Origin of the sequence: Ferrimonas senticii DSM 18821 (genome assembly GCF_000422665.1) — a bacterium.
Taxonomy (GTDB): domain Bacteria; phylum Pseudomonadota; class Gammaproteobacteria; order Enterobacterales; family Shewanellaceae; genus Ferrimonas; species Ferrimonas senticii.
Window position 1 is genome coordinate 301,272 of record NZ_KE383899.1, and the last position, 42,572, is coordinate 343,843.

A 42,572-nucleotide genomic window follows, 5' to 3' on the forward strand; every position below is an offset into this window, starting at 1 on the left:
GGGTCAGCTTCAGTTTGGTGACACTGCCATTAACGATCTGCCAGTTGATCGCCAACGCGGTGTGGTTATCCAGCCCTAGTAGGTGCTGCACCGCCGCGGCAATGGCGCCGCCGGACGAGGCGACCCACAACCGGCCATGTTTGGCTTCCTCCGCGGCTTTAGCCAGTGCGGCGCGCACCCGTTCAACAAACTGTGAATGGCTCTCGCTGTAATCGCCATCAAAATCGCCGCTGTGCCAGCGACGAAACGCCGCCAAGCTTTGCTGACGCAAAAAACCATCGGGATCCGCTTGTTTGGCCGCCAGCGCTTTAATCGCGTGGCTATCGGCAAATTCCGGCAGATGCACCCTAAGCACATTTTGAAAATCAAACTCGTTCCAGCCGCTGTCGGTGATCACTGGCTGATCCTGTCCGGCTCCAGCCAATGCCAATTGGGCAGTGTGTTGCTGGCGCTCTAGGCTACCGGCGAATACCGCTTCGGGCAGCAGCGCCCGCTGATTAAGATCTTGCCCCAAAAGCCGGGCTTGTTGCTGGCCAAGATCAGACAGGCGGTCGTAGTTGTCGCTGCCAAAACTGGCTTGGCCGTGACGAATTAGCAGAATTTCACTCATGCGGCGCTCCGTCGAGCTCTGGCGCGGATCAAACGCTGACAACGCCACAGCAGGTAGTTGGTAAACAGCCACAACTTGGCAAAGGCCGGATTGCGGGTCTGTTTGTGGTAGTAACGGTGATACAGCTGTTGGACAATCCCCGCCAAGCGGAACAGGCCGTAGACTTCGTAAAAGGTGAAATCCTCACACTCAATCCCCGCTTGCTGGCAGTAGTAATCCACCACTTGTTGCCGGGTCATCATCCCTTTGGCGGTGGTCGGCTGACGGCGATTGCTGCGCAGCACCGGATCGTCATCGGCTTGCACCCAGTAGGCCATCGAGTTACCCAGATCCATCAACGGATCGCCAATGGTGGCCAGCTCCCAATCTAAAACTGCCAGCACCTTATCTGGCTGATGTGGATCAAACACCAGATTGTCTAAGCGAAAATCGTTGTGGATCAGCACTTGCCGTTCGCGGCTCGGCATATTGGCCTCAAGCCAGCTGATCACCCCTTTGCCGCTGCCAATATTCCACGTTTTGGCAGCGGCAAAGCGCTTACTCCAACCGCCGATCTGGCGCTGGATATACCCTTGGCCTTTGCCGAACTGAGTTAGCCCAGTTTGGGTAATATCCACCGAATGCAGCTTGACCAAGGTATCGATGGCGCTTTGGCAAATGGTCCGATGCTGCTGCGAATTCAGATTGAGCGAGCGCGGAAAATGACTGCGAGGGATAAAGCCGTCGACCTTTTCCATCAGATAAAAATCGCTGTCGAGCACGCCATCGTCAGCCCGCCCCAGTGCCAGCATCTGTGGTACCAATTCGAAGTGTGGCTTCAGTGCCTGCTGCAGATTGTGTTCGCGCACCATGTCGTGGGCGCCTTTGGCCTTCTTGCCCCTTGGGGCACGGCGCAAAATCAGCTCCTGCTCAGCAAACTTCAGGGCGTAGGTCCAGTTCGAGGCGCCGCCACTGTATTGGGTAACCGTTGGTGTGCCTTGGGTTTGCAGCTGCGGTAACTGCTGTTGCAGCCACGGCAGTAACGCCGCCAGATCGAGCTCTTCACCCGGTCGCTGCGCCTTACTGGGGTTAAGATCGGCGCTCATGCGGCCTCCTTGGCCTCGGCGTCCGTCGATTGCGATTTGCGGATGCCGAAATGACCCAGCTTTTTAATCATCATCCGCATGTATTGCTGCTTGTTAAGCAGCCGTTTAAACCACATCACCTTGCGGGTCGATTTGTGGGTGACGATCTGAAACTCACCCGCCGCCATCGCCGCCACAATCTGCTGGGCGATCTGTTCGGCACTGACGCCACTGCGCTCCAACAGCTTAGTAACCAAAGCTTTCAATTCCACCGCATCGTCGCGGACACTTTTATCAAGATTGGTTTTGAAAAACTCAGGACAGGCCACCGACACCTTGATACCACGGGCATTAAGCTCAATCGCCATGGTTTCAGCAAAGGAGACCACTGCCGCTTTGTTGGCGCAGTAACTGCCCATCCGAGGCATCGCCACCAGCCCTGCTGCCGAAGCGGTGCAGAGAATATGGCTGCCCTCATTCAATAGCGGCAGAAACCCTTTGCAGGTGCGCACCACCCCGAGCAAGTTAACTTCAAGCCCCCATTGCCAGTCCGCCAAGGTTTCATCTTCAATGGCGCCGCCGGTGGCGACCCCGGCATTGGCGCAGAGCACATCCACTCCGCCAAAACGCTGCTTAACCGCTTCGACCAGTGCCTGCATCGACTCATCACTGGTGACGTCGCAGGGCTGATAAAACGCCTCGCCGCCAGCGGCAATGATCTGCTGCACCGCCGCGCTACCATCCTGGCGATCCGCCACCGCAATCCTTGCGCCGTTTTTGGCGTATTCCAATGCCAGCGCCAGCCCTAAGCCTGAGGCGGCGCCGGTGATCACAATCCGTTTGCTCATGATTCTCTCCCTTAGCGGTATTTAGCCAGTTCCAGCCGCGATAGCATCCCCAGATGCACTTCATCTGGGCCATCGGCCAGGCGCAAACTGCGCGCTTGGGCGTAAAAGCGCATCAGCCCAGCGTCGTCGCCCATGCCAGCACCGCCGTGCAACTGCATCACCATATCCACCACCTGCTGCAGTACCCGCGGCGCCGCCACTTTGATGGCGGAGATCTCGGTCATCGCCGCTTTCACCCCAACCTCATCGATTTTCCATGCGGCAAAATAGGTCAGCAGTCGCGCTTGGTCGATGGCTAAGCGTGCTTCGGCAATCCGTTCGCGGTTACCGCCCAATTGGATGATCGGTTTACCAAAGGCAACCCGGCGACTGGCCCGTTCAATCCCCAGCTTAAGTGCCTGTTCGGCGGCGCCAATGCAGCGCATACAGTGATGAATACGCCCCGGGCCCAACCGTCCTTGGGCAATCGCAAAACCGTCACCGAGATTTTGAATCAGGTTGCTTTTCGGCACCCGCACATCGGCAAAGCTGACCTCGCCGTGGCCATAGGGGGCATCGTAATCCCCTGCCGCTTTCAACATCCGTTCAATGTTGACGCCGTCGCGATCCAGCTCGACCAGCACCATTGAATGACGTTGATGCTTGGGATTATCGGGGTTAGATAGCCCCATAAAGATGCCAATTTTGCAATCGGGATGACCCACGCCGGTGCTCCACCACTTACGACCATTGAGCACCAATTCATCGCCATCCTCAACGATGGTGGCCTGCATGTTGGTGGCATCGGATGAGGCCACCTGCGGCTCGGTCATAAAGAATGCCGAGCGGATCTCACCGCGCAGCAGCGGCATCAACCACTTGGCTTGTTGCGCCTCGCTGCCAAAGTGATATAGCACCTCCATATTGCCGGTGTCGGGGGCGTTGCAGTTAAAGATCTCCGGATACAGCAACGACCGTCCGGTCAGTTCCGCCAGCGGCGCGTACTCCAGCGTCGATAGCCCTTGGCCAAGCTCGGCATCTGGCAGAAACAGGTTCCACAGCCCCGCCTCTTTAGCTTGCTGCTTGAGCGCCGCCACCTGCGGCGACAGTTGCCAGTGACGCCAGTCGCCATGGTCATTGCACTGATTAAAGCGGTGAAAGTCCGCCTCAAATGGCGCCAGATGCTGATCGATAAAGGCCTGCAACTGCTGCTGCAGTGCCACGCTGCGTTTACTGTGGCGAAACTCCATGGCGCTATCCTTATTTACTGTTCACTTTACAAGCAACCCTAGAGCAATTACGTTCATGAATGAAACGAAAAGAACTAAAACATTAAACTGATTTCTATTCAGTAAGGGACGCGCCTCATGGATCGCTTAACGGAACAATTGGATTTCAACCTGCTGAAAGTATTTGAAGCGATCTACACCGAGCAGAGCATCAGTCGCGCCGCCGAGATCTTGCACGTCACCCCCTCGGCGGTCAGTCATGCCCTGAAACGACTGCGTGAACGGATGGATGAACCGCTGTTTGAACGCCGCGGTCAGCAGATGGTGCCGACCTCCAGTTGCCAGCGAATGGCACCGCAACTGCTGGATACCCTGTCGCAGTTAAAGCAATTACTGCAAAGCTGGGGCAAGTTTGAACCGGCCAGTGCCGAACAGCACTTTCAGTTGGGGATCTCTGAAGCGCTGGAGGGACTGTTTCTCGCCCCTATCTGTCAGCGGTTAACGCGACTGGCGCCACATTCACGGTTCACTTCGCGCCGTTTTGGCCGCGATCAGTTAGAACGGCTATTACTGCATCGCCAACTCGATCTGGTGATTGATGTGCAGATGCTGCCGCCAACGGCAGTGCAAAGTCAGCCACTGCTGGAGGATCAACTGGTGGTCGCCAGCAACAGCGAGCGCCAGTCACTGACCTTAAAAGAGTATCGCCAAACCCATCACATCGAAGTATCAAGCCGCCCCGCAGGCCGAGTATTAGAGCAATACGCGCTGGATAAGAAACGCTTAAGTCGGCATGTGACGGTACGCTGTCAAAGCTACCAAGCGGCGCTGAGCTTGGTAGCCGAAACCGAGCTGCTGGTCACCTTGCCTAGCAGCATCGCCTTGTCGTTAGAGCAACATCAAACCGGCCATCAGATCTGGCCACTGCCGCTGGAGTCTGGTGCCATCGGCATCCACCTGTATTGGCACCAAAGCCGCGAAAACGATCCGGCACTTTCCTGGCTGATTGCGCAGATCCGCGAAGTGTTTGCCGCTAGCTAACAGGCCCTAGGCTTAGCCTAGGCGAACCACCCTGCCGCCAGCGCCAGTAGGATAATCGGTGCCAAGAACAGCAGCATGGTCACTAACATCACCAAGATGCAGCGACCAATGGACAGACCTAACACTTCGGCGGTGGCCGCAACGCTAAGCACCAACGCCCAGCCTGCAAACAGCAACTGCAACAGGCCGATGATCATCATCACCACCGCTTTCCAACCCGCACCATTGCTAACCGCATTCGGATCGGTAAACAGCTCGCCGCCATACATCAGCAGCAACACCAATGTCAGCAGCAGTGATCCCACCACCGGCACTTGCGCCCAAACATAGCCGGTAACCAGTTGCCGCAGCTCGCCATCGCCGCCAAACCAGCGGCCAACCAGGCGAGTTACCCACGCCGATAGGTACATCAAGCCATACATCAACGGCACAGCAATTAGTAAGCCGAACGCTACCCCCAGCACTTCGGCAATGCCCAAACCGACAAGCTCGCCATTGAGGCTTTCCCCGAGCACCGATGCCAGCAGTACCAACACCAGTAACAGCCAAAAACCACGCCGCGGGGTGGCGCTGTCGATGATCGCGCGAATGGTTTTACGCGGTTCAACCATCATCGCTAAATAGGCTTGTTTGGGAAATTGCGAATAACCGACCGGTGCGGATTCGGTTTCAGTTTGATCTGCTGGTTCCATGGCGAATGCCTCTACAAAATGATTTTCAACCGACTATCAACATTGAACAAAAAAGCGACGTTGTTCAATAGTTTGAAAATGATGACGGCAAATAAAACGCCCACCAGAGGTGGGCGTAAGCGTTAGGCCAACAGCCCAATCAGTGCCAGCGGCGTCAGCAATGCCAGAATCGCCACGCCCCAGCCCAGCAGCAGGTTGTTCACCAGTTGCAGCTCTTTAACCAAGGTGGCGATACCAGCAACAAAACTGGCGAGGAACATCAGCCCAAATACCTGCACCATCATGCCGCAGAATTCGAGCCATGAACGCGCCTCGGTGGCGTTGGCATCGGTGCCAAATAGGCCAATAAATAGTTGCAAAAACAGCGCCAACACCAGCCCATAACCGCCACTGCAAAAGGCGGAGGCAACACCGGTCAGCCAGCTGCTCCAGCTGGGTTGCTGCGGCTTGAAGCGGCTGATGCCAAACAGCAGCAACGCTTGGCCAAACACCAGCACCGAAGTAAAACCGTAGTACAGCCACGCCAGTTGCCACCAGCTGGTGTCGCCCTGCTGTAATCCCAACACCGGATCGACGTGGTAAAACCCCATCGTTGCCAGCATCGGCACACACAGCAACCATCCTAATAGCGCCGTTAGCACCTGCGCTCGCTCTGGCTTGGTTGCCAAAGCCGCTTGTTTACGACGGCGTTCCACCGCGGTGGTGGTAAAGCCGTAGAGCCCGAGTAGATCCAATTTCATTGTTGTTTTTTCTTTCTGTATCGATATGAAAACGCCACCGCAAGGGTGGCGTTCAAATCAAACTAAGGTGACGAAATTACAGCGCTTTTAGCTGCTCTTTCTGCTCTTCCAGTTTGGCGATGTCGCGCTTGGCTTCATCCAGCTTGGCTTGCTCTTTGACCACTACTGCTTCTGGCGCTTTAGCCAAGAAACCTTGGTTAGACAGCTTACCTTCAACACGGGCGGCTTCTTGCGCCAGCTTAGCGATCTGCTTGTCGATACGAGCCAACTCAGCGGCCACGTCGATCAGACCCGCCATCGGGATCAGCAACTCCATGTTGCCAATCAGCTGAGTGGTGGACATCGGCGCGTCGCCTTCCAGCACTTCGATAGACGCCAAGTTCGCCAGACGGGTCAGCATGATGCGGTTGGCATCGATGCGCGCTAGCTCTTCGGCTTGAGCGTTTTTCAGCAGCACGTTCAGCGGCTTGGATGGCGCTACGTTCAGTTCGCCACGGATGTTACGTACCGCAACGATGAACTGCTTGATCCACTCCAGATCCGCTTTGGCGGCGTCATTGGCCAGCGCCGCATCGTACTCTGGGTACGGCTGCAGCATGATGGTGTCGCCACCACGGCCAATCATTGGGGCCACGGTCTGCCAAATCTCTTCGGTCAGGTATGGCATCAGTGGGTGCATCAGACGCAACAGGCCTTCCAGTACCGTCAGCAGGGTGTGGCGAGTGCCGCGCTGCTGCGCTTCATTGCCGTTTTGCAGTACTGGCTTGGTCAGCTCCAGGTACCAGTCACAGAACTGGTTCCAGGTGAACTCGTAAGCGATGTTGGCGGCGATGTCGAAACGGTAGGTATCCAGCGCTTCACGCATCGCTTTGGTGGTGTCGTTAAACTGCGCCAGGATCCACTGATCCGCCAGGCTCAGCTCCATCTCACCGCCGTCTTTGCCACAATCTTGCGCTTCGGTGTTCATCAGCACGTAGCGGCTGGCGTTCCAAATCTTGTTGGCGAAGTTGCGGTAACCTTCCAGACGGTTCATGTCCCAGTTGATGTCACGACCGGTGGATGCCATCGCAGCCAGGGTAAAGCGCAGGGCGTCGGTACCGTGGGCAGCAATGCCCTCTGGGAACTGCTTGCGGGTCGATTTTTCAATCTTGGCTGCCAGCTGCGGCTGCATCATGTTGCCGGTGCGCTTCTCAACCAGAGTTTCCAAGTCGATGCCGTCGATCATATCCAGTGGATCCAAAACGTTACCCTTGGACTTGGACATCTTATCGCCCTGCTCATCGCGGATCAGGCCAGTCACGTACACGGTCTTAAACGGTACCTGTGGCTTGCCGTTTTCATCTTTGATGAAGTGCATGGTCATCATGATCATCCGGGCAACCCAGAAGAAGATGATGTCGAAACCGGTTACCAACACGTCGGTTGGGTGGAAGGTCTTCAGACGTTCGGTGTCTTCTGGCCAGCCCAGAGTCGCGAAGGTCCACAGCGCCGAGGAGAACCAGGTATCCAGTACGTCTTCGTCTTGACGCAGGGTAACGTCATCAGCCAGACCATGCGCGGCGCGAACTTCCGCTTCGGTGTTGCCCACATACACTTTGCCGGACTCGTCGTACCATGCTGGGATGCGATGACCCCACCACAGCTGACGGGAGATACACCAATCTTGGATGTCGCGCATCCAAGCGAAGTACATGTTTTCGTACTGCTGTGGAACGAATTTGATGTCGCCGTTTTCCACCGCTTCGGTGGCGGTTTTTGCCATTGGCGCAACGCGCACATACCACTGATCGGTCAGCATTGGCTCAATCACCACGCCGCCACGGTCGCCGTACGGTACGGTCAGATCGTGATCTTTGATGCCATCCAGCAGGCCCAGCTCGTCGAATTCCGCAACGATCGCTTTACGCGCGGCGAAACGCTCCATGCCGTGGTACTTGGCTGGCAGTTCGGCGCTGTAGACGTCAGACGCTTCACCGTTGGTGTCCAGCACCTCGGCTTCGCTGCGAATATCGGCGTTGAAGGTCAAGATGTTGATCATCGGCAGCGCGTGGCGCTTACCTACTTCGTAGTCGTTGAAGTCGTGCGCTGGGGTGATCTTCACACAGCCAGTGCCCTTCTCCATGTCAGCGTGCTCGTCACCCACGATTGGAATGCGACGGCCCACGATTGGCAGGATCAGCTCTTTGCCGATCAGATCCATGTAGCGTGGATCTTCTGGGTTCACCGCCACACCGGTATCGCCCAGCATGGTTTCTGGACGAGTGGTGGCCACCACGATGTAATCTTTGCCATCGGCGGTTTTGACGCCGTCAGCCAGTGGGTAACGGAAGTGCCACATGAAACCCTTGGTCTCTTTGTTTTCCACTTCCAGATCGGAAATTGCGGTGTGCAGTTTCGGATCCCAGTTCACCAGACGCTTGCCGCGGTAGATCAGATCGTCTTTATACAGACGCACGAACACTTCCTGCACGGCGGCAGACATGCCCGGATCCATGGTGAAACGCTCATGTTCCCAATCGACAGAGGCGCCCATGCGACGCAGCTGTTGGGTAATGGTGCCACCGGACTCTTCTTTCCATTCCCACACTTTGTCGATGAAGGTTTCACGACCCAAGTCTTGGCGAGTGATGTTCTGCGCCGCCAGCTTACGCTCTACCACCATCTGGGTGGCGATACCGGCGTGATCGGTACCGACCTGCCACAGGGTGTTTTTGCCCTGCATGCGCTGGTAGCGGATCATGGTGTCCATGATGGTGTCTTGGAAAGCGTGACCCATGTGCAAGCTGCCGGTGACGTTTGGCGGCGGGATCATGATGCAGTATGGATCTTTGCTGGTGTCACCGTGCGGCTTGAAGTAGCCGGACTCTTCCCAGCGCTGGTAATGGCGCTGTTCGATGGCTGTTGGGTTGTAGGTCTTATCCATGGGATCTGAACTTCTCTGAAAAATTAAACCGGCTGGGCGGCTAGATCATGGGTACTCGGATTGAGTCCCATCTGCCTTGCGGCAGCAAAACGCCGACGAGCAAGCACCTTGGCCTGATCGTCAGCCGGAACAAAATCGATAATTTGAGCGAATTGTACCGCAAATTTGGGCAGTTCGGAGGCTAGGTTTACTAGGACTTGGCGATTTTCTAAGCGACTGTGATCGCCACCTTGCCAATGGATCACCACCGGCGCCCCGCCTTGTGGTCCCTCGCCCTGCAGATTGTGCGGAATAAAGCGCTCGGCATCGAACTGCCACAACAGTTCATCGACCCGCTCGGCCTGAGCGCGGCTGTCGCAGAAGATCACCATCCCCTGCGCTTTGCTGTAACCGCGGGCGGCCAGTTCGCAGGTCAGCAGCTCAGGGTTGCCAAGGCGATCGGCACTGGCAGTCATCAAATAAAAGGTTGTTTGCGGCATAGGAGCGACTCACAGACAAACGTCGGCAGTTGTCAGTCTTAAGTATTCAGTAGCTAACCATCTGACGCGACAAGCTGGCAGGTAACACCAACGCCGCTGTAGCTCTGACTGAGAACTGACAACCGATAACGGCCGATTTCCGAGCATTAAAAAAGAGGCCATTATGGCCTCCTTTGCACTCAGATAAAAATCCGCGATTATTCGACGCTGCTTTGACCGGCGCGGCCAAGCAAGTACTGGGTCAGAATTGGCACCGGACGACCGGTAGAGCCTTTGTTGGCACCGCTGTTCCAAGCGGTACCAGCCACATCCAAGTGGGCCCAATGGTACTTTTTGGTGAACTTCGACAGGAACAGCGCGGCGGTAATGGTACCGGCGGCGCGACCGCCCAAGTTGGACATATCGGCAAATGGCGAGTCCAGTTGGTCGGCATAATCGTCCCACAGCGGCAGACGCCAGCAGCGATCGCCGGAGGCTTCGCCAGCGGCGGTCAGATCGTGAGCCAAGCTGTTTTGGTTGGCCAACATGCCGGTGGCGTGTTTACCCAAGGCAATCACACAAGCGCCGGTCAGAGTGGCGGTGTCGATCACCACGTCTGGATCGAACTGCTCAACGTAGGTCAGCGCATCACACAGCACCAAACGGCCTTCGGCGTCGGTGTTCAACACTTCCACGGTTTGGCCGGACATGGTGGTAAGAATGTCACCCGGACGGTAAGACTTGCCGTCTGGCATGTTTTCACAGCCTGCTAGCACCGCCACCACATTGATGTTGAGATCCAATTCGCACAGTGCGCGCATGGTGCCCAATACGCCAGCGGCACCGCCCATGTCGTACTTCATCTCGTCCATCGCTTCGCCGGGCTTTAAGCTGATGCCGCCGGAATCGAAGGTCAGGCCCTTGCCCACTAGCACGATTGGCTTGGCGTTGGCATCGGTGGCGCCGTTGTAGGTCATCACCGTCATGATCGATTCGTTTTCAGAACCGCGACCAACCGCCAGATAGGCGTGCATGCCCAGCTCGGCCATCTGCTCTTCACCGACAGTGCGCACTTGCAGCTTCTGGTACTGCTCGGCCATCTGTTTCGCTTGGCTGGCTAGGTAAGCTGGATTACAAACGTTTGGCGGCATGTTGGCGACGTCTTTACACAGCTTGGTGCCGTGGGCGACTGCCAGACCGTGGTTGATCGCCTGCTCACCAATGGCCAGCTCGCGCCGAGTTGGTACGTTGAATACCAGTTTGCGCAGCGGTCGGCGGGTTTCGTCTTTCTTCGATTTCATCGCATCGAAGGTGTACAAGCTGGACTCGGTGGTTTCTACCGCTTGGCGTACCTTCCAGTAGCTGTCGCGACCTTTAACGTGCAGTTCGGTTAAGAAGCACACCGCTTCCATCGAGCCGGTTTCATTCAACTTGCTGATGGTTTTGCTGATGATCTGCTTGTACTGCCGCTCATCCAGTTCGCGCTCTTTGCCACAACCCACCAGCAGCACCCGTTCTGACAGCACGTTTGGCACGTGGTGCAGCAGTAGCATCTGTCCCGGTTTTCCCTCTAGATCGCCACGACGCAGCAAGTTGCTGATAAAGCCGTCACTGATCTTATCCAGCTGCTCTGCGGTGGCTGACAGCCGACGTGGTTCAAACACGCCAACTACAATACAGGCAGAACGTTGCTTTTCTGGACTGCCGCTTTTTACACTGAACTCCATGGCATCTCCCGGTTATTTAAAGACAAGGCACTCATCTTGTTAGATAATGCGTCTTTTGTCGGCCCAAGGCACGGCAAACGATGGTTGGGTTTGCGTTTTTCTTGAGCAAAGTTGACCTTAATCATTTGCAAACAAAGGTTTAAGGCTGTTTGAAAACCTTGTAAAACAAACAGTCTACTGAAAACGCAAGCCGTTACCAGAGAAATTACCCCTTTACCAAAGTGGACAGTCATCGTTGATTTTACTTAAGTATCTGCTGAAAGAGGCCTTCAAGTCACAGATGGCAGTGCTGGCGGTGTTGGTGACCATCTTCGTCAGCCAGCAATTCGTTCGGATCCTTGCCGACGCCACCGATGGCGAACTTCCCGGCCAACTTGTGATGACCCTGTTGGCGCTCAATCTGCCTGAGTTGCTGACGTTGATCCTGCCGTTGTCGCTGTTTTTGGGGGTGATGACCGCCCATGGTCGGATGTACGCCGACAGTGAAATGACGGTACTGCACGCCGTGGGTGTATCGGAATGGTACGTCACTAGGGTAACGCTGCTGTTGGCGCTATTGATGGCGGCGATCGCCGGCTACTCCTCAATGTACCTTGGCCCGTGGGCCGATGAACAAAAGTACCAAGTACTGGACAAAGCCAAAGCCGAAGCCGGTTTGTCGGCGATTGTGCAGGGCCGATTCCAAAAAACCGCCAATGGCGAAGCGGTACTGTACGTTGAAGAAACCGAGGGTGGCCGCCTATCCAAAGTGTTCGTAGCGCAGTTGCCAAAAGGCAACCCCAACCAGGTTCGCGATCAAGAAGACGCGAAAACCGCACTGGTGATGGCGCAAAGTGGCCGCATCAGCGAAGCCCAAGATGGTTCGCGCCGCTTGCACTTGGATGACGCCAACCGGATCAGCGGCATCATCAATCAATTAGAGTACCGCCAAGCGACCTTTGGTGAGTACGAAATGGAGATCCGTGAGCAGCAAACCGAAGCACGCCAACGCAAGATGAGTGCGCTTACGCTGCAACAATTGCTGGCGGATGGCAGCCTTGATGCGTGGGCAGAACTGCACTGGCGGATCGCCATTCCACTGTCGCTGCCACTGCTGGTGCTGATCGCCGTGCCGCTGTCACGGGTGCAGCCCCGCCAAGGCAAATACGCCAAAATGATCCCCGCGATTCTGATGTTCTTGGGTTACTTCGGCTTGTTGATGACCGGCCGTAATGCCATTGAAAACGGCTCTATCCCGGTGTGGTTAGGACTGTGGTGGATCCACCTGGCGATGCTGCTGATTGGCATTATTTTGATCAGCAAAGGTCGACCTTCGGGTCGTAAGGTGTTCTCCAAGTTTGGCTTCCTAAAACAGCTAAACCCGCGCATTTGGCTAAGGAAGCGCGCATGATCCGCATTCTTGATCTGTATATCGCTCGCACCATCATCGGCAGCACTGCGGTGTGTTTGTTGGTGCTCACCGGCCTGTCGGGCTTGATTAAGTTTGTCGATAAGCTGCGCTGGGTTGGTAAAGGTGATTTCACCAGTTTCGATCTACTGACCTACGTGCTGTTCTTGGTGCCACGGGATCTGGAGATGTTCTTCCCGATTGCGGCGATGCTGGGGGCACTGATCGGCATGGGCATGCTAGCGCAAAGTTCCGAACTGACGGTGATGCAAGCAGCCGGCTTGTCTCGGCTGAACATCGCGTTTTCGGTACTGAAAACCGCCCTGCCGTTGATGCTGTGCGTGATGCTTATTGGCGAATATGTGGCCCCGGTAGCAGAGCAAACTGCCCGTGAATTTGCCGCCCAAAAGCGCTCTGGCGGCAGTTTGATCCAATCCAGTCGTAATGGCTTGTGGGCCAAAGACGGTGAGCGTTTCGTCAATATCAAAGAGGTAGAGGACGCCTTTAATCTTAATGACGTCACCATCTATCGCTTCGACGAACAGCTGCAACTGCGCCATGTGCTGCATGCCAAAAGCGCGGTATACCAGCAAGATCACTGGCAACTGCACAGCGTTACCGAAACCCAGTTAGGTGACGAGCAAGTGACGACCAGCAGCGATGTGGCCGGCCAATGGCAGTCCAACTTGACCCCAGACAAACTGCAAGTGGTGACGGTATCACCAGAATCGCTGTCGATCTCTGGTCTGGTCGATTATCTGGATTACCTTAACGCCAACCAGCAAGATCCAACGCGCTATGAACTGGCGCTGTGGCGCAAGATCGCCCAGCCGGTTACGGTCGCGGTAATGATGCTGCTGGGGCTGTCGTTTATCTTTGGTCCGCTGCGCAGCGTGACCATGGGCGCTCGACTGCTGCTGGGGGTGGTTACCGGTTTTGGCTTCTACATCAGTAACGAGATCTTTGGGCCGATGAGCCTGGTGATGGGCTTGCCAACATTCCTAGGAGCGATGCTACCGAGCATGCTATTTGCGGTAGCCGGTTACTACCTGCTGCAGCGGCGCTAGACCGATCAGCAATCCTCAAACAACGAAGGCACCCACGGGTGCCTTCGTTATTTGCGTTTATGGGCTAGAGACTAAACCCGGTGCTTGCCACCGCTCCAGCCGCCTTGGCTTAACACCTCATCGCCCATCGCTTGCGCTGGCGCTTCGATTTCGGTTGCCATCGAATCGTTCCAGCGATTCAAAAAACCGTACAGCGAAATCGCTCCCAATATCTCAACGATCTGCACTTCACTCCAATGATCGCGCATCCGCGCCATCAGCGACTCATCAACCGCATTAGGGACACTGCCCGCCGCTAGAGCAAAATCCAGTGCGGTGCGCTCGGCTTCGGTATACAACGGGCTAGTCTGATACTCCCACACCGCTTGCACTTTCTGATGTGACACCTCATGCAATTCGGCGGCGATCAACGAATGCGCCTCACAGTACTGGCAGCCAGCAGCGCGACTGCAAAAGTGGGCAATTAAGCGTTTGAAACCGGCATCAACCTCGCCATTGGGATCCATCACCGCTTTGGTCAACGCCCCAAACCCCGCCACCATTGCCGGTACCCGCTGCATGGTCAGTAGGCTATTGGGAACAAACCCCAAAATTCGTTCAAACAGGGCAAAATCGTTGGCAAGCTCTGGGCTTGTATCGGCTGGCAGCGGCGCTAATAGTGGCATCGGTAAACTCCTTTTCACGAGGTTTGGTTCAGTGATTTGAAGCTAACAGGCTTTCGCCAAATGAAAAAGCCGACGAGATAACGTCGGCTTGGTAAAACGTGTCAACGCGGTTCAAAGAACCTCAGCGCAGCTTACTTTGCTCGAGCAGTTGCTTATTTTGCTCAATAGTTAACTGCACCACTTCCGATCCTGATAATCGATCGTGCAGCGCCGTTTGGCTGCTGTCCCACAGCAGTGTCAGATTGGCAAGACCACCAAACGCGTACGCCGCTCGGCGCCAGCCTTGGCCTTGGCTGATCAAAGCACCATCGGTGCGCTGTACCCGAATACGCCACGCCCGCATCCCCAGGGTTTGACCGCTGCGACTCCAACTCCAGACAAACAGATAAGCGACCGCTAATAGCTTAGCCAGTTCATTCACCAGGCTTAGCGCTGGCGTGGCGATGATCAGATCGCTGATATGTTGATGCTGTCCCATATCAAGCAATCCCAATTTAACCACCAAGGTGATCAGCGCGAACATGATGGTGCCGGCAAACATATACACGGCGATGCCCACCAAAAAGTCATACATCCATGCGGCCATACGGCGCAGTAAAGTGGCTCTAGGGGCATTGGCAAACGACATCAGGACTTCCTTGTTTGGCTCTATTATCAACAAGGAGATTGTCGCCGACCCCGCAGGCTGGTGCAATCCGTCAATGGCAGACACTAATACTTAACGAAAAATATAAATTCACAATTACGACATTGAAATTTTTGCCGATTCAACTTGGTAATAAAACGCTCTAAAAAGCTGCGTTTAATCCGTGCTGGCGCATGAGAACTTTTGCATTTAGGGCAGGTGTTCATGAATAAACCCAAAAAATAATCAACCAGACTAACTATTTTAATGATTTATGAAAACTTTTCGGAATAAAAACCACATTCAGAGAGGTAGATCAAAAACAGCATCAATCAATGCTGATACTCCTCATGATTTAACAATTTTCTTTACGTTGCAAAACAACGACACAACAATAAGCTCAAAGTCATATAAAGCAAACGAATTGGGCCACCGATTGGCACATTGCAATGCAGTTGATTACGCCCAACTCGCTATCAACAACCGACGCAATGTTACTCAATTAACACTCGCAAACGACATCAGGACTTCCTTGTTCGACCTTTGATAGAGGCCGCAATTGTCGCCGAGGTTGGCGGCTGCAAATCCCCAGCGAAGGCAACTGACGCCAGTTGACAACTTGGTGTTGAGCCTTACTGGCCTATTTACAAAAAAGTTAAATTCTAAGGCTTCTAAAACACCAGATTTCAACAAAGCCAAATAGATCCTGAATAAGCACTGATGCTCATCACCAAATTATTAGTTGAGCTGGTGGGTGCAATTCTGCTGCGCCTTCGCTTTTCCGATCTTCTGCACAAAAACCACCCTGGTTTATTAAAAATCGATCAGCATGGCTTAATCTGCCACCAATATTGTCGATAACCACCATAATCAATTTCGATTTGCCGACTCATTACGGTGCTGCGCGAAACATCGCAATTGCCACTGCCGTGGAAGCAGAATTCAAAGGAACCATCATCATGTTCAAACTTCGGTTAAAAGGGAAAATGCTGGCTTTGGCATGCCTACCGCTGCTGCTTACTGTGATTGCCGTGGCCGCAGGCTCTTGGTATCTGAAACAGCAAAGTGATCAGGCGATGCTGGCCAGCTATCGCAACGATCTGCGCCAAGAGAAGTTAGAACAGGTGCGGGATGCCACCGAGATCGCCCTGCAATCGATCCGTAATCTAATTAAAGCTCGCCCCGAACAAGCGCCATTAGAGGTAATTCGCGAAGCATTAACCGGCGTGGAATTTGGCGATGGTGGTTATTTCTATCTGTACGACATGGATGGCAATAATCTATTTCATGGATTACTACCAGAGCTGGAAGGCACCAATTTATATAACGCCAAAGATCCCAATGGGGTGCCGTTTATTCAATTACTGATCGACCAAGCCAAAGCCGGTGGCGGCACGGCAACCTATTTCTATCAAAAGAAAGGCCACGTTGAATTAACCGAAAAAATCGCCTTTGTTTTACCGCTAAATGAGTACAACTGGTGGTTTGGTACCGGCATTTATATCGATACCATCGATGTGGCTGCCGCCGAATTTTCCGCTGAAGTTGGCCTGCACAGCCAACAAGAGCAACTGAGCAATCTGATTATTACCCTGATCTGCAGTGTGATTGCGCTGCTGCTGATCTGGCTCGCCTGCAAACGGATGGTGCAACCGCTGAATGCGATGCTAACAAGCTTGCAAGAGATTGCCCGAGGCGACGGCGATCTCAATCAGCGACTGATCGTCGACGGCGATGATGAAATTGCCGAGCTTGGCACCGCCTTTAACCAATTTACTGACAAGCTACAGCATACGGTTCGACAGATGGCGACCGCCACCGAACAGTTGGCTAATGCGGTAATCGTGATGCGCGGCCAAGCTGGGGCACTGGTGGCGCAACTGAGCCACCACAACAGCGAAACCGAGCAGATCATGGTGGCGGTGACCGAAATGAACACCACCGCCGCGCAGATCGCCTGCAATGCCACCAGCGTCGCCAGCGCCACCGCCACTGCCACCACCGATGCTTGTGATGCCCAGGGCAATCTGGCCGAGTCGATGTCGGCGATCAACAACCTGGTGCATGAAGTTGAACTCAGTGCCGAGCATGTGCAGCATTTGGCTGAACAATCGACCAAAATCCACAGTGTTTTGGGGGTGATCGGTGAAATTGCCGAGCAAACCAACTTATTGGCACTGAACGCCGCCATCGAAGCCGCTCGCGCTGGCGAGCAAGGCCGCGGCTTTGCCGTGGTCGCCGATGAGGTTCGCAGCTTGGCCAGTCGCACTCAAACCAGCACCATCGAGATTAAAGAGATGCTCGATAATTTGGCGCAGTCGGTGGCGCAAGCGGTGTCCACTATGAGCAGCAGTCAAGCCAACGGCCAAACCACCTTGGCAGCATCACAGCAAACCACCGGCCACCTAACGTCAGTCACCGGTGCGGTGAATGAGATTAACGACATGACCATGCAGATTGCCACCGCAGCGACTCAGCAAAGCGTGGTAACCGAAGAGATCAACCGCAATATGGTGGCGATCCGCGACATCGTTGGTGAGTTAGTGCAAGCCAGTGAAGAGTCCGAACAAGTAACCAGCCAACTGGAGCAATCCGGCCAGTTGCTGCAACAGTTGGTTGGTCAATTTAAAGCGTAATCCAGCGCAGGATGGCAACGGCCAATGCCATATGGTTGCGAACATTGGCAAAAACGATGCATTAATCAACAACCACCATGCAAATCGAGCTTTTTCTGAGCAAACAAGCCATTAGGGGGTTGCGCGTTTTTCTGTGCCCCCTATAATCCACCACACAAAGCCGGGATGGCGGAATTGGTAGACGCAGCGGATTCAAAATCCGCCGGTGGTGACACCTTGGGGGTTCAAGTCCCCCTCCCGGTACCAAATCGCAGAGAGAGCCCCAGTCGAAAGACTGGGGCTTTTTCGTATGCCAACGGAAAACTTAATAATGATTAAAAATCCTCTGACTGTAGTTACCCTAACTACCCTGCTGGGCGGCTGTGCTGGTGCCAACGTTACCAATCAGATGCGTGATTACCAGAACGCCGGCATGCAAACCCGCTGCGTCAGCTTGAGCACCAGCAACAGCATGAATGAAGAGCTGGAGCAGTTTGACGGCTGGTCACTGGCCTATGTGTCGGAATACACCACCGGCAACAAGGTCAACACCGCTGCGGTGATGTGCTTTGAAAAGCCAGTAGACGCAAACAAGTAAGCCGATAGCAAAAGCCCCAGCCTAACGTGCTGGGGCTTTTGCTATCTGGAGCGGCGACAAGCGATCGCTAGAACTTATACAGCAAGGTGGCCGCCAAGATGGTATCGGTGCTCTTAGTGTCACCCACAGGATCGCTGTTGTGCTTAACGTTGTACGACACTTTCATCGCCAGTGAATCCACCAAGTTGGCAACCACCGCGGTTTCACTGAAGCTGATGGTGGCACCATCAAATGCGATATCCGATCCCAACACTTGTTTGAACTCAGCGTTATCGGAAAACTGCCACAGGTATTCGCCTTTAACGTGCAGGATCAGATCGTTTTCATCTTCCCCATCTGGGGTAATGTCGGTATCTACTTTTTTGTAAGCGTAACCAGGGCCAATCTCAAAGCTCAGTTTGCGTACTTCGGTATCGATAAGGCGATTACCGTAACCGGCAACGCCATTGACGACATAGTCGTACCCAGAGAATTTGTCGATTTCACCATTTACCAAGGCGAAGAAATAGTGCCGCCCTGTAGCAGGATAATCAGTTTTGGCTTCGGCGAAATATTTCTCGGCAGAGCGCTCGTTGTCATCTTCGCTGTAAAGCGCTTCCAATTTGTAACTGTTGGTCCAGTCGCCGCGAATGTGCTTGCCATTAAACTTGGCCAAAATGCTGGTACTTTCGGTGTTACCGGAAGTGATGGTGGCGCCCAATTCGGCTTCGGCACTGTTTTCCGCCAGCGCCAACGTTGGCAACAGTGCCAAGGTAATCGGCAAAATCCGTTTCATTGATAACTCTCCATGAGTTCGACTTCTGTTCGAGAAGATTGTGCCACAACCAACATAAAACCAACATTGATTGCAAATGGTTAACTCTACAGACAGCCGTCTTAATGGTTTACACGCCGAGTTAGGCCAACAGTTGCAACTGCGCGATCTCGGCGTATAACGGACTCTGCTTAAGGAGCTCTGCATGGGTACCAATGGCTTGGATGCGGCCGTGATTCAGTACCACAATCCGATCGGCGCTGAGTACCGTTGCTAATCGATGGGCAATAATCAGGCTGGTCCGTCCCTGCATCAGTTGCTCCAAACCTTGCTGCACCAATTGTTCGCTTAAGCTATCTAGCGCACTGGTGGCCTCATCAAGCAGCAATATTGGCCGCGCTGCCAACATCGCCCGAGCAATTACCACCCGCTGTTTTTGCCCCCCAGATAAGCGCACACCACGCTCCCCAAGTTCGGTGTGATAGCCATCAGGCAAAGCTTCCACAAACTCGGCCACACCGGCAGCTTCGGCGGCCGCTTGCACCTGCGACAAGCTGGCTTGCGGTTGCCCATAACGAATGTTTTCCAAAACGTTGCCAGCGAAGATCACCGGCTCTTGCGGTACCAAGGCAAATTGCTGACGCAACAAGTGCGGATCTAACTGATTAATATCGATGCCATCGAGCAGCACCCGACCGGACGTTGGCCGATAAAAAAGCTGTAACAGTTGCAACAGCGTCGACTTACCGGCACCACTGGGGCCGACCAACGCAATTCGCTCGCCAGCGGCAACGGTAAGGCAAAGATCATTCAGCACCAAGCGTTGTGGTTCCGGCGGATAGGCAAAGCACAGCTGCTCAAGCGTTAAGCTTCCCTGGATTGGCTGCGGCAGAGATTGCGGCTTAGCCGGTGCGACGATGTCTACCGCACTGTTAAGCAGTTCCAATAGGCGATCTCCTGCGCCACTGGCCCGCTGTAACTCACCAACCACCTCACTGATGGTGGCCGCTGAGCCGGCAGTGATCATCGCGTAGAACAAAAACGCACTGATCTCACCGGCACTCATGGCGCCGCTAAGCACCTGATAGGCACCGCGCCATGCCACCAAAGTAATGGCGGTAATGCTCAGTAACATCACGCTCGATAGCAACCAAGCTCGATAATAGATCCGCTTCGACGCCGCCGTTAGCACCGCCTCAATACGTTGATTAAAACGCTGACTATCGTGTGCTTCATGACCATAGGATTGCACGGTATGGATCGCATGCAGGCTTTCATCAACATGACTGCCAATGGCTGCGACTTTATCTTGGCTGGCTTTGGAATAACGCCGAACTTGTTTGCCCAACAACTTTATCGGGATTAAGACCATCGGTACGGCCAGCAGCACATACAGGGTGAGTTCAGCACTGGAGTAAAGCATCATCACGATGCCGCCAATGGCGGTAACACCAGAGCGCAGCGCCATTGAAAAACTCATGCCAACGGCGTTTTGCAAGACGGTGGTATCGGCGGTGAAGCGGGAGATCACCTCACCGGTGCGGGTATGTAGGTAAAACTGCGGCGACAGCCGAAGCAGATGGGCATAGACTTGGCGACGAATGTCTGCGCAGATCTGCTCGCCAAGCCAAGTCATCAGATAAAAACGGAAAAAGGCAGCGATCGCGCCAATCAGCGACAAGCCAAGTAGCAGACCCATCGCTTGGTCAATGGCGCCGCTACCAGCGCTTGCGGCGGCTTCCCCAAAACCAGCATCAACTAGATATTTGACCCCCTGCCCCATCGCTAACCACGTCAGCGATCCCGCCAATAGTGCCAACGCCGCCAGTATTGCACGACCACGATGAGGCCTAAGCAGCGACCAAAGCCAAGCCAGAACCGATGAAAATTGCGCCATAACATTGCCCAGCCGTAGCAAGCGATGGCTGCCACCTTATCAGGTCAGCGCGGCAACAACCAAGACCGCCGTCATGACAAACCGCCGTCGTCGTCACCGTCCTCCGGTAACTCTAATGGCTTAAGTTCTAGCCCTAAATCGTCGGCATTGGCGATCTTGTCGCCTTCACGCATCAGCTTCAGCGTCAGTTTTAAATTGGTGGCCGAGTCGGCGTATTTAAGCGCCGTTGCTTCATCCACTCTTCCCTCTTGCACTAAATCAATGAGTGCACCATCGAAGGTTTGCATACCAAGGTTTTTTGACTTCTCCATAATCGGTTTAAGCGCGGCACTTTCACCGCCTTTGATCTTATCGCGCACGGTTAAGGTGCCGAGTAGGATCTCTACCGCCGCACAGCGTTTGCCATCGACCGTCGGCACTAACCGCTGCGACACAAACGCCTGCAGGTTGTTACCAAGATCGTTAAGCAGTTGCGCTCGGCGCTCTTCAGGAAAGAAGTTGATGATCCGATCCAGCGCTTGGTTGGCATTATTGGCATGCAACGTCGAGATCGCCAGATGGCCGGTTTCAGCAAAAGCCAGCGCGTGCTCCATGGTTTCGCGATCGCGGATCTCACCGATTAGAATCACATCCGGCGCTTGGCGCAGGGTATTTTTCAGCGCCGCATGAAACGAACGAGTATCAACCCCGACTTCGCGCTGATTTACCAAACAGCGATGATGGGGATGCAGGTACTCAACCGGATCTTCAATGGTGATAATATGGCCATCGCTATGGCGATTACGATGATCAATCAAACTGGCCAGCGACGTCGATTTACCCGAGCCAGTCGCACCAACGAACAGCACTAATCCGCGCTGTTTCATGATCACCTCTTTTAATACTTCTGGCAGACGCAAGTCTTCAAAGCGGGGGATCTCTGTTTTGATATTACGAGCGACAATCGCCATGGCGTTGCGCTGCTGAAAGATATTGACCCGAAAACGCCCACGGCCATCAAAGCCAACCGCTAAGTTCATCTCTAGATCCCGCGCAAACGCCGCTTGTTGCTCGGCGTCCATTAGCCCCATGGCGATCCGCTCCAGTGTCGCTCTATCCAGCACCTCATCGTGCATCGGCAGCAGCTTGCCTTGAAACTTTGCCATCGGTACTGAGCCCAAAGTTAAGTAGAGATCGGAACCGTCCTCATCGGCCAGACGTAGCAGCATCGGTTTAAGTTCAATCATGACTTCATCCTTGAAATACTGAACGTAATAAAGATGAACCATCCGGCACATTTCGCCGCCATCAACCTCTATCTGATGTTTTATCCATTGAATTTATTGCGTAAATAGTTAACTTTGCTGGGCAAATAACTTGCGATTTGCCATGGGGCTACACAACTGGGCGAACAGTCACATTCCGGCCAAAGACGCCTGAACTTGGCTATGTAATACTATGGTCAATCAATAAGTGCCCAATCATGCCCCTTATTGGGTTAAACAGCGGAAAAGTGAAATCCCATGAAACAGGTATTAGTTACCGGCGGTGCCGGGTATATCGGCAGCCATACGCTGGTCGAACTGCTGAGCGCCGGCGATGACGTAGTGGTACTGGATAACTTAAGCAACAGTTCTGAAGAATCATTACGTCGCGTCGAACAGATCACCGGCAAAGCGGTGACCTTCTATCGAGGCGATATCCTGGATAGTGCATTACTGGCAGAGATCTTTGCTAAGCACCAGATTGGCTCAGTCATCCATTTTGCTGGCCTAAAAGCCGTCGGTGAATCGGTCGCCCAGCCGATCCGTTACTACCAAAACAACGTCCAAGGCACACTGTCGTTATGCCAAGCGATGAGCGACGCCGGCGTGTTTAACTTAGTGTTCTCCTCTTCTGCAACCGTATATGGCGATCCGGCCTCATTACCGATCAAAGAAGATTTCCCCGTTGGCGCGACCACCAATCCTTACGGCACCAGCAAGTACATGGTCGAACGCGTGCTGCAGGACCTGTACGTATCGGACAATCGCTGGAACATCGCCATTCTGCGCTACTTCAACCCAGTTGGAGCCCATGAAAGCGGCCTTATCGGCGAAGATCCTAACGACATTCCCAACAACCTGATGCCATTTATCAGCCAAGTCGCGGTTGGTAAACGGGCGCAACTGTCGGTGTTTGGTAGTGACTACGACACCATCGACGGCACCGGTGTGCGCGATTACATCCATGTGGTCGATTTGGCGATCGGTCACTTAAAGGCACTACAGAAACTGAAATCAGAACCGGGCGTGGTGATTTACAACCTTGGTACCGGCGTCGGTTACAGCGTATTGCAGATGGTTAACGCCTTTGAACAAGGCAGCGGCAAAGCGGTAGCATTCCAACTGGTCGACCGTCGCCCCGGCGACATCGCCGCCTGTTATGCCGATCCAACCCTTGCGGCCGCAGAACTTGGTTGGCAAGCCACCCGCGGGGTTGCAGAGATGACCAAAGACACCTGGCGCTGGCAATCACAAAACCCCAATGGTTATGCCAAATAAACCGGTGTTAACGCGTGTCGATTACCGCAATGACTTATGTTTTGAAAACAGCCTGATGTTTTAGCGATTAATAAAATTTTTACGCCAAAACACAAAGCGCCCAGTCCGGCCAATTACCGCACTGGGCGCTTTGTTTTTTACCATTGTAAAACTTATGACTGGCCGCGCAATTGCCGTACGAAAGTTACGACTCGCCAAATATGCTGCAGTGCCATACTGTAGCTAACAAATAGTAAAATAAATGCAACAAACATCACCCATTCCGGCGCGTTAAAATATTCACCGGCAACTCCAATGGCAATAAATAACAAACCGGTGCAACTGATTGCCGCTAAAGACTGACGCGGCGTTAATCCTGCGCGCATACAGATATGATGCAAATGGTCGCGATCGGGCTTGAACGGGCTTTGTCCTTTACGAACGCGGCGGATCATAATGCCGGCCATATCCATCAGCGGCAAAGCAATGACCCACAGCGCCACAACCGGACGAAACGCCGGGCTGTCCCCTTGCGAACCATAGACCAGCAACCACACCACGGTTAGACCAATCAACATCGACCCAGCATCGCCCATAAACACCTTTTTGGCCTTACGAACCGGCCAGCCAAGGTTAAACGTCAGATACGCACAGATGGCCGTAACAAACAGCACTGGGATCGCCCACACTGGATTGCCTGCCAACGCAAACAGCGTTGCCAATCCGAGGAACGTGGCGATACTTAACATGCCCGCCAGACCATCAATACCATCAACCATATTGAAGGCATTAATCGCCCCAATCACCGCAATGATGGTCACCAAGATCCCAATAAAGCTAAGCTTTAATTCGAAGAATCCTAAAATCGTTCCAAGCGTTTCCAGATACAGTCCGCCACCAAAGATCATGATCCCCGCCGCCATCGATTGCACCGCAAGGCGATGCGACACTTTCAGGTCATGCTTATCGTCCAGCACCCCCAATAGCAAAATCATCGCCGCCGAAAGCAAATACAATTTAAGCAATGGGTGATCTGGCAGAAAAATTTGAATACCACTCATTACGCCAATAAAGATTGCAATGCCACCGACTAGGGGAATGGCCCCTTCATGGTGTTTCCGTTCGTTAGGTTTGTCGACCAGACCAATCCGGTAAGCCACCGGTTTTGCGATGCGAACAGCAACGTACGATGCGATAAATGTCCATACAATCGCAAGTGAGAAGTCCATGAGATAAAACCTTTAAATTTACCAAAAGCGTGCCACAAATCTCAGAATTGTAAGCGTTAAAATATGAATTTATGGGTCAAATATTATATCGATTGCGCCAAGGTATTACCATTGACAACTATTAAATGGTGAACGTAAAAGTATAAGTTGGTAGGTCAAAATTATATCGGTCACGCCAAGGCATTGCCATTGACAACGGCGAACAATAGCGCACATATTCGGCCGGCCGGATGGTTTTTGAGCAACCACCAAAGCAAAACCAGCGTTAAGTCATTGTTTTTAAACAGCCAAATGACTTTTCATGTCGATTTTCAGGGGCCGCTAGTCGTCTCAAACTGGCGCATTTGAGTGAATATCCCGCACCAATTACGTCTCAAAAATGGCTCAGCCTACCGGTAAACCGCCGCCGCATCGCCACGTAGCCCTTGGCGCAAAACTCACACAAACATCCCGTTGTCAGGCCAGATCTCTGAGGTTAACGGTTGCGCCAATTCAACTTATTGCAAAGGGAATGCGCTATCGACAACGACGAATGGGTTTGGGGAAACTCAGGGGCAGCGTCAGAATATCAATGTGATCGACCGCTCCGGTGTCGAGGATCAGATCACTACACCCCACAAGTCACAGCTATTATCTCGAATGGTGGCATGATCAGTAAGTTGCTTCAGCTCAGCGTTAATAAGGTCATAGCGATAAACATACTCACCCCTGAATTCAGATAATAAACGCAACGCCAAGCCGAGCTGACGGACTATCGAGCGTCAACTATCTTGCCCGGTTCCGCGTCAATTAAGTTGGCCGGTTGACGCTTCTCTAATGCTTCTGAGCTTGCTGCTGCCATGTCCACATAACGGCCTCATTTTGATGTCGAACAGGGGTAATTGCGCTGAATGAAGTCAGCAAACATCGGTACGATAAAGGCCAATTTGCCGTACTGCGGTGACCAAATCATCCCTTTTTCAATCAATTGATTGCGGATCGATGAGGAAGCACTTGGGGTGGTTCCCAACTGAGTATTGATCTCACCGGTAGTGTGGATCCCATCTCCCAAGCGCGCCATCGCAAATAGATACGCTTTTTCGCGCTCCGTTAAACGATCCATCCGCACCCGAAAGAACCCCTCATCCAGTTTAGCTAGTGCCAACGTAGTGGCTTGCTTGGCATCTGCGAGGCTAATGGGCGATACCTGTGCTTCTTCCCACACCTGAAAGCCCCACGCTTGGATAAAGTAAGGGTAGCCACCGGTGATTTCGAGTAAATAATCAATGGCTTCAGGGGCAAACTCGACCCCTAATTCGGCCGCAAGTTGGCACAACGCAAGCGTTGCCGCCGTCCGATCCAGCGGCCCTAACTCGCGATAAGCAAACAGACGTTCCGCGTGGGTTTTGGCCTCTCCCGCTTTTTCTCTTAACGACAATAGTCCTGCGCCTATCAGTATCACCGGCAACCGCCGCTGATTGGCTCGATGCAATGCAGCCAATAAGGCGGCGAGTTGCGCTTCCGCCACATACTGCAGTTCATCAATTAGAATAAGTAAAGCCGATCCGGCCGCTTGCGCTGCTTCTCCGGCACTTTCAATCAATGCCGTTAAATCGGCATTCAAATCGCCATTGTCAGCCAAACCAGGTTCGGGCTCGAAGTCGACTCCGACTTGAATATCGCCAAAGGTGACGGATAACGCCGAAACAAACCCGGCAATTGCCTTTAAACCTCGGATAGCCAGCGCTTTCGCTTGCTCGTTTCGACTGAGTTCCAGCAACGCGATCCGAAGTTGCGGGATAAGCATTGCCGGCAAAGATTGGTGTTCTGGTGCTTCTAGATGAAGGCAATTGACCTGATGCGCTTTGCCCAGCTGCCGTATTTGCTCCAGCAGCACCGATTTGCCCACACCGCGCAAACCAATACAAATCAACCCTTGAGCGGCTCTACCAGCTTTTTTACGGGCAATTGCCACATTAGCCATCGCTGACAATTCATCTCGACCAGTCAGCGTCTGAGGTGGTTCGCCAGCCCCTGGCGCGTAAGGGTTAATAATGCTGTCCGTTAAACGAATCACATAGGTTAGGTTAAGTTGACAGAGTTATAGGCCGTGTTTGTCAACTTAGTCAACTGCCGATAACCTCAAACTGTCAATTGACATCCTCCCCCCTAAATAAAGTGAATTCCTAACAGTCACCTGTCGGGTTTCCTGTTTCACAGACCAATGCCTCAACCGATTAACGGCGTTGGGCTTACTCAGACTCCACAGGCTAACGCCGCTTGCCCAGCGGCTTTGAAATTGATGACGGCGTTAATGTCCCTGTTGCAGTGCTGAAATTTATCAGATCAACCAGCCAAGCTAATTGTCGCTTTATCGTGACCAAACGATCGTTAAAGATGAGGCAACCTGAATATCCCAACCTACCCAGTGCAGCCACCGAATGCATGGTGCGGTTGAAGTCACTTTTAACGCTTCGAGGTCACTTAGCGCCGCGTTGGTGGAGCCTCATTGAGCACAAAGTTCAACTAGCAGTTCGGTTACGACTGAGGTTTACAACTTCTCTACTGCCCTTTTAAGGGTTTCGCTATGCACTGGTACCAATCCTGCCTGCAGCCCTAGCGGCCGATACAACTTCTTGATCACCGCAAACGATGGGGTGGCCACATCGCGCTCAATATCAGATAACGTCCGGCGACTGATCCCGACTCTATCGGCATATTGTTGCTGGGACATGCCCAACAAGCGCTTGCGCAAGGTTGCCAACAGTTGCCCGTAACTTAATGTACCCAGGTACACTTGGCTAAGCAGTTGCGCCAGTAACTCCGCCCGCTCTGCAGCGGTCAATTGGGCTAAATCAGTCACCATTATTGCTCCAGTTTGCTGTCTAAGTGGTCGAAAGCCATACCTATTGAGGATCCGATCTGGCCTACCACGCTCTGATTATCGTTGCTTTAGACCAACCAGTCGCAGCGCCGTTGACTTAAGGGCATCCAGCAATTATTGCGGCATTAAAAGTACCGCCGAGCCGCACCAGCCGGAATAATATCCTCCAGAAATGGCAACCAGTTCGGTTGTTGGTATTGGTGCATCAACGCCACAGGATGACGAACACTGACAGCGGCAAGTGCCCCATTGCCCTCCCAATCAAGCGCATGATTGATGGTATAGCCAACACCACACTGAGTCTGATGCTCATCGGCCAATAGCAATTCAGCGGCGTCGTGCCAGTGGCCATTAAGATTGGATTTGGATGGTTAGCATGCTTAACCAATGTGAGTGATATTTTGCTCAAAACTTACATCAATCAAAAAATGAGCAATTAATTGCTCAAGAATGTCGATAACAAACCATTATTGAGCAATTTTCTGCTCAATGCTGCTGCCGATAATCTGCAGACCAAAATGCATTTCCGCAATCGGATCCTCCACCAGCGCAACATTTTTACTTCGCAAACACTTCCGACCAATTCTCGCCCTTTCCCCCAACGATCAGCACTAGAACCGTGGCCACTTTTACGATGTCACCACATGTTGACCACTGCAGCGTTTGACTTTCCAAGTCTGTTGCCACGAAGACTCAACACGATGGCAATGGCGGAACCGCCCCACTTTTTATGCCGGTATCCAGCCGCGTCGTTTTTGCCCGCGCTAAGCGCCCAAAAACCATAAATTTTAAAAAAAACACCGTGAACGTATGAAATTAACAACGTTCACTGCAGAAAAGGCAAAAATTTACGAGTTAGCGTTAAGGGGATGGCGACAAAACCGCCGCCGTTTACATCCCAATTTGGAGTCCCTATGGCTAACTCAACAACGATCCCCAACGCCCAACCGGCAATCTTACCGGCCTCTTCAATTCAATTAGAGGTTCCAGAGTATGCCCTGTTGTTAACCCAACACGAGCATTCAAACGAGTCAGCGGCGCTACATCAATTGCACAACGCGCCTGAACGGTTGAAAGCCGATCTGCAGCGATATCCAACGCCGGTATTGGCCGAGCCCAACTGCAGGCCTACGTTGGCGATACCCACCCCGCAATTGTTCGTTCTGGCGAAATCCGAGCAATACGCCGATACCCCCATTCCCGTACAGATATATCGCTCGAACAGCCCAGCACAGGAACGAATGATCATTGAGGAGTTGCTTTGTCGCCAGCCTCGGCATCGCTACGAGCAAGGGTTTGCCTTCGATATTACCAAGCTGGAGCTGCGGGAAATCCTTGCCCGCGGTTACCGCGGTTATTCCTTATCGGATGAGGAGCTCGAACACATCGCCGCACATAATCTGGAGCTCGCTGAGCGTTTTTCCCACCAATAACCACAAAGAGGGCAAATGTTGACCATGCAATCCACAGCAAGCAAGCCGCGATATCGAAGAGTACCATTGGCAAAATTTACGGCCCAAGTGGCGCCTTATGCCGAACAATTAACCGCCGACGATCCCTGCCTCGCGCCGCACACCGATCTGGCGGAATTAACCACCAGCGAGCTTCAAACGTACTTATACAGCCATCCCATTGCGGTTTTTCAATGCGCCAACAACCCCAAACAGTTTGAACTAGTCAAGCCCAGCCCATTACTGAATTCGCTGCAGCTCATTCCTAAATTCCGCCACATAACTCTCTTGCTGCTGATTGTTCCAGCGACCTGTGAACAAGCCAAACAACAGCAGATTGAAACCCAGTTGATCATCAATCCGGCCGTAAACAATGGCCTTGGCGATACCGCCTCAAACGCCACCATTGGCAAACGACAACGGCAACTTTCTGATCGCAACCCGAACGTTCGGTGCGGTGCCCGTTTAGCCAAGTTAGCTCGCTGCCATCGCAGTAATTTCTGTCAACGACAAAAAGGGCGTTAAATGAGTCGCAGCCACATTCGCAAGCATAATCGCAGCCATAATGCCGGTTCACCGCCACCTGACTACACCCACGTCATGCACTCGCTGCGACGCATGAATAAGGACTTGTCCCCGGAAGAAATGGTCGTTTGGCTGATTTTATGGCTGCAAAATCGCTTGTCGAATGACTTAACCGAGGAGCAATTGCTGCAATTTGTCAAAGTTCGCAATAACGTCACACCATGCGCCGATGGCCAAGTCCGAACCAGTTTCGATGGCACCGTCAGTTGGACAGAATTCAGTCATGGCGTGCATCGCGATGGAATCGATTACATCTGGCTACCGCTTCCCGAAGCGATCCATGTTTTTTGCCATAAGATCATCAGCAAACTCCGAAACGGCCAGCCGCTACTCAGCGCTCGCCAGGCCACACACCTGCTGACCAAAATCCGGGCGAGGCAACGTCACCGAGGTTCCTCCTCGACGCAGTTTAAGCTAGCACGCAAGTCGGTGCTAAACGCTTTTTGGCTCAATTTGGCCCGCTCGGATGGCCGCTTTAATGTGGTTAGCTTTACGGTGTTGTTTGGCAGCGACAAACTGCACCATCGCCATGCGATCCACTATCAACGGGAAGACATCAGTCGCTGTCGCCACCAAATTCTTGAGTTGTATAACCGAGGCTTCCACAACATATCGGAAGCGGCGGTAAAAGCGGGGGTTGAATATCAATTTCTTTTCACCATGGATGGCAAACGATTGCAAAATCGCACCACACCGAGCGCCCCAAAACATCACAAACAATATAAAGATCGCATTTTTGCCATTAAACGCACCCCCACCGTCGAAGAGATCCCTGATGCCATCATCGGCGGTAAGCGAGCGATTGACCTGAGCATCGTTCCCGCAATTTTTAGCGCCATCAACGCCAGCGTCAAACAGCTAAAACCGACGAAGCGCGGCAGCAAACGGCAACATCAGGGTTATTTCAACGCTCGTACCATGCAACTGGCACTGCAAACCATCGCACTTAGTGGCATGCGTCCAACCAATCAAGTGTCGCCATCAGCCGCCAGTTGGCATAGACCGATGGCCAGCGTAAGCGACAAAGGCGAGCTGCGACCACTGTATATCAACCGCTTCTTAGCCGACCGAATCGATCAATATCTGCAGCTTCAACAACAGGTATTGCCGCCAAACCACACCGACAATCATCGCCCGCTGCTGATGCTGGTTGACGACTTGGGCCAGCCTACGCCGTTAACGTCCAAAGCATTGAGGGCGTATCTGCGTCAATTTTCTGATGCCATCGTGCCCTATCAATTGCGCCATGCCTGTGCGCAAGGTCTGCAAGAGCTGGGCGAATCGAAACAGTTGATCGCCAAGGTCATGGGGCACTACCACGACGGCGAACAATATGATGTGAGCTGGCATACCCCCGATTCACGCCAACGCATCATCACCGCGCTGGACAGCCTAACCAGCCATTTAGGAGTTTGTTGACCGATGCTGAATAGCCCAGCCGAATTGGCACGCGCCATAGCTCTACGCCAACCTCAACAGGCAGCGGCGCCGGTGCCTGAGGCCGACATTCGCACATTACTTGAACAGTGCCCGCTGCTACTGGAATGCCAAGCAACGACCGAGCAGTCGCAGCCCAAGCTGTCCGCAAAGGCTCAGCGACAGCTCACCCGAGTAATAAGCAAGTACGACAGCGCCGATAGCAGCCGTTACCAAGCCGCGCTTAAGGTCATCTACGGCTATTTGCAGGCGCAGCAATGGCAGTTACCACAGAAGATCACCAACCAGCTTCGCCAACAAGAGCAGCGCTGGTTTAACACCCTCAGTAACTATGGTCGGTTGATTGCTGATTTAGTCCATGGCTTTGAGCAAAGCCTCACAGCGGCACTGGGAAACTTGATGCTGACGACCGGCCACATCGTGTTGTATCTGCAGCTCTATGTAGCGCCACTGTCGCTGACGCTGTGGGCCTCCGTGCTGAACAACCCAGACGCCTTGCAGATTGGGCGCGAGCAACGCCCCTTACTGCACTTTCCCCTGCCAAACGCCACCTTGGCCAACGGCGAAGATCACTGCGCTAGCTACGCGCTCGATGCGCTCGGCTATCGCCTGCTGCAACACCATTACCAGCATCAAAACCGATTGTCGTATGCACCGTTAACTCGCAAAACTCTGTTGGCTGAGATCAATGCCGTGCTAGGCCAAACGCCACTGTTTTGGGATCCTCTGTGCGAGCTGAAATGCCACCAAATCGTGCAAGCCTTTTGGTTTCATGTACACCAGTTCAGTCGACCCGACTTGGAAGACTGGCGCAACCCCTATCTAAGCTGTGCGCTGGGATTGAACTGGCACCAACAAACCGACGCCCCCAAGCGTTTTTCAGCGACGCAACAGGCCGAGATCTACGCGCCGCTACCCAATCCGGTAAGCGCATGTGACTCGCGCCGCCAACCGCCGCCGCGCCAACGTTGGCCGCACGAGGAACTGCGTCTGGCGCACGCCAAAAACGACCAGCAGGCTGTCCAAGCGCAATTGGCTGCCCCGCCACCACTGGATCCTGATAATGTGCTGCCCTACCTGCTGTTCTTCTATACCCAAACTCTGATAACTGAAGGGGGCACCAGCGGCAAGGCGTTAAAAGCCAGTTCCATCAATGAATACCTCAGCATGAGCTCACTTGCCAAACAGTTTCCATTGTCTCTGGCACAGTGCTGCGACGAAACCGCATTAAACCAATGGGCTCAAACACTTTACGACAGCGCCGACTGCCATTCACAGCAGCGCCACCTTTACTATTTTTTGCAAGCGATTGCCGAACATGGATTAACCGACGCCTTAACTTTAACGTCTCTGCAGTCGCCATTGGCCCCACCGTCGGTCAATCCCAACTGCATCAGCGAGGTGCAGTTAGATCAGGTAATCACCCTGTTGTTACACGCACCAAACGCCCCCATGATCCAGCGATTGTTTGCGGCCGCAGCGGTGATTTTAGCGTTTCATGGGGCATTGCGACGTGGCGAGCTGCTGCGCCTACGCCATCAAGATCTCGTCCCCTATCCTGGCACCAATACCACTGGCTTTACCTTAACCGTTTGCAACACCGCCGAGGGCCGCACCAAAAACGGCACATCAAGAACGGTGCCGATTTCCGTGCCCCAAGCACAGGGCGAATTGCTGCATCACCTGTTGCGACTTAAGCAAGGGAGCCTGCCGGCCAGTCCGATCATTGGCTTTGAGGACGAGAGCCTCAATGCACGCGCCCAGCACTATCTGTTACCGATAACTCGTGCCCTTAAAAAGATCGGCGGCGAGGCGCTGCGATTTCACCACTTGCGCCACAGTGGCGCCCTGCTGCTGACTCAGCAGGGACGGTTGTTGTTCTGCTCGGCCCAATCCATCGAACCGGCGAAAACTGGCAGCGTGCTTGAGCAGACGCATCGAGACCTACGCTTTTTGTATTGGCTCGACAAGCGAAAGCCTGAAGCGCTTAATGAAGCGTTACTGCCCGATCAGATCGGCAAACAGTTAGGCCATAGCCACTTCGCCACCACACGCCAAAGCTATCTGCACGGCCATGAATGGTTACGCCCGGTATTGTTTGCCAGCGATCGCCTCTACAACAAAGTAACGCTGCGCTTTATCTTTGGGCTTCGCCCCAGATCCAATGATTTAAGCCGCCATCTAACGGCGCTATCCAATACCGCGAGCAATGCAGTGCAGCAATCGGCTCAACGCCATCGGGTTTTGGTCAATGAGCAGCGGCTACTCGATTACGTTTGCCGTGACTTCCAAAAAGCGGGCGCCCCAAACGCACCAATTCCAGCACCTTGGGCTACTCAGTGGCATGAAAGACTTACCAAGCAAAGTCACAACACGCTGTTGGATTACTTGCTGATGCACCTGGATAACAGCACCCGTGCTGCTGTGCCCCATCCACCTGCAGTGCAAATGCCATCGCTTGACTGGGCCGCCTTTAACCAGCATTGGCTTCAAAGCGAAAGCCCTTACGCAATAGCGTTAAGCTCCAAACAACGAGCGGCGCAGTCCAAGGCCTTGTAGCCGTTTGTAGCAATCAAGCAACAGGAGTCATCACAACCACCCCTGTGGCAGTGGCAGGGGCCATGCCAACAGCGGCAACTTAAATCGTTGGCCACCTTGCGTGGCTCCGCCGTGCTGGCGTTGGCCGATTGTGACATCACGCTGCAGCTCAACCGCAAAACCAAACCACAGAAGATGCTAGATCGCATCGCCCTGCATCTGCCTAACAGCGCTTCGCGCATCAAGGTAGAACGCCTCGCATCAGGTTCAAGTCGGTTGATTGTCACGCTGAGATTTTCTTTAACCACGGCGGCGCTGATGCCGCACTACCAAGACTTTTTCTGCACCATTTTTCATCAGGAGGACCATCATGACAACACGCCATAACATCGCACTGGCACTGTCCAGAGAGCTCATCAGCCAACTGCGCGAATTGCTCAAGGTAGGAGTGATGCGCTCTAAAGAGGGCCACCAAATGCTAACTTGGGTGTTTAACTGGCCCGAGCAGCAGTTGCAATTGCTGATCAGCAACCCTGACGCCCATCGCATGCTGTTCATCGATCTGGCAGGGGTGACGCCAATTGATATCGATAAGTTCAGCACCTGCTTTGATTTGATGCAGACGATACTTAACAGCGAAACGACCAACGAATTGGGCATCGACATCATCAAACACGCCGACCAAATCACGGTACATTTTGCCACTAACAGCACCAACAAACTGCGCCATTCCCACGCGATGTCGGTGCCTGCAAAGCATGAGGCATTGTTGCAATTACCACAACCGCAGGAAAATCAACTCAATCACACTGAACTGGATTCAATATTGACGATTTGCAAGCGGCAACCACCTTATGACTATATCCGGTTGCTGCCAAACGAACGCGTTATCGAATTTTACCGTGGCAGCATGGTCAACTCGGTCTACTGCGAGGCGGTTGGTGCATTAGCAACCGAAGTCACCCTGCCTTACGACAGCTTAACCGTACTGCAAGATGCACTAGATAATGGCAATGAGATTGTCGGCATCACCCAAATGAATGACCAGCTGCGAATAAGCCATGCCAACGGTTATACCCAAAAGATATTCAACGTCAGTAACGCCGATAACGCCAAAACCGTAACCGAAGAGTTAGCACGCATCCCAATAAGAACTCAAAGCCTTTCCAGCGAAAAAAAACGTTACCAAACAACACTGGACGTAAAAAGTATCCCCTATGCCAATTTGTTGATTCATCAAAATCAACTGATGCTGTTTGTCGACAGCGAGCATCATCATATGACCAAATGGTTGGAGGTGATCCCTCATTGCGAAAGCCCACCGGAGACGGCGCCCACCAGCCAGCTCTATCTGGTGCCGATGAGCCAGTTGCTCGCGCTAAAGCTCGGTAACGTGACCGATGACTGTATTGCGACCCTGCAGGTTAATCGTTTATCAGACGAGAGTATTGGATTGGTGATTTGCCTACAAGGTAAACACTTAAACGCCTGTGTGACATTGCCATTAATCCCCAATCCCGAACAACTGCCCGAAGCCATTGCCCGATATGAAAACGCACAGGCGCAGGGGAATGGGCAACTTGGGGGACAAACCAGTCTGTTTGATATGACCAGTTCGCCCTATTCGTAATTAGAACGGTTGTTTCATGCTCTTTGCGGCAGTGAAAGCCCCAATTTGCTGAAAAAAGTACCGCCATAAAGGTTGAGCTGTGAAGCGCTATCTTGGCCGCGAGCAATGGTCGTCGCGGTCAACAACAAGCGCCCAGTGCCAAGCGCGGATTAACATTGCACAGGCGATAATGACGAGGAGGTGAGCGATGACTGGACAAAGATCCAGTATGCGATAAGCTTTTAATGGTGACGTTTTAACCAATAGTCATCCGCAGTGCGGTTATTGGGACAAACGTTTACGGTAAGAAATGAAGCAGTTGGAGTAGGACGGCGGCAACCGCCCTACCCCGTATCGGCTGCAGTGTCGTTAAACCCCGTCCAGCCGATGGGCGCATTATATACTCAAAATAATTGGCGTTGCAGCAAGGCGATAAGCGAACGAATCGCCATGAACATAGACCGGCTATGTGATTGGGGGGAGTGAGCGCAGTCAACGCATCTGCAGCTTCAGGTATGAGGGGTATGTGCCTCCATCGGATAGGGACAGAACTATTTGATGGAGCGCCAGTCATGGCCAATATCCGCGTACGCCCCAATGGGATCATTCAGTATGATCTGCACATCTACGGTCAACGCTTTCGAGAAACCTCGAAGTTGCCCGCCACGCCCAACAACCTGAAAAAGTGCAAAGCGGTGCTAAAGCAGATCAACGCGCAAATCGCCTTGGGCACCTTTAGCTATCGTGACTTTTTTCCAAAAAGTAAGAAAATTGCCAAATTTGAAGCGTTAGAGCGACAGCGCAATCCCGAAGGGCGGATGCCCTACTTTGATAGTTACGCTCGGGAGTGGTTTCAGCGTCAGCTACCGCGCTGGCAAGACACCTACGCCCGCACGGTTGAAATCAACCTCGACAAATATCTGTTTCCCCGCTTTGGCAACACCATCATTGATGAAATCACCTTAGTGGACTTAGAGCGCTTTCGGCAAACCCTGACTGAGCAAACCAAAGCGAACGGCACACCGGCTTTAGCCCCCGCCCGCATCAACAATATTGTTGGGCAGCTGATCAGCGTAATGGGACGCGCCGCCGACGAATTGCAGTTTCGTTATCCCTTTACCCGTTACAAGCCCTTGCGCCAGGATCCCGCAGATTCTAAGCCGTTAACCATTGAGGAGGTGAAATGCTTTTTGACGCACGTCACCCCAGAGTGGCACGACTATTACGTAGTGCGTTTTTTTACTGGGATGCGCAGCTGCGAAGTGCACGGCTTACAACTGGAAAACATCGACTTTGACCACAAGCTCATTCGCATTCGCCACAACTGGGTCAAAGACAAACTGACGGTGGTGAAAACCCGCAAGTCCCGTCGTGACTTACGGATGACAGAGCCGGTTTATCAAGCGTTAACACGGATCATCGACGCAAAAACTGCAGCTAACATCAGCGTAGGCAGCAACCATGAACGTTACCGCGAGTTTGTGTTTACCACGCCCATTGGTACCCCGCTGAGCACCCATTACGTCAGTCGCAACCTGTGGTATCCGACTCTAAAAAGAGCAGGCCTTGCCAAGCGCCGCCCCTATGAAACTCGCCATACCGCCGCAGTTCTGCACATTGCGGCCCACGAAAACCCAGCCTACATCTCGCAAATGCTCGGTCACAGCAGCACGAAATTGCTGTTCGATGTCTACGCCCCTTACGTGGCCAACGCCACCGGCCGTGACGGTAATGCCTTTACTGAGTTGATGAGCAAGCAGCAGGTGGTGCGTCAAGCTGCGCCTTAACAAGCCAATAGGCCCAGCCAAACGCCAGAGGATTTACTTTGCACGCTATGGCTGGGTTATCACAGGCCTAATTAGAAGCGCAGCTCACCTTTTCACGAAAAACACTTGTTTTGGCGAAGATTATTCGTCGATTGCGTCATAGAAGAATGAGCCCCCAATGGGTATGATCTTGGCCACAATAAGGGATGAGAGAGTCCCAACACAATAACGATCTCATGAGGAACAAGCTCTATGAAAATCACCATTGCCGGTACCGGCTATGTGGGACTATCCAACGCCATGCTGTTGGCGCAACACAATGAAGTGGTCGCCATCGATATCATTGCCGAAAAAGTCGAGATGCTTAACAACAAGCAATCGCCGATCGTTGATGCCGAAATTGAAGATTTCTTGGCGAATAAAGAGCTGAATTTCACGGCGACCTTGGATAAGCAACACGCATACCTTGGTGCCGATTATGTCATTATCGCGACACCAACCGATTACGATCCGCAAACCAACTACTTCAACACCAAATCCGTTGAAGCGGTGATCCAAGATGTGATGGCCATTAACCCAGATGCGGTAATGGTCATTAAATCCACGGTGCCGGTAGGCTACACCAATGAAGTCAAAGCCCGCTTTAACTGCAATAACCTGATGTTCTCACCAGAGTTTTTGCGTGAAGGCAAAGCGCTTTACGACAACTTATACCCATCACGCATTATCGTAGGTGAGCGCAGCGAGCGTGCTGAAGTATTTGCCAGCCTGCTTGAGCAAGGTGCCATCAAACAAGACGTGCAAGTGCTGTTTACTGATGCCACCGAAGCCGAAGCGGTTAAGCTGTTTTCAAACACCTATTTGGCCATGCGCGTAGCCTACTTCAATGAACTGGACAGCTACGCCGAAACTCATAACTTAAATGCGCGTCAAATCATTGAGGGTGTTGGCCTTGATCCTCGCATCGGTAGCCACTACAACAACCCAAGCTTTGGCTTCGGCGGCTACTGTCTGCCAAAAGACACCAAGCAGTTGCGTGCCAACTACGAAAACGTGCCCAACAATATCATCTCAGCCATTGTTGATGCCAACCGCACCCGCAAAGACTTTGTGGCCGATGCCATCATTGCACGAAACCCCAAGGTCGTGGGGATTCACCGCCTGATCATGAAAGCCGGCTCCGATAACTTCCGTGCCTCAGCTATTCAAGGTGTGATGAAGCGCATCAAAGCCAAAGGGATTGAGGTGGTAGTGTATGAGCCAGTGCTGCAAGAGTCCGAATTTTTCCACTCCCGCGTGATTAACGAGCTCAACGAGTTCAAACAGCTGTGTGATGTCGTAGTAGCTAACCGCCTGACAGACGACATTCGTGACATCGCAGATAAGGTGTACACCCGCGATTTGTTTGGCAACGATTAAAAATTCAGTACAAAAACGCAAAGAGCCCAGTTCGGCAGGCGGCCGAACTGGGCTCTTTCTTTACAGGCCGACATACACTGAACCTTAAGGAGTTTTGGATAAAATCCCCGCACGGTAACGATTGGTTTCAATCCTCAAGCCGAACAAAATCGCATCAGCTTCAGGTTGATTTATATTCTATTTCTCTTAAGGTCCAGTCTATGTACAGGCCGAAACCTCAACGGTTACACGTTGTGGTAATCTCGGAACCAATTAGCAAATTCAGTTAAACCCTGTTTAAGCGTAGTATTAGGTTCAAAACCAACTGCTTGCTGAAGTTGGTCTGTATCAGCGTAGGTGGTGTAAACATCACCAGGCTGCATTGGCATCATGTTTAGCTTGGCTTTAACGCCCAGCGCTTCTTCCAGTGTGCTAATGAACTCCATCAACTTCACCGGCTGGTGATTACCAATGTTATACAGCGCGTAGGGCGTTACCGCTTCATTGTCGTACTTGGCATTCCCACTCGCACCTGTTGGTACGTTATCTAAGGTACGCAGTATTCCTTCAACGATGTCATCGATGTAAGTAAAGTCACGGCTCAAGTCACCATGGTTATAAACATCAATCTCTTCACCGGCCATGATCTTCTTAGCAAACTTATAGGCTGCCATATCTGGGCGTCCCCAAGGACCATAGACAGTAAAGAAACGCAAACCAGTAACCGGAAGGTTATATAAATGACTATAACTATGGGCCATCAGTTCATTGGCTTTCTTGGTCGCCGCATAAAGGCTAACTGGATGATCGACCCGATCAGTTTCAGAAAACGGCACTTCTTTATTCATGCCATACACTGAAGAAGAACTCGCGTAGACTAAGTGCTCGACGTTATTTTGACGACAGCCTTCGAGAATAGTCATCATCCCAGTCAAATTGGAGTCATTGTATGCCATCGGGTTATCGATGGAATAACGAACACCAGCCTGTGCTGCCAAATGCACTACACGATCAAATTTATGCTCAGCAAACAGTTCAGAAATTGCTTCACGATCTGCCAAATCAATCTTAACAAACTCAAAATTTTCGAAATGTTCCACGCGTTTTAGGCGATCGTCTTTAAGGCTAACCTGATAGTAATCATTCAGGTTATCCAACCCGATCACGTAATGGCCTTGTTCTAATAAACGTTCGGTAACGAAATTACCGATAAATCCGGCAGCGCCGGTTACTAAAATCTTCATAAAACACCTAATTTAAAATACCAGGGCGAGATTGTGAATGTTTTTTGAGCACCACCAATGCTTGTTTGACCAGCTAATCCGAGTGTGATCTTATACTCCCTCATACGCTGAACCTTAAGCATTACCTGATTACCACTGAAGCTCAACTAGTTTTAAGAGCCGATTCGGCATCGGCGTTGTTCGCGCACTGGCGTACAACAAACGGTCAATCATCCGTGGTAAATCAAAGCGTCGATTGAATTTGTAGCTGAACTCAGCCAAGTATCGAGGTAGGTGTTTCAGCGCGATTGCATGGTAAGTACCGTGCATTGAGTTTTTCACATTACTTATCATGGTGTTAACCCATTTAAAGTACGGGTGTTCAACACAACCTGGGCCTCCGCCTGTAACCACAGCCAGATGGAATGCTTTCGCTTTTTCTGTAGTGGCATAGTAAAAGTGGCCACCTGATAAGAGGTGATATCATCACCTCACCACAAATACAGGTGACACCATGACAAAAACAACTCGCGAACGCCGTAGTGCAGAGCTAAAAATGGAAGCGGTCCAAATGGTTCTGGATGGTCGCTCGGTTAAAGAAGTTGCTGTAGCCCTTGGCACTGGCATTTCCACACTTGGCAAGTGGGTTCGGCAGGTGAAGGATGAGCAAGCCGGAAAACCGGTATTAGCCAAACCGATCACCGAAGAACAGCGCGAAATCATGAGGTTGAAGAAGAAAATTGCTGAGCTTCAGGAAGAAAAAGAAATTCTAAAAAAGGCTACAGCTCTCTTGATGACAGACACCCTGCAGCGTTCTCGATAATCGAGAAACTCAAGCAGAGCTATGCGGTAACCAAGCTTTGCCGCATATTTGGGGTAAATCGCAGCAGTTATCGCAAATGGACTGGTCGCGTGGATGTGCCTACTGGCGACCAACTTAAGTTGGAATGCGAAGTTCGCATTATCCATCGTCAAAGTGGCGGTTCGGCTGGTGCCAGAACCATCGCGCAAGTGGCCACAAACAACGGTTATAGTTTAAGTCGCTATCGCGCATCAAAACTAATGAAGCGCTTTGGCTTGGTTAGTAATCAGACCCGTAAGCATCGCTATAAGCCTAGCGGTCAGGAACATCTAGGTATACCGAACAGGCTTAATCGTCAGTTCGATGTGGTCGAACCCAATCAAGTTTGGTGCGGTGATGTTACGTATATTTGGGTTGGTACTAAATGGGCCTATCTAGCTGTCGTGCTGGATTTATTCGGTATAAAGCCAGTTGGCTGGGCTATGTCATATTCGCCAGACAGCGACTTAACTAGCAAAGCACTGATGATGGCCTTTGCAAGCCGAGGATATCCGTCAGGAGTTATGTTTCATTCAGACCAAGGGAGTCATTACACCAGCCTTAAATTTCGCCAATGCATCTGGCGTTGCCAGTTAATTCAAAGCATGAGTCGGCGTGGCAATTGCTGGGACAACGCACCAATGGAACGTTTCTTTCGGTCATTGAAAACAGAATGGGTGCCAAAGAAAGGCTATACCAGTTTTCAGCAGGCTAAACGCTCAATCACAGATTATGTGGTCGGGTATTACAGTGAGACCAGGCCACATCATTACAACGGTGGGTTATCCCCCAATGAGTCAGAACGGCGATACTGGAAAAGCTCTAAAACTGTGGCCACTTTTTGTTGACCATATATGGACGCCCCGTTAGCAGCAAGCTTTGATGAAGATTGGTTCGCGACCATATATCCGGCGTCAATATGGTACTGCTATCGTACCGCGCCATGATGAAATCCGAACCCTGGTTCCTTATCACTACATCGACATCATCGTGCCTTGGTCAACGATAGGTTTTCCCAGGGACGGGTAACCGTTAGTTCATCAGTGCTTGCAAACTCAGGTTTTGCTGTCAGCTAAGTCTCCTGCTAAGTGTTGGACGCAAACGCCAAGCGGGCATCAAAGTGCTGCTTGCTGTTCAATACGCCCCAGGCGATGCGCGCTAGTTTGTTGGCCAATGCGACGGTTGCTTTATTCTTGCCGCGGCGCTCAATTAGCCGTCTGAGCCACCGCCCGAGTCGGTCATCACGTTTATCTGCAAATCGAAGTACTGCTCGCGCACCGTGGATAAGTAGAACCCTAAGCTCCTTGTTTCCGTGTTTCGTTATGCCTCCCAGCATCTGCTTACCTCCAGAGCTTTGCTGCTTAGGGACTAACCCACACCAGGCGGCTAATTGTCTGCCATTTGCGAATTGTCCGCCTGAACCGATCTCACTTACCAATGCAGAAGTTATAACTGGGCCAAATCCTGGAACCGACATAAGTTCTGAGTATCCGGGTTGCTGTTTGCAAAGCTGATCTATTTGCTGATCTAAAGCTGTGACATCGATATCTAGCATGCGAAGGTCATCCAAAAGGTCACTTAGCAAGCTTCGGAGGATCCTTGAAAACCCATTCTCGTCATCAGCCAATGCATCCGGAAGAGTTTCTCTGAGCCGCTTTATGCCCAGTGGGAATATGACACCGTATTCTGCAGACAACGAACGAATTTGGTTCACTATCGCCGTGCGATGCTCAACGATACGGCGCCTTACACAGCGCAGTGCTTTGATGTCTTGCTGCTCAACCGTTTTGACTTCCACAAGGTGGATCTCTGGCCGTTCAGCAGCCTCACAAATCGCCAAAGCATCATTGGCATCGTTCTTCTGTTTGCGCGTGAAAGGTTTTACTAGCTGAGCCGGCACGAGCGCTGTTTTATAGCCCATGGATTTAAAGGTACGAGCCCAATAGTGAGAAGAGGCACAAGCCTCCATTGCGATTAGCGTACCTTCCGGAAGCTGACGGACTTCATGCAGCAACTTATTCCGACGAACCTTTCTGTTCCGTTGTACCTTGCCATCTTCACGTAAGACACAAACTTGAAAGATGTCTTTTGCTAGATCGATACCAACTACCTTAATCTTCATGGTGGACGCTCCTTCAGCGAATTAAGCAACTCAACTGCTTAATTCTGGCGCATTACGACGCCGTTTCACGGAGGGGCGTCCATCACATCA

At 52.4% G+C, this 42,572-nt stretch carries 34 protein-coding genes, 1 tRNA gene and 1 pseudogene (1 of these 36 only partly in view); 16 read left to right on the forward strand and 20 right to left on the reverse strand.

Annotated elements, in window-relative coordinates:
- The 4 genes in view from G506_RS0116500 to G506_RS0116515 are tightly spaced (at most 11 nt apart) and all read right to left on the reverse strand, a layout consistent with a single transcriptional unit that may run on beyond the window.
- On the reverse strand, window positions 1-610 hold the 5' portion of the coding sequence (locus G506_RS0116500; RefSeq protein ID WP_028117835.1) for a histidine phosphatase family protein. Its footprint begins 74 nt before the window's first position; only the first 610 of its 684 coding nucleotides appear in the window; the start codon lies at window positions 608-610; its stop codon lies beyond the left edge, outside the window.
- The gene (locus G506_RS0116505) at window positions 607-1,695 is read right to left on the reverse strand and encodes a phosphotransferase family protein (protein WP_028117836.1); all 1,089 of its coding nucleotides are present in this window, start codon (window positions 1,693-1,695) and stop codon (window positions 607-609) included. Before G506_RS0116505 ends, G506_RS0116500 begins: the two co-directional genes overlap by 4 nt.
- A complete protein-coding gene (locus G506_RS20030; protein ID WP_051202212.1) occupies window positions 1,692-2,522 on the reverse strand; it encodes an SDR family oxidoreductase in 831 nt (276 codons plus the stop codon). The genes G506_RS0116505 and G506_RS20030 overlap by 4 nt, the downstream gene beginning before the upstream one ends.
- Before the next feature lie 11 nt (window positions 2,523-2,533).
- Window positions 2,534-3,751, reverse strand: a complete 1,218-nt coding sequence (locus tag G506_RS0116515) for an acyl-CoA dehydrogenase family protein (RefSeq protein WP_028117837.1) — start codon at window positions 3,749-3,751, stop codon at window positions 2,534-2,536.
- 117 nt (window positions 3,752-3,868) lie between these two features.
- On the opposite strand from G506_RS0116515, the gene G506_RS0116520 reads away from it, so the two are divergent.
- A complete protein-coding gene (locus G506_RS0116520; protein WP_028117838.1) occupies window positions 3,869-4,771 on the forward strand; it encodes a LysR family transcriptional regulator in 903 nt (300 codons plus the stop codon).
- Window positions 4,772-4,788: 17 nt separating this feature from the next.
- On the opposite strand, the gene G506_RS0116525 is transcribed toward G506_RS0116520, so the two are convergent.
- The 5 genes from G506_RS0116525 to pepA all read right to left on the reverse strand — a co-directional run bounded on the left by G506_RS0116525 (window position 4,789) and on the right by pepA (window position 11,311).
- On the reverse strand, window positions 4,789-5,463 hold the full coding sequence (locus tag G506_RS0116525; RefSeq protein WP_028117839.1) for a YIP1 family protein: 675 nt from the start codon (window positions 5,461-5,463) through the stop codon (window positions 4,789-4,791).
- A gap of 122 nt (window positions 5,464-5,585) precedes the next feature.
- Window positions 5,586-6,203, reverse strand: coding sequence for a hypothetical protein (locus G506_RS0116530; protein WP_028117840.1), 618 nt, complete (start codon window positions 6,201-6,203; stop codon window positions 5,586-5,588).
- A 76-nt stretch (window positions 6,204-6,279) separates the two neighbouring features.
- Window positions 6,280-9,126 (reverse strand): valine--tRNA ligase, encoded by a 2,847-nt coding sequence (locus G506_RS0116535; protein ID WP_028117841.1) that lies wholly within the window; start codon window positions 9,124-9,126, stop codon window positions 6,280-6,282.
- Between the two features lie 23 nt (window positions 9,127-9,149).
- On the reverse strand, window positions 9,150-9,605 hold the full coding sequence (locus G506_RS0116540; protein ID WP_028117842.1) for a DNA polymerase III subunit chi: 456 nt from the start codon (window positions 9,603-9,605) through the stop codon (window positions 9,150-9,152).
- Window positions 9,606-9,802: 197 nt separating this feature from the next.
- On the reverse strand, window positions 9,803-11,311 hold the full coding sequence (pepA, locus tag G506_RS0116545) for a leucyl aminopeptidase (protein ID WP_028117843.1): 1,509 nt from the start codon (window positions 11,309-11,311) through the stop codon (window positions 9,803-9,805).
- Window positions 11,312-11,546: 235 nt separating this feature from the next.
- Between pepA and lptF the strand changes: the two genes are divergently transcribed.
- Window positions 11,547-12,701: an LPS export ABC transporter permease LptF gene (gene lptF / locus G506_RS0116550; RefSeq protein ID WP_028117844.1), complete on the forward strand. Its 1,155-nt coding sequence runs from the start codon at window positions 11,547-11,549 to the stop codon at window positions 12,699-12,701.
- The gene (gene lptG, locus G506_RS0116555) at window positions 12,701-13,765 is read left to right on the forward strand and encodes an LPS export ABC transporter permease LptG (RefSeq protein WP_028117845.1); all 1,065 of its coding nucleotides are present in this window, start codon (window positions 12,701-12,703) and stop codon (window positions 13,763-13,765) included. The genes lptF and lptG overlap by 1 nt, the downstream gene beginning before the upstream one ends.
- Before the next feature lie 71 nt (window positions 13,766-13,836).
- Here lptG and G506_RS0116560 read toward each other — a convergent pair whose 3' ends face one another.
- Together G506_RS0116560 and G506_RS0116565 are read right to left on the reverse strand one after the other, a co-directional pair.
- On the reverse strand, window positions 13,837-14,430 hold the full coding sequence (locus tag G506_RS0116560) for a carboxymuconolactone decarboxylase family protein (protein WP_028117846.1): 594 nt from the start codon (window positions 14,428-14,430) through the stop codon (window positions 13,837-13,839).
- Window positions 14,431-14,551: 121 nt separating this feature from the next.
- A complete protein-coding gene (locus G506_RS0116565) occupies window positions 14,552-15,058 on the reverse strand; it encodes an RDD family protein (RefSeq protein WP_028117847.1) in 507 nt (168 codons plus the stop codon).
- A 956-nt stretch (window positions 15,059-16,014) separates the two neighbouring features.
- On the opposite strand from G506_RS0116565, the gene G506_RS0116575 reads away from it, so the two are divergent.
- The 3 genes from G506_RS0116575 to G506_RS0116585 all read left to right on the forward strand — a co-directional run bounded on the left by G506_RS0116575 (window position 16,015) and on the right by G506_RS0116585 (window position 18,268).
- Window positions 16,015-17,691 carry a methyl-accepting chemotaxis protein gene (locus G506_RS0116575; protein ID WP_028117848.1) on the forward strand — a complete coding sequence of 559 codons (1,677 nt, stop codon included), beginning with the start codon at window positions 16,015-16,017 and terminating at the stop codon, window positions 17,689-17,691.
- A gap of 159 nt (window positions 17,692-17,850) precedes the next feature.
- A tRNA-Leu gene (locus G506_RS0116580) sits at window positions 17,851-17,937 on the forward strand.
- Between the two features lie 64 nt (window positions 17,938-18,001).
- On the forward strand, window positions 18,002-18,268 hold the full coding sequence (locus tag G506_RS0116585) for a hypothetical protein (RefSeq protein WP_028117849.1): 267 nt from the start codon (window positions 18,002-18,004) through the stop codon (window positions 18,266-18,268).
- A 67-nt stretch (window positions 18,269-18,335) separates the two neighbouring features.
- Here G506_RS0116585 and G506_RS0116590 read toward each other — a convergent pair whose 3' ends face one another.
- From G506_RS0116590 to G506_RS0116600, 3 genes are all read right to left on the reverse strand, one after another.
- Window positions 18,336-19,043, reverse strand: coding sequence for a DUF481 domain-containing protein (locus tag G506_RS0116590; protein ID WP_051202215.1), 708 nt, complete (start codon window positions 19,041-19,043; stop codon window positions 18,336-18,338).
- A gap of 121 nt (window positions 19,044-19,164) precedes the next feature.
- Entirely contained in the window at window positions 19,165-20,919 is a 1,755-nt protein-coding gene (locus G506_RS0116595; protein WP_028117851.1) for an ABC transporter transmembrane domain-containing protein, read from the reverse strand.
- Window positions 20,920-20,990: 71 nt separating this feature from the next.
- The gene (locus tag G506_RS0116600; protein WP_028117852.1) at window positions 20,991-22,142 is read right to left on the reverse strand and encodes a PilT/PilU family type 4a pilus ATPase; all 1,152 of its coding nucleotides are present in this window, start codon (window positions 22,140-22,142) and stop codon (window positions 20,991-20,993) included.
- A gap of 279 nt (window positions 22,143-22,421) precedes the next feature.
- Here G506_RS0116600 and galE point away from each other — a divergent pair, with 279 nt between their 5' ends.
- Window positions 22,422-23,441, forward strand: coding sequence for a UDP-glucose 4-epimerase GalE (gene galE / locus G506_RS0116605; RefSeq protein ID WP_028117853.1), 1,020 nt, complete (start codon window positions 22,422-22,424; stop codon window positions 23,439-23,441).
- 152 nt (window positions 23,442-23,593) lie between these two features.
- Here the strand turns inward: galE and wecA are convergent, their stop codons facing one another.
- The 3 genes from wecA to G506_RS0116625 form a co-directional block, all read right to left on the reverse strand.
- Entirely contained in the window at window positions 23,594-24,649 is a 1,056-nt protein-coding gene (gene wecA / locus G506_RS0116615; RefSeq protein ID WP_028117854.1) for a UDP-N-acetylglucosamine--undecaprenyl-phosphate N-acetylglucosaminephosphotransferase, read from the reverse strand.
- Window positions 24,650-25,505: 856 nt separating this feature from the next.
- A complete protein-coding gene (locus tag G506_RS0116620; protein ID WP_028117855.1) occupies window positions 25,506-26,705 on the reverse strand; it encodes an AAA family ATPase in 1,200 nt (399 codons plus the stop codon).
- A gap of 474 nt (window positions 26,706-27,179) precedes the next feature.
- Complete coding sequence (locus G506_RS0116625; protein ID WP_028117856.1) at window positions 27,180-27,494, reverse strand: helix-turn-helix transcriptional regulator; 315 nt, start codon at window positions 27,492-27,494, stop codon at window positions 27,180-27,182.
- Between the two features lie 932 nt (window positions 27,495-28,426).
- Between G506_RS0116625 and G506_RS0116640 the strand changes: the two genes are divergently transcribed.
- The 8 genes from G506_RS0116640 (at window position 28,427) to G506_RS0116675 (ending at window position 38,317) form a co-directional block, all read left to right on the forward strand.
- Window positions 28,427-28,945: a hypothetical protein gene (locus G506_RS0116640; protein WP_028117857.1), complete on the forward strand. Its 519-nt coding sequence runs from the start codon at window positions 28,427-28,429 to the stop codon at window positions 28,943-28,945.
- A gap of 66 nt (window positions 28,946-29,011) precedes the next feature.
- A complete protein-coding gene (locus tag G506_RS0116645) occupies window positions 29,012-29,488 on the forward strand; it encodes a hypothetical protein (RefSeq protein ID WP_156904928.1) in 477 nt (158 codons plus the stop codon).
- On the forward strand, window positions 29,489-30,967 hold the full coding sequence (locus tag G506_RS0116650; protein ID WP_028117859.1) for a hypothetical protein: 1,479 nt from the start codon (window positions 29,489-29,491) through the stop codon (window positions 30,965-30,967).
- Between the two features lie 3 nt (window positions 30,968-30,970).
- Window positions 30,971-33,544 carry a tyrosine-type recombinase/integrase gene (locus G506_RS0116655; protein WP_028117860.1) on the forward strand — a complete coding sequence of 858 codons (2,574 nt, stop codon included), beginning with the start codon at window positions 30,971-30,973 and terminating at the stop codon, window positions 33,542-33,544.
- A gap of 87 nt (window positions 33,545-33,631) precedes the next feature.
- On the forward strand, window positions 33,632-33,910 hold the full coding sequence (locus G506_RS0116660; RefSeq protein WP_028117861.1) for a hypothetical protein: 279 nt from the start codon (window positions 33,632-33,634) through the stop codon (window positions 33,908-33,910).
- Entirely contained in the window at window positions 33,894-35,153 is a 1,260-nt protein-coding gene (locus G506_RS0116665) for a hypothetical protein (protein ID WP_028117862.1), read from the forward strand. Before G506_RS0116660 ends, G506_RS0116665 begins: the two co-directional genes overlap by 17 nt.
- 551 nt (window positions 35,154-35,704) lie before the next feature.
- Complete coding sequence (locus G506_RS0116670; RefSeq protein ID WP_028117863.1) at window positions 35,705-36,919, forward strand: site-specific integrase; 1,215 nt, start codon at window positions 35,705-35,707, stop codon at window positions 36,917-36,919.
- 231 nt (window positions 36,920-37,150) lie between these two features.
- A complete protein-coding gene (locus G506_RS0116675; protein WP_028117864.1) occupies window positions 37,151-38,317 on the forward strand; it encodes a nucleotide sugar dehydrogenase in 1,167 nt (388 codons plus the stop codon).
- A 224-nt stretch (window positions 38,318-38,541) separates the two neighbouring features.
- Here the strand turns inward: G506_RS0116675 and G506_RS0116680 are convergent, their stop codons facing one another.
- The gene (locus G506_RS0116680; protein WP_028117865.1) at window positions 38,542-39,540 is read right to left on the reverse strand and encodes an NAD-dependent epimerase; all 999 of its coding nucleotides are present in this window, start codon (window positions 39,538-39,540) and stop codon (window positions 38,542-38,544) included.
- 129 nt (window positions 39,541-39,669) lie between these two features.
- A pseudogene (locus G506_RS20760) lies at window positions 39,670-39,978 on the reverse strand (transposase); the annotation flags it as partial.
- Window positions 39,979-40,033: 55 nt separating this feature from the next.
- Here G506_RS20760 and G506_RS20765 point away from each other — a divergent pair.
- Window positions 40,034-41,208 (forward strand): IS3 family transposase gene (locus G506_RS20765; RefSeq protein WP_156904929.1). Its coding sequence is split into 2 segments (ribosomal slippage): window positions 40,034-40,289 and window positions 40,289-41,208, totalling 1,176 coding nucleotides; the frame shifts between segments, so codons are not numbered across the junction.
- 236 nt (window positions 41,209-41,444) lie between these two features.
- Here the strand turns inward: G506_RS20765 and G506_RS0116690 are convergent.
- Complete coding sequence (locus tag G506_RS0116690) at window positions 41,445-42,482, reverse strand: IS110 family RNA-guided transposase (protein WP_028116867.1); 1,038 nt, start codon at window positions 42,480-42,482, stop codon at window positions 41,445-41,447.
- Window positions 42,483-42,572: the final 90 nt, after the last annotated feature.

Excerpts from the sequence above, each read along its gene's own strand:
- G506_RS0116525 (WP_028117839.1), bottom strand. The coding sequence starts at position 5,463 with ATGGAACCAGCAGATCAAACTGAAACCGAATCCGCACCGGTCGGTTAT.
- G506_RS0116640 (WP_028117857.1), top strand. The coding sequence starts at position 28,427 with ATGGCTAACTCAACAACGATCCCCAACGCCCAACCGGCAATCTTACCG.
- G506_RS0116535 (WP_028117841.1), bottom strand. The coding sequence starts at position 9,126 with ATGGATAAGACCTACAACCCAACAGCCATCGAACAGCGCCATTACCAG.
- galE (WP_028117853.1), top strand. The coding sequence starts at position 22,422 with ATGAAACAGGTATTAGTTACCGGCGGTGCCGGGTATATCGGCAGCCAT.
- G506_RS0116560 (WP_028117846.1), bottom strand. The coding sequence starts at position 14,430 with ATGCCACTATTAGCGCCGCTGCCAGCCGATACAAGCCCAGAGCTTGCC.
- G506_RS0116585 (WP_028117849.1), top strand. The coding sequence starts at position 18,002 with ATGATTAAAAATCCTCTGACTGTAGTTACCCTAACTACCCTGCTGGGC.
- G506_RS0116690 (WP_028116867.1), bottom strand. The coding sequence starts at position 42,482 with ATGAAGATTAAGGTAGTTGGTATCGATCTAGCAAAAGACATCTTTCAA.
- G506_RS20030 (WP_051202212.1), bottom strand. The coding sequence starts at position 2,522 with ATGAGCAAACGGATTGTGATCACCGGCGCCGCCTCAGGCTTAGGGCTG.
- G506_RS0116655 (WP_028117860.1), top strand. The coding sequence starts at position 30,971 with ATGCTGAATAGCCCAGCCGAATTGGCACGCGCCATAGCTCTACGCCAA.
- wecA (WP_028117854.1), bottom strand. The coding sequence starts at position 24,649 with ATGGACTTCTCACTTGCGATTGTATGGACATTTATCGCATCGTACGTT.
- G506_RS0116680 (WP_028117865.1), bottom strand. The coding sequence starts at position 39,540 with ATGAAGATTTTAGTAACCGGCGCTGCCGGATTTATCGGTAATTTCGTT.
- pepA (WP_028117843.1), bottom strand. The coding sequence starts at position 11,311 with ATGGAGTTCAGTGTAAAAAGCGGCAGTCCAGAAAAGCAACGTTCTGCC.
- G506_RS0116595 (WP_028117851.1), bottom strand. The coding sequence starts at position 20,919 with ATGGCGCAATTTTCATCGGTTCTGGCTTGGCTTTGGTCGCTGCTTAGG.
- G506_RS0116530 (WP_028117840.1), bottom strand. The coding sequence starts at position 6,203 with ATGAAATTGGATCTACTCGGGCTCTACGGCTTTACCACCACCGCGGTG.
- G506_RS0116625 (WP_028117856.1), bottom strand. The coding sequence starts at position 27,494 with ATGGTGACTGATTTAGCCCAATTGACCGCTGCAGAGCGGGCGGAGTTA.
- G506_RS0116650 (WP_028117859.1), top strand. The coding sequence starts at position 29,489 with ATGAGTCGCAGCCACATTCGCAAGCATAATCGCAGCCATAATGCCGGT.
- G506_RS0116665 (WP_028117862.1), top strand. The coding sequence starts at position 33,894 with ATGACAACACGCCATAACATCGCACTGGCACTGTCCAGAGAGCTCATC.
- G506_RS0116590 (WP_051202215.1), bottom strand. The coding sequence starts at position 19,043 with ATGAAACGGATTTTGCCGATTACCTTGGCACTGTTGCCAACGTTGGCG.
- G506_RS0116520 (WP_028117838.1), top strand. The coding sequence starts at position 3,869 with ATGGATCGCTTAACGGAACAATTGGATTTCAACCTGCTGAAAGTATTT.
- G506_RS0116515 (WP_028117837.1), bottom strand. The coding sequence starts at position 3,751 with ATGGAGTTTCGCCACAGTAAACGCAGCGTGGCACTGCAGCAGCAGTTG.
- G506_RS0116540 (WP_028117842.1), bottom strand. The coding sequence starts at position 9,605 with ATGCCGCAAACAACCTTTTATTTGATGACTGCCAGTGCCGATCGCCTT.
- G506_RS0116675 (WP_028117864.1), top strand. The coding sequence starts at position 37,151 with ATGAAAATCACCATTGCCGGTACCGGCTATGTGGGACTATCCAACGCC.
- G506_RS0116505 (WP_028117836.1), bottom strand. The coding sequence starts at position 1,695 with ATGAGCGCCGATCTTAACCCCAGTAAGGCGCAGCGACCGGGTGAAGAG.
- G506_RS0116670 (WP_028117863.1), top strand. The coding sequence starts at position 35,705 with ATGGCCAATATCCGCGTACGCCCCAATGGGATCATTCAGTATGATCTG.
- G506_RS0116575 (WP_028117848.1), top strand. The coding sequence starts at position 16,015 with ATGTTCAAACTTCGGTTAAAAGGGAAAATGCTGGCTTTGGCATGCCTA.
- G506_RS0116565 (WP_028117847.1), bottom strand. The coding sequence starts at position 15,058 with ATGTCGTTTGCCAATGCCCCTAGAGCCACTTTACTGCGCCGTATGGCC.